At 36.8% G+C, this 57671-nt stretch carries 46 protein-coding genes, 1 tRNA gene and 2 rRNA genes (1 of these 49 running past the window's edge); 7 read left to right on the top strand and 42 right to left on the bottom strand.

From position 1 onward, the window contains the following. The 10 genes from GWI68_RS06700 to GWI68_RS06655 form a co-directional block, all read right to left on the bottom strand. Positions 1-264, bottom strand: partial view of a helix-turn-helix transcriptional regulator gene (locus GWI68_RS06700; RefSeq protein ID WP_109409774.1) — the 5' portion only. Its footprint begins 39 nt before the window's first position; 264 of the gene's 303 nt are visible here — the first part of the coding sequence; the start codon lies at positions 262-264; its stop codon lies beyond the left edge, outside the window. 48 nt (positions 265-312) lie between these two features. Beyond that, entirely contained in the window at positions 313-1296 is a 984-nt protein-coding gene (locus GWI68_RS06695) for a fimbrial protein (protein ID WP_166539769.1), read from the bottom strand. Further along, positions 1277-1570 (bottom strand): helix-turn-helix transcriptional regulator, encoded by a 294-nt coding sequence (locus GWI68_RS06690; RefSeq protein ID WP_109395422.1) that lies wholly within the window; start codon positions 1568-1570, stop codon positions 1277-1279. Before GWI68_RS06690 ends, GWI68_RS06695 begins: the two co-directional genes overlap by 20 nt. 21 nt (positions 1571-1591) lie before the next feature. Next, on the bottom strand, positions 1592-2089 hold the full coding sequence (locus tag GWI68_RS06685) for a fimbrial protein (RefSeq protein ID WP_166539768.1): 498 nt from the start codon (positions 2087-2089) through the stop codon (positions 1592-1594). Positions 2090-2101: 12 nt separating this feature from the next. Further along, positions 2102-2623 (bottom strand): fimbrial protein, encoded by a 522-nt coding sequence (locus tag GWI68_RS06680; protein WP_166539767.1) that lies wholly within the window; start codon positions 2621-2623, stop codon positions 2102-2104. An 86-nt stretch (positions 2624-2709) separates the two neighbouring features. After that, entirely contained in the window at positions 2710-5217 is a 2508-nt protein-coding gene (locus GWI68_RS06675; protein WP_166539766.1) for a fimbria/pilus outer membrane usher protein, read from the bottom strand. 24 nt (positions 5218-5241) lie between these two features. Next, a complete protein-coding gene (locus GWI68_RS06670; protein ID WP_166539765.1) occupies positions 5242-5910 on the bottom strand; it encodes a molecular chaperone in 669 nt (222 codons plus the stop codon). 68 nt (positions 5911-5978) lie between these two features. Beyond that, a complete protein-coding gene (locus GWI68_RS06665; RefSeq protein WP_166539764.1) occupies positions 5979-6503 on the bottom strand; it encodes a fimbrial protein in 525 nt (174 codons plus the stop codon). A gap of 601 nt (positions 6504-7104) precedes the next feature. Further along, entirely contained in the window at positions 7105-7710 is a 606-nt protein-coding gene (locus GWI68_RS06660) for a histidine phosphatase family protein (RefSeq protein ID WP_109409767.1), read from the bottom strand. 22 nt (positions 7711-7732) lie between these two features. After that, complete coding sequence (locus tag GWI68_RS06655; RefSeq protein ID WP_166539763.1) at positions 7733-9226, bottom strand: DASS family sodium-coupled anion symporter; 1494 nt, start codon at positions 9224-9226, stop codon at positions 7733-7735. Positions 9227-9336: 110 nt separating this feature from the next. Between GWI68_RS06655 and GWI68_RS06650 the strand changes: the two genes are divergently transcribed. The 4 genes from GWI68_RS06650 to GWI68_RS06635 all read left to right on the top strand — a co-directional run bounded on the left by GWI68_RS06650 (position 9337) and on the right by GWI68_RS06635 (position 13097). Next, positions 9337-10251 (top strand): LysR family transcriptional regulator, encoded by a 915-nt coding sequence (locus GWI68_RS06650; protein WP_166539762.1) that lies wholly within the window; start codon positions 9337-9339, stop codon positions 10249-10251. 123 nt (positions 10252-10374) lie between these two features. After that, positions 10375-11199, top strand: a complete 825-nt coding sequence (locus GWI68_RS06645) for a VanW family protein (protein ID WP_166539761.1) — start codon at positions 10375-10377, stop codon at positions 11197-11199. 197 nt (positions 11200-11396) lie between these two features. Further along, positions 11397-11978, top strand: coding sequence for a YebB family permuted papain-like enzyme (locus GWI68_RS06640; protein WP_109409803.1), 582 nt, complete (start codon positions 11397-11399; stop codon positions 11976-11978). Between the two features lie 189 nt (positions 11979-12167). Then, entirely contained in the window at positions 12168-13097 is a 930-nt protein-coding gene (locus GWI68_RS06635) for a Dyp-type peroxidase (RefSeq protein ID WP_166539760.1), read from the top strand. 40 nt (positions 13098-13137) lie between these two features. Here the strand turns inward: GWI68_RS06635 and GWI68_RS06630 are convergent, their stop codons facing one another. From GWI68_RS06630 to rlmF, 7 genes are all read right to left on the bottom strand, one after another. After that, a complete protein-coding gene (locus GWI68_RS06630) occupies positions 13138-14364 on the bottom strand; it encodes a PD-(D/E)XK nuclease family protein (RefSeq protein ID WP_166539759.1) in 1227 nt (408 codons plus the stop codon). A gap of 52 nt (positions 14365-14416) precedes the next feature. Then, positions 14417-14764: a hypothetical protein gene (locus GWI68_RS06625; protein ID WP_072070169.1), complete on the bottom strand. Its 348-nt coding sequence runs from the start codon at positions 14762-14764 to the stop codon at positions 14417-14419. A 169-nt stretch (positions 14765-14933) separates the two neighbouring features. Then, positions 14934-17312, bottom strand: a complete 2379-nt coding sequence (pbpC, locus tag GWI68_RS06620) for a penicillin-binding protein 1C (protein ID WP_166539758.1) — start codon at positions 17310-17312, stop codon at positions 14934-14936. A 42-nt stretch (positions 17313-17354) separates the two neighbouring features. Then, positions 17355-23306: an alpha-2-macroglobulin gene (locus tag GWI68_RS06615; RefSeq protein ID WP_166539757.1), complete on the bottom strand. Its 5952-nt coding sequence runs from the start codon at positions 23304-23306 to the stop codon at positions 17355-17357. A gap of 313 nt (positions 23307-23619) precedes the next feature. After that, positions 23620-24750, bottom strand: a complete 1131-nt coding sequence (locus GWI68_RS06610; protein ID WP_166539756.1) for a DUF3829 domain-containing protein — start codon at positions 24748-24750, stop codon at positions 23620-23622. Between the two features lie 205 nt (positions 24751-24955). Beyond that, a complete protein-coding gene (locus GWI68_RS06605; RefSeq protein ID WP_166539755.1) occupies positions 24956-25105 on the bottom strand; it encodes a hypothetical protein in 150 nt (49 codons plus the stop codon). A gap of 811 nt (positions 25106-25916) precedes the next feature. Continuing rightward, positions 25917-26882, bottom strand: a complete 966-nt coding sequence (rlmF, locus tag GWI68_RS06600) for a 23S rRNA (adenine(1618)-N(6))-methyltransferase RlmF (RefSeq protein WP_166539754.1) — start codon at positions 26880-26882, stop codon at positions 25917-25919. Positions 26883-27671: 789 nt separating this feature from the next. On the opposite strand from rlmF, the gene mutS reads away from it, so the two are divergent. After that, positions 27672-30236 (top strand): DNA mismatch repair protein MutS, encoded by a 2565-nt coding sequence (mutS, locus tag GWI68_RS06595; RefSeq protein ID WP_166539753.1) that lies wholly within the window; start codon positions 27672-27674, stop codon positions 30234-30236. A gap of 199 nt (positions 30237-30435) precedes the next feature. Here mutS and GWI68_RS06590 read toward each other — a convergent pair whose 3' ends face one another. The 17 genes from GWI68_RS06590 to cysJ all read right to left on the bottom strand — a co-directional run bounded on the left by GWI68_RS06590 (position 30436) and on the right by cysJ (position 49106). Next, positions 30436-31590: a hypothetical protein gene (locus GWI68_RS06590; protein WP_166539752.1), complete on the bottom strand. Its 1155-nt coding sequence runs from the start codon at positions 31588-31590 to the stop codon at positions 30436-30438. Continuing rightward, a complete protein-coding gene (locus GWI68_RS06585) occupies positions 31587-32846 on the bottom strand; it encodes a hypothetical protein (RefSeq protein WP_166539751.1) in 1260 nt (419 codons plus the stop codon). The genes GWI68_RS06590 and GWI68_RS06585 overlap by 4 nt, the downstream gene beginning before the upstream one ends. Positions 32847-32998: 152 nt before the next feature. Further along, positions 32999-33982, bottom strand: a complete 984-nt coding sequence (gene rpoS, locus GWI68_RS06580) for an RNA polymerase sigma factor RpoS (protein ID WP_023582671.1) — start codon at positions 33980-33982, stop codon at positions 32999-33001. 687 nt (positions 33983-34669) lie between these two features. Continuing rightward, the gene (gene nlpD, locus GWI68_RS06575; protein WP_109409754.1) at positions 34670-35788 is read right to left on the bottom strand and encodes a murein hydrolase activator NlpD; all 1119 of its coding nucleotides are present in this window, start codon (positions 35786-35788) and stop codon (positions 34670-34672) included. A gap of 153 nt (positions 35789-35941) precedes the next feature. Next, positions 35942-36568, bottom strand: a complete 627-nt coding sequence (locus tag GWI68_RS06570) for a protein-L-isoaspartate(D-aspartate) O-methyltransferase (protein WP_072070178.1) — start codon at positions 36566-36568, stop codon at positions 35942-35944. Then, a complete protein-coding gene (gene surE, locus GWI68_RS06565) occupies positions 36562-37326 on the bottom strand; it encodes a 5'/3'-nucleotidase SurE (RefSeq protein ID WP_109409753.1) in 765 nt (254 codons plus the stop codon). Before surE ends, GWI68_RS06570 begins: the two co-directional genes overlap by 7 nt. After that, the gene (truD, locus tag GWI68_RS06560; protein WP_109409752.1) at positions 37304-38356 is read right to left on the bottom strand and encodes a tRNA pseudouridine(13) synthase TruD; all 1053 of its coding nucleotides are present in this window, start codon (positions 38354-38356) and stop codon (positions 37304-37306) included. The genes surE and truD overlap by 23 nt, the downstream gene beginning before the upstream one ends. Further along, the gene (gene ispF / locus GWI68_RS06555; RefSeq protein WP_109409751.1) at positions 38353-38838 is read right to left on the bottom strand and encodes a 2-C-methyl-D-erythritol 2,4-cyclodiphosphate synthase; all 486 of its coding nucleotides are present in this window, start codon (positions 38836-38838) and stop codon (positions 38353-38355) included. Before ispF ends, truD begins: the two co-directional genes overlap by 4 nt. Before the next feature lies 1 nt (position 38839). Further along, complete coding sequence (gene ispD / locus GWI68_RS06550; protein ID WP_166539750.1) at positions 38840-39589, bottom strand: 2-C-methyl-D-erythritol 4-phosphate cytidylyltransferase; 750 nt, start codon at positions 39587-39589, stop codon at positions 38840-38842. Between the two features lie 39 nt (positions 39590-39628). Beyond that, positions 39629-39919 carry a cell division protein FtsB gene (gene ftsB, locus GWI68_RS06545; protein WP_072070183.1) on the bottom strand — a complete coding sequence of 97 codons (291 nt, stop codon included), beginning with the start codon at positions 39917-39919 and terminating at the stop codon, positions 39629-39631. Between the two features lie 289 nt (positions 39920-40208). Further along, positions 40209-40820 carry an adenylyl-sulfate kinase gene (gene cysC, locus GWI68_RS06540; protein ID WP_166539749.1) on the bottom strand — a complete coding sequence of 204 codons (612 nt, stop codon included), beginning with the start codon at positions 40818-40820 and terminating at the stop codon, positions 40209-40211. A 2-nt stretch (positions 40821-40822) separates the two neighbouring features. Continuing rightward, a complete protein-coding gene (gene cysN, locus GWI68_RS06535; protein ID WP_109409748.1) occupies positions 40823-42274 on the bottom strand; it encodes a sulfate adenylyltransferase subunit CysN in 1452 nt (483 codons plus the stop codon). Positions 42275-42285: 11 nt separating this feature from the next. Then, positions 42286-43194, bottom strand: a complete 909-nt coding sequence (cysD, locus tag GWI68_RS06530; protein ID WP_109409747.1) for a sulfate adenylyltransferase subunit CysD — start codon at positions 43192-43194, stop codon at positions 42286-42288. Between the two features lie 11 nt (positions 43195-43205). Further along, positions 43206-44630, bottom strand: coding sequence for a siroheme synthase CysG (cysG, locus tag GWI68_RS06525; protein ID WP_166539748.1), 1425 nt, complete (start codon positions 44628-44630; stop codon positions 43206-43208). A gap of 205 nt (positions 44631-44835) precedes the next feature. Next, positions 44836-45567 (bottom strand): phosphoadenylyl-sulfate reductase, encoded by a 732-nt coding sequence (locus tag GWI68_RS06520; protein WP_166539747.1) that lies wholly within the window; start codon positions 45565-45567, stop codon positions 44836-44838. Then, positions 45564-47294, bottom strand: coding sequence for an assimilatory sulfite reductase (NADPH) hemoprotein subunit (cysI, locus tag GWI68_RS06515; RefSeq protein ID WP_166539746.1), 1731 nt, complete (start codon positions 47292-47294; stop codon positions 45564-45566). The genes GWI68_RS06520 and cysI overlap by 4 nt, the downstream gene beginning before the upstream one ends. After that, positions 47295-49106 (bottom strand): NADPH-dependent assimilatory sulfite reductase flavoprotein subunit, encoded by a 1812-nt coding sequence (cysJ, locus tag GWI68_RS06510; RefSeq protein ID WP_166539745.1) that lies wholly within the window; start codon positions 49104-49106, stop codon positions 47295-47297. A gap of 301 nt (positions 49107-49407) precedes the next feature. Here cysJ and queD point away from each other — a divergent pair, with 301 nt between their 5' ends. Beyond that, positions 49408-49770: a 6-carboxytetrahydropterin synthase QueD gene (queD, locus tag GWI68_RS06505; protein ID WP_198622798.1), complete on the top strand. Its 363-nt coding sequence runs from the start codon at positions 49408-49410 to the stop codon at positions 49768-49770. 81 nt (positions 49771-49851) lie between these two features. On the opposite strand, the gene queE is transcribed toward queD, so the two are convergent. Beyond that, positions 49852-50523, bottom strand: coding sequence for a 7-carboxy-7-deazaguanine synthase QueE (gene queE / locus GWI68_RS06500; protein WP_166539743.1), 672 nt, complete (start codon positions 50521-50523; stop codon positions 49852-49854). A gap of 166 nt (positions 50524-50689) precedes the next feature. Here queE and GWI68_RS06495 point away from each other — a divergent pair, with 166 nt between their 5' ends. After that, on the top strand, positions 50690-52057 hold the full coding sequence (locus tag GWI68_RS06495; protein WP_109409740.1) for an amino acid permease: 1368 nt from the start codon (positions 50690-50692) through the stop codon (positions 52055-52057). Between the two features lie 94 nt (positions 52058-52151). Here GWI68_RS06495 and GWI68_RS06490 read toward each other — a convergent pair whose 3' ends face one another. The 7 genes from GWI68_RS06490 to GWI68_RS06460 form a co-directional block, all read right to left on the bottom strand. After that, positions 52152-53333 (bottom strand): methionine gamma-lyase, encoded by a 1182-nt coding sequence (locus GWI68_RS06490; protein WP_166539742.1) that lies wholly within the window; start codon positions 53331-53333, stop codon positions 52152-52154. 19 nt (positions 53334-53352) lie between these two features. After that, positions 53353-53751, bottom strand: a complete 399-nt coding sequence (locus tag GWI68_RS06485; protein WP_109409738.1) for a hypothetical protein — start codon at positions 53749-53751, stop codon at positions 53353-53355. Positions 53752-53762: 11 nt separating this feature from the next. Beyond that, entirely contained in the window at positions 53763-54956 is a 1194-nt protein-coding gene (locus GWI68_RS06480) for an FAD/NAD(P)-binding oxidoreductase (RefSeq protein ID WP_166539741.1), read from the bottom strand. Between the two features lie 183 nt (positions 54957-55139). Continuing rightward, positions 55140-55925, bottom strand: a complete 786-nt coding sequence (locus tag GWI68_RS06475; RefSeq protein ID WP_166539740.1) for an endonuclease/exonuclease/phosphatase family protein — start codon at positions 55923-55925, stop codon at positions 55140-55142. Between the two features lie 217 nt (positions 55926-56142). Continuing rightward, positions 56143-56219 (bottom strand) — tRNA-Asp (locus GWI68_RS06470). Positions 56220-56270: 51 nt separating this feature from the next. Continuing rightward, positions 56271-56386, bottom strand: a 5S ribosomal RNA gene (gene rrf, locus GWI68_RS06465). Positions 56387-56502: 116 nt separating this feature from the next. Then, a 23S ribosomal RNA gene (locus tag GWI68_RS06460) occupies positions 56503-57671 on the bottom strand; the annotation flags it as partial.

Raw genomic sequence — 57671 nt, 5'->3', positions numbered from 1 at the left:
TTGATAATGACTTTTTTTATTCTCTATTTTATCTTTCTCAACGGTATGTTGAACGCCATCAAAAAAATAATTTAAATCAACATCAAAAAGATAGGATAAAATATAAATACTTTCTGCATGGATGTTTGACTCACCATTTTCAAAACGAGATTGATGTTGCTGGCTTATTCCCAATAAAGCACCAAACTCACTGCCACTCATACTGTGTGTTATTCTTAATTCTCTAATTTTAGCGCCAACTAATCTTGATATTTCTTTATTCATAACATCTCCAAAAAATAAAATTGATAATATCAAAAATACACTCATTAATTATTCATACAAAATATTTACTGTAGCAATTGAGTTTGCACTTCCTGGTGTTATAGTGCTTCCTGTTTTTATATAGCGCGCTTTCCAACCAAAAATATAATCGCCAGATGCAACCTGATTTTGTAAACTATTTTTAGTATTTAATTTAATAGGATTATTATTTTTATCTAATAACTGAATTCCAATTCCTGTTGCTGGATTTGTACCCGATAACTTTAATTTACCTGTATTTACATCAATATATCCAGCACTACTCGTTACAGTAGCTTTAATATTGGTTCCGGCGGCACAACTTAATGTAATAGGAATACTTATCTCTTTACTTACATCACCAATATTTTTAAATTGCGTATCATACCAAATGCCCATATTAACATTATAACTTGATGATTTAGTTGTACACTTTAAAGAGTTTATTCTTATTGCATTTAACGGCAAATATAATGATGATATATTCCAAGTAGTATTTCTAGGTAATGTATTATTTTGTACAACTTTAGCAAGCATTCCCCAATTCACACTTCCTGATTCAGTAACTCTACCTGTTTTTAATATTTTAACAGTCCAGTATGGATTTATTATTGTATAATGATTTCCTGATGGATTTACTATATTACTATGAGTTAAATTTAACAGTCCTAACTCATGTAGTTTAACTTGTATACCAATACCAGGAATATTGGTCTGCACTATTTTATTAGCATTAGGCACCCAACCATTAATATAAGTACCTGAGACTGTTGCATTACCACATTGCCCATCGTTACCAGAAAATGTATTTATAGGTCCATTTTTATAATTTATACGAAATTCATCTAATACACGTGTTCCCATATCATCATATTGAATTGAATAAACTTTATTCGGTATATCCACTCTAATATTTCTTAGATTTGGATTTTGAATACAAGCGGAAAAAGTGTATGTTGAATAAAATAAGACTCCACTTAATAAAAGAATAGTTTTAGTGTTTACATGGCGCATTTTTATCTCCTAATTTATCTATTATTTTAGTTTTCATCTCTTTTTGTTCTTCTTCATCTAAAATAAAAAATTGACTTAAACAAATATCAAAAGCACGAGCATATTGATAAAGTCTATCCAAACTAACTCTATTAATACCTCGTTCATATCTTGATTGCTGTTGTTGACTGATACCAATTATTTCTGCCAGCTCACTTAAAGTGTACCCATTCATAACTCTATAATAAGCTATTTTTTTTCCAATCATTTTTGAGGCAGGATAAATATGACTCATTTTTATTTCCTTCATTATTCGTTAATTATAAAGAAGCGTAAATTCAAGATGACTTTTAAATGAACCCACAGTGATATTACTTCCATAACCTATAATTCTTGCCGATAAAGGAAATTCAGCATTGTGTGTCTGCTGATTAACGTTCACTATTAATTTTTCATTATTTTTTATAATACTTTTATTTAATTGTGTCGCGATATTTAATGCCGTACTTTTTGCTGTGCCACTATTAATAAAATATTCTGGATAATTAGGATCAACAATCCCTTTTAAGGTCATTGTGATTTTATTCGTTGTTATTGGGCAATTTTTAAACTTTATAGAGAAATTAACCCAATCTGATTTTTGATTGTTTTTAATATTTCTAATATTTATTTTGTTAAGATCAATCAAATAATTTTTTGTTTCTAATTCACAAGGTGATGCAATCACAGATCCATAAACATTAATATTAACAACACTTCCTACTGCAAAAGGAGAAAATAAAAACAATAAAGATAAGTGTATGATTTTATACATAATGTTCTGCCTCTACCTATAAACTATGGTTGCTGTAATCTTTGCAGATACCGTGCCTGGCGTGGCATTTCCAAGCTTACTAAATGCCCGTGTTCTTAAAGGAATATTCACTGATGACTGACCATTAACCGCGATATACAGTGATTTTTGATTGCCTAATGGTATTAATCCATTACTATTTTCATTCTGCAATTGCACAGCAATATTCTTTGCAGTTCCTTCATTTTTATATAAATTATCGACATCAGCATTATCTGGTGTACCGGTAAATGTTAGCTTTACTTGATTTATTGTAGGTGAACAATCAATTAATTTAATCGTGAAATTATTCCACACCGAACTCGAATTTGTTGTCTTAAATAAATTTGCAGGCATCTCTTTTAAATCAATATTAATATTACTTCCTCCAGAAATATTACAAGTTGCTGCTCTAATATTTCCAGAAAAATTAACAGTAACCGTATCCCCAGCGAGTAAAGGAAAACTTATTATTACACTGGTTATTAAAATAAAAAATCTTATTAATATAGTCATTTCACTTTCCTACGCGTAGCAAATATCGACAGCTATAAAAGAAATAACTGGGTTTAATATATTAACTTTAATGCTATTTAAATTTACTACTGACAAGTCACAGTGATTTTATAGAGTCCTAAATAATCAAGAACATCTGATAAATCATAATTTACATGACATGTTTCATTGTTGTATTTAATAGTTAAGTTTCCGCGTTGTTCTAACCCAGATAAATAAACCTCTCCATCATTACCAACAATACTATTCAATTGGCTGTTATCTTTAAAAATAACTTGAGCACCAAATGGAACTGGTTTTTTATTTGCAAGATTAACCGTCATCAATACGCGATAACCTACGTTAGCAGAAAAATCAGCTTTGACTAAAGCTCCTCGACTAGGTGAAATCGTTTGGCTAGTCAATTCCATTTCTGTATTTTCAGGCAACATTAATGTATCAATTTCTAAGGTATTCTTGCGATATGGTGTAACGTAAGGCACTAATGCATAACCCATGCTATTAGTTTTGACACCCGCTTGGTTTAGTATCGCAACATCACCTGCATTGGGAATATCAACAATTGCAGACGTTTCACCCAGTTGTTGTCCAAGGACTATTCCTCCAGAGTGAGCAACTACGCTACCATTGACCCCATAATAAAGATTATGGTTATCTTTGCTATAACTATACCCCCCCGTAATATCACCTAGTTGACCTTTATAGGATGCATTGATATTTCCAGAAGATCCTTGATCTTGGTTGGTAAATCCTTGCTGTGCGCTCCAATTTAATTGATTATTGAGCTGAGACGCAGAAATTCCGACACTTCCTGTACTTGCATTGTTACTACTACTATTTGTATTAAAGTTATAATAGAAAGTATCGTCAAATACACTAAAAGGTACACTTACTGAAAAGGCGAATTGATGTTCATCATCACTTTGTGTTTTGTCTCCCGTCACATAAGAGTAACGATTAGTATTTTTATTATAGGTATAGTTCATCCCATAACTGATACCTTGCCAGCTATTGTTATAGCCTAACGTTGCTGATTGCGTTTTTTTATCACTATTCCAGTAATCTTCTTTTATATAGCCTATGGCTAAAGAACCATTTCCTTCACCTAAATTTTGATTAATCGTAATTTCAGCACGATTACGGCGACGTTCAACTTCTGGACTATAATTTGTACGTCGAAAACTATCGAATACTTCAGATAAGCTATAAAAACCGTTTGTAGAATAACGATAACCCGCTAACGCTATATTTGTGCCCACATCGTTCAGATTTTTATTGTATCTAAAACGGTAAGATTGCCCTTGCTGCTTAATACCATTATCAAAAGCTGAACTTGCATGTGTAATATCGACAGATATTGCACCAAAAACACCTAAGTTTTTTCCTGCACCCAAAGAATAAGATTGATAGTCTTGGCTTAATTGACTACCACCATAAGTTGTCACTCCATAAGGTAGGCCATAAATTAATGTAAATTGCCCAAACTTAGTTTTATCCACATTCTTATCATAAGAGCGATATTCACCTCCCGTCACACTATAAGATAAATAGCCTTCACGTTGTAAAACAGGTAAAGAAGCAAATGGCACGATTTGATGCTGTTCACTCCCATTAGATTCTTTTATCGTGACGTATAAATCCCCACTACTCCCTGTGGGATATAAATCATTAATCTCAAAAGGCCCTGCGGCGACTTCTGTCTGATAAATAATATATCCATTTTGCTTAATAGTAATTTGGGCATTACTGCGCGCAATACCTCTAATAACGGGAGCATAACCTCTTAAACTTTCAGGATACATATCATCATCTGTTGATAATTGAACACCTCTAAATGGCACACTATCAAAAATAGCAGATGGAGAAACACCATCACCTAACATTAATTGGCTTTTTATCTTATTTATATTACGCGATAAATAAGTGTAAACAGTATTCCACTTTCCTGATTGATTATCTGAATTTGACCATGTGGTATAATTGCGCAATCGCCACGGTCCAAAGTTCAATCCAGGTCTTAAATTTATATAATGAGACGTTTCACTTGAATTATTATCTTTGCGATCGTAATTTCTCGACCCACTGTAGCTATAATTAAGCAAAAGTGCAGTGATACCATTATCTATCTTATTTAAATCTATATACCCTCGAGGATCCTTAGATAAAGCAATTTGAGGAATACTCAAATATAATCTTTGAGAATCAAATTCTAATTCACTTTTAGCATCAGGTATCGCAGATAAATTCACACAGCTATCAGTCATTGTATACAGTTTTGGATAATCCGTTGTTTTAACACCAAAATCATTAAGATCTTGCATTGATAAACAGGGAATAAGTTGGTTGTTTTTATTTTTTTCAAATCTAATATTTTTAGTTAAAATCAAGTTAGTATTTACATAAATATCAACGTAATAATTCCCCGCTAATTGTTGGTTATTTTCGAAAGGAGATAAATCGATACTTTCTTTATCCGACGATTCAAGGAAATCAGGATCAAAATAAATATTATCTGACTTGTCGTTTTCCGCATATGATAAAGCCGTATAGCCCAAATATAAAATTAGGCTAATACATATTTTGCTAATTTTCATATTAAAACCTAAATTTATAATTTATTATATTTTAACTTCTGATAAGTTAACGCTAGCACCATAATCATTAATAACTTCCCAGTTTATCGTGCCATGTTCATTACCATCATTTATATCAAATGATTTTGTTGAAAAAGGTTCAACATAAGAGACATCATTTACTGATTTCCCATTAAAATTAATCATCTGAAAATTAAAATAATAAGGTGTTGGATTATTCACACTGATTTTATTTCCAACTTTTGACCATATTAATTTTTTCTGCTCTTCCTCAAAATTCACCTTTTTTAAATTTTCAGGTCGGTAAATTAATTTCATTTGAGTCTTAAAAGCAATCTGCAATGAATTTTCTGTTTTTTCTGTAGCAGGTATTGTTTTTATATTTAGCCAAAATAGAGACTCTTTATCACTAGGCAAATTTCCTTCAGTTAAAAAAATCCTCAGCGTATTCGCCTTATCTGGATTTAATCTAAATAAAGGTGGAGTAATGGTAAATTTTGACTGTTTATTTTCATTAACATCATCTATCCAAGACTGGATTAAATAGGGAATTTTATCTGGATTTTCAACATTAATACTAACGTTTTTATTCCCTTCTGTATAAATAACTCTAGTTCCACCAATAATAACGCCAGCAGAAGATTGATTAATAAAAAAAAGAATAGAAATTAAAAAGACAATAATAGACTTCATATTATCACCACTGTATTTTTATAATAAGGTTCAAGTCCTTTTAAACCTTAATTTATATTTAATCTTATTTAGTTATAGTTAATAGTAAATGTTGCATTACCATTTGCTAAACCCGCAGTAACAGAATCTGTTTTAGCAATATAACGAGCTCTAAAATCTAAATTATTTTCAATATTTTCTTTTAATGGATAGGCTTTAGATGCTGTAAATAAAGGTACTACAACATTCGCATCATCCGTAATTTGAATACCCACTCCAGTTGCTACACCCGACTCTTTTTTCAGGGCAATAACACTGTCATCACCTACATATGAATCTGCGTCAAATTTAACAGATGCAGTGGTCACTGTTTTAGGGCAATTAATTAATTTAATTGTGAATTTTGTCGCTGCGGCAGTACTTCCGGTACTTGGTAATGCTTTTTTAGAGACGGTACCTAAATTAACTTTTAAAGCATCAGAACCCGCAGCTAATTCACATGCGTTATCTATAATTTCCCCTGTAAAATCAATAGTACCATCCGCTGCTAATGCATTATTAGTGACAAAGATAGTCGCTGCAGCAATTAATGTTGCAAGTAAGCTTTTTCTCATTTTTTTCTCCGATTAATTTTTATTAATAAAACCAAATTAATTAAAAAACACTTAATTAACTCAGTATGTGAGTATTATCTAATTGTTTTTTATAATAAACAAGTTTTGGTTATAGCGGTATAATATTCATTTTTTTGATTTAAATCAGGATTTAAAACCAAGCAAACCCTTTATTAGTTAATCAATGAAGTTTATTTTTGATTATTTTAAATTTTCATATATTGATACAACATTGTTAAATCAAAATAAAAGTTAAATACTATTTTTTATTAATAAACACATCTTTTATTTCATTTTATAACGCATATGGTGTGAATAAAAAAAAGTATTATTTCCTCTTAATAATAAAAGCTACTTTTTATTCTATTTGATTAAAATAACTCTTTAATGTGTTATTTTTGAACAAATTCCGACTTAACCTATCAGTTACAAATTGAATGAAAAAAGAATAAAAAATATTATTTATAAAATGTATGGCTTTATTGTCATAGACAAAAAAAGAGCAAGGTTTCCCTTGCTCTGATTTAATATCGGAGTGCTTTTTAGATAGTTACATAATCTCAATTACAACGATTAATTTGAAAACCACTTCTTATTAATCTTAATCAGCGACATTCTTATCTGGCATATAGGAACCAATATTATAAGCTTCTAATTTTGGTGCTTTATCAGAATTTAAGTCAAAATTTAATATTGTTATTGTTCCTGGTGTTGCAGGTAATAAAAACTCTGGAGATAGATTTAAAAAGACTTTGCAAGCTGCGCGGATCACACCACTATGCACAACAGCTAATAAATCACTATCTTCTTTACGTACCCATCCTTGTAATGCCGCACCAATACGATCGCAAAAATCAAACCAATTTTCGCCTTTAGGTGGCGTATATGTACCTGCTCGCCAATTTTTATATTTGTCTGCATGGTGTCTTATAAGTTCTGGTTTTCTTTGTCCTGTCCATTCCCCCATATTTAGCTCACGCAATAACGGTTCTTTAACTGCTTCTGGATGACCGACAATCTCTGCGGTTTGTACTGTTCTGCCTAAATCTGACGTAATAATCCGAGTTGGCGATAACAATTTAATGCTCTCTTTTATCGCCATTGCTTGATTAATACCTTTTGGTGATAAACATGAATTAGCATGTCCTTGTAAGCGCGATTCCATATTCCATAAGGTTTCACCGTGTCTTAATAAAATTAGTCTCATTATTATTCCTTAATTTAATGGTTTAAAGACCATATCCAAGAATTTGGAACCAAGTAAATATCGCAATAGAAATTACCGATGCCCCAACAAAACAAGTAATTAATCCATATTTCATTTGCTCTAACACACTAAAGTAGCCGCTTGAGAAATAGATAGTATTTACTTTCGAATGTGGTGGTAAGGTAATGGTATAAGTCAGTGTAAATGACGCAGCTAATGCCAATGTAACCGGATCCATGCCCAATGTTTTAGCAAGTGCAATAATGGCTGGAATTAAGATGGTTGTTTTTACTGTTTTACTGGTAAAAATTAAATGGCTATACATGCAGATAAAGACAACCACAATATAAACCATTGTAGTGCTCATATTTTCTAGCCCAAGCCCATAAACCATTTTACCAATTAGCCATTGTGCGCCTTCTGTAGATTCTAAGGTGTTACCAGCCGCATAAGCACCTGCTGCAAATATCATTAGATCCCATTTGATATTGGCTTCATTCCACGTTAATAAGCCAATACGAGGCATCAGGCAAAGAATGGCAGCAATAACAGCGGTCATATAAACGCTAATCTTGAAGCCAAACATATCTTGGTGATAGCTTTCGGTTGCCCATAAGAACACTGCCATTAAAAAGATATACATGGCTTTTTTCTCATTCTTAGTAAGCGCACCAAGCTGAGAGCGTTCTTGTTTTAATTTTCCCAGTGAACCTTCGAAATCCACCTCTCCTTTGAAGGAAAATAATTTTAATCCAATAAAAAAGGAGATAGTCATACCAACAATTGCCAATGGGAAAGAGGCAATTAGCCAATCCATATAACCAATAGAACCACCTGCTTGTGAATTAATAAATCCAACCGCAATAATATTGGCAGCAGTTCCTGTCATAACACCGGATGTTGCTAAAGCGTCAGCCTGTACCCCTTGCAACATCATTAATTTCCCGTAATTGCTTTTTCCAGGGATCGCCTTATGTATCTCTAATAAGATCATACAAATCGGCACCATTAATGTCGCACGTGCTGTTGTTGAAGGTACAAAGAAAACTAAACAGAAGTTAATTAATATCAGGACAAATAATGCTTTTTTGGGTGTCTGACCAAAGTTTGTGATCATCCATAAAGCAAAGCGTCTGGCGATATTCGATTTGATCATCGCTGAAGTTAAAACAAAAGCTGAAACCATCAACCATATAACGTCATAACCTAACGTCCCAAAAACAACTTTCTCTTTTGCTACAGTGCCTGTTATTGGTAATAACACAATGACTAGCATCGAGGTTAAATAAATAGGCAAAGAACCACAAACCCATAAAATTAACGCTGCGCAAAAAATAGCAATCGCTTTTTGCCCTTCAATACTTAATCCATCTGGCGTTGGCATAAAAAATAGAACTAGCAATACTAATAGAGCTAAAGGTATTCCTATTGTTTTTAACGTTATTTTATTACCGTTTTGTTTTGGTGATGATGGCGCTGGTTTAGCGATATCATCTCGCTTCGCAGTCTTTTCCATAACCGATTCCTCTTAATATGTAGGGTAGGAAAATTCAGTATAGAAATATTGAGGTATAAAGATAATTGTATTAATATATTATTACTATAAAAATAATTTATGGTTTTGATATGAATTTAAGCCAATTAGATGCCTTTCTATTACTTGCTAACGGTTTTAATGTGACAGAAACCGCAGAGCGCCTATTTTGCACTCAGCCTAGTGTCAGTATAAAAATTCGAAAATTGGAAGAGGAGTTACAAACAACATTGTTCGAAAGGATCAACAATCGGCTTTATTTAACGCCTCAAGGTAAGGTATATCAACAATACGCAACCCAGATTATTAATTTAGTAAAATCCTCTTCTGAGCATATGCGACAATTTGATGATCCCTCTAAAGGTGAAATTAAGTTTGGCGCTAGCCATTTTGTTGGTGTTTACCTATTACCACAAATTATGGCGCAATTTAGAGAACAGTATCCTGACGTAAAACTCAGCATGGATATTTCCAGTTCGACACAACTTATCCATAAACTTGATACCCAAGAATTAGAGTTTTTAATCATGTCAGATCATATCTATTTAGATCCGACTGAATATCATCTTGATACTTTCCTTATCGATCCCCTCGTGCTTATCTGTTCTCCAACACATTGGTTAGCCAAAAAGAAACGTTGCAGATTTTCTGATATTGAATCTGAAGTTTTTCTGATCAAGCCAGAGCACTCTGCCACTCGTGATTTTTTATTAGACAGGATCAAAGAAAATAATAAAGAGATCAAAAATATAATGGAAATAAATAGCTTAGAGGGGATCAAGCAAGGTGTTATTCATGGATTAGGAATTTCTGTTTTATCTCGCTTATCTATTTTACAAGAGTTAAAATCAGGCCTTTTATGTGAGATTTCTTTTGATGATATTCAATTTAGCCGAGGCATTCGTTACTTTCATCATAAAGAAAAGTATATCTCTCCTGCTACTAAGAATTTTTTATCCGTTTTACAATCTCAAGCTCAGATTTTAACTAAAGATATCAATAAGTAAATTGATTATCCAATCTCTTATTTACCTTTTTTTAGGGATATTCGCGTATCAATATCTCTGTTAAATCGTTATGATACATCCTCAATTTTCTACCTTTTCTCTAATACCGTTTAAAAGGATTTTATGCGTAAAACACTCTCATCCTATCACCCTATTCTTTATACTTTGAGAGTGGCGCAACGTCGTTTATTTCGTTCGCTAAGCTGGCGATTTTCAGGCCGGAAATACAGTAGAGACATTCAACCAAAACAACGACTTTTATACCGTTATCTGAAACATACATCTAAATTAATTAGTCGCCGTGGCGAAAGTGATATTCAATTACAATACAATAAAATAACAAATCTTAAATTAGTTGAAACAGCACTTGATGGCGTTATTATCCATCCTGGTGAGTATTTCTCTTTTTGCTATCTAGTTGGAAAACCTAGTTATAAACGAGGTTTTATTGACGGCATGCAACTTTCTTACGGTGAGGCTAGAAAAGGTGTCGGCGGTGGAATTTGTCAGGCAAGTAATTTAATTCATTGGCTAGCACTACATTCTGAATTAAAAGTGATTGAAAAAGCTAATCATAGTTTTGATCCTTTTCCTGATGAGGGAAGAGTTCTTCCTTTTGGATCTGGTGCTGCTATTTTCTATAATTATGTGGATTTAGTTTTATATAATCCAACACCTTATGATTATCAAATTAAATTACATGTAGCAGAGCATCAATTAGAAGGAGAATTGCTCTGTAGCGAAGCGAGGGAGTATCGCTATCATATCTACGAAAAATCCTCTGCGTTTATCAAAAAAGGAGAGCATGTGTATCGCTGCAATGAAATTTGGCGAGATATTTATACTAAAAATAATGTAGGTGCTTTCCCTAAATTACTGAAATCTGAATTACTTTATAAAAATAGTGTTGTCGTAAAATATGATATTTCAGATGAACAATTGGATTAATCACAGTAATTATTTTTAATATTCTAAATTAAACTTCCTATTATCAATAAAAGATTACATTATTCTTAAAATTAAGACTTTATTAAAATATAGCCTACTTTTTATTTGGAAGTCATTGAATTATCAAATAGAAACTATATCTATTTATTAGAGTCAAAGAATGGTAATTATGCTTCTATTTAATAGGTAATATAATGATGATAAAACTTGATTATCCACAAGAATTAGAAGTTGGTGATATTGTATTTACATGTATTGGTACCTCTTTATTTCGTCAAATTTCCTCCGCTTCTTTATGCTGGAGTAATCATGTTGGCATTATTGTTGGCCATAATGGTGAAGATTATTTAGTGGCAGAAAGCCGTGTTCCACTATCAACAACAACGACATTAACTCGCTTTATTAATCGTTCATCAGGTAAACGCTATGCAATACGCCGTTTATCAACACAATTATCAGATGAACAAAAAAACGCACTTATCGCACAAGTCCCTGAAAGATTAAATAAGCTTTATCACACAGGATTTAAATACGATTCTTCCCGGCAATTTTGCTCTAAATTTGTTTTCGATATTTATAAATCAGCACTTTCTATTCGTGTAGGTGAAATCGAAACCTTCCAAGAGTTATTAAGTAAAAATCCCAATGCTAAATTACAATTCTGGAAATTATGGTTTATTGGGCAAATTCCTTGGGAAAGAACGACCGTCACTCCAGCGAGTTTATGGCAACATCCTCATTTATCTTTAATTTATCGTAGCCATGAAAGTATTAATTAACACATCACATTAATATGCTACGAAATAAAAAGAATAACATAGCCTTCCATTCTTTTTTTATAAAAATCAGGACAAAAAAACTCTCCCTTTCTTTGTAATAGGGAGAGTTTTGGTGTAAAACTAAAAAACAATATTTTGTAAATATGACTTAATTATTATTCATCTATTATTCGTCATTTAGGGATCACCATGAAATACCAAGATGTTACGAAATCACCCTGTGAGAATGCTTATTTTTTAGTTTTTAACCTCACCCACTCACCTGAAAATCGCGAAATTCTGATCGATTTTTGTAATAATTTTTCTGGCCTAATACGTAGTATGAGGACACGTTTTCCTGAATTGGAAACAAGCTGTGTAATGGGATTCGGTGCAAATGCATGGACAACATTATTCCCCAATCAAGCAAAACCCAAAGAACTAAATACCTTTAAAGAAATCAAAGGTGATACTTATACTGCGGTTTCTACTTCTGGCGATCTCTTTTTCCATATTCGTGCTCTCAAAGTTTCAGCTTGTTACGAATTAGCTTCTATCATCAGCCAAAAGCTAAAGAATATTGTTACACCTGTCGATGAAGTACATGGATTTAGATATTTTGATGGGCGCTCTATTATTGGTTTTGTTGATGGAACTGAAAATCCTGAATATGAAGATGAGCGTGTTTCTTATGCCGTTATTGGTGATGAAGATCCTGAATTTACAGGAGGTAGTTACGCCTTTGTACAAAAATATATTCATGATATGGAAGCATGGGAAAAACAGCCTCTTATCGAACAAGAAAAAGTCATTGGTAGACATAAGTTCAACGATGTTGAATTAACCGATGAAGAGAAAGAGCCCGGTTCTCATAATGTTGTCACTAATATTCAAGATGAAAACGGTGATGATTTGAAAATTGTCAGAGCCAATATGCCTTTTTCCAATCCATCAAAGAATGAATATGGTACTTATTTTATTGGTTATGCACGTTATTTTTCAACAACCCATCGTATGTTAGAAAATATGTTTGCAGGCACACCTGAAGGTCATACTGATAAATTACTTAAATTCAGTACCCCTGTAACAGGCACATTATTCTTTGTTCCATCACCCGAGTTTATGGATGATCTAGCGTAATTTTCATTGTAAGTAGATATATAGGGCGGTATTTATATATCTACTTTTTATTCTCAGATAGCAGTTCTATTTCTTGGTTTATCTTGTTCAATAACAATTCAAAATTAGAGTAAATCTGCCCATAATCATCGATATATTTCCATCCATACCAATAATTTACTCCTATTTTATAAGAGGTATCAAATACGTTATTTAATAGTTTAGCAATTTCTTCATTAAGTCCTGGTTCTTTATAAGAATGAACTTTCACACCAATATAAATATTCGAACTATCTTTTTCGATAGCAACAGAAAATTTATTTTTATTATAATCGATTAAAACACCAACATACTTTTCATTTATCTCACAGTTGTCATCTGAAAATTCTAACTGAGGATAATCATTTTTTATTTTATTTCCCCATAAAGTAAAAACTCTTTCTATTTCTCTAATTAAGAGAGTATTTAAGTTTTTTCTTAATGATTCTGTATCATTAATGATCTTTTTTATCTCATCAATTCCGTCATCAATGTAATTCTCAGATACATTTATTGCATTAAGAATATAGTCATTTATTTCATCATTCATTTTGTTTTTTTCTTTTTCATATTTATTTAGAAATTTAATTTCTAAGCTATCTTTATATTGATACACAAAAGAATCAAAAACTTTATTATTTTTATCAGTTTTATTTATCTGAGGGTAAACATCTTTTTCTAACCACATTAATATTTCACATTCAAATGAAGAAAGTTTAAAATAAACCTTATTACTCTCTTTATACTTACCAAGACTCTCAGGCAGGTAATCTTCTTTCTTATATCCCGTTAAATACAAAACAAAAATATTCTCTTCTTGATACCCATCAGAGATAAATTTTTCAATATATCTTTCTAATTGTCGTTCTTGATCTGGCGCATTACAAACTTTACTTTCTATTATGATTGCATAAAATCCATCTTCAATACTAATATCAACTCGATTCTTTTCTGTTTTGATTTTTAGTTCTTTATAATTAAAGATAATTTCTTTCTTTAAAACCCGTTTTAAAAAAGAAGGGATAAATTTATACTCATTACCTTTTTTATTATTTAATATTTTCTTTAAAATAATACTATGCTTATTTTCATTAATATTAAGAACATCGACTAAATTAGTAGAGCATAAAAGATTATCTTCTAATTCATCATGTTTTAAAACCGTATTTCTTGCTAAATTTATGATGGTTAAGTATTTGTTTTTTACTGATCCATCACAAAAATCTCCCTGTTTATCAAAAACAGTCATATACCCTCTTAAGAAAAAAACCATCATAACGATGGTTTTTTATCTGAATCAATTATAAACCAAATACATTGACATAAAATTCTTTGCCATCATCCGTGCTTTCGATGGTATAAGTAATTGGAATAGAGTTCTTACCGCCTTTACCTTCAAAAGAAAGTTCAGCAGCACACGAATAAGTATCTCTTTTTTCGTCATGTTCACGTGTACGTACACTTTCCACTTTGATCTTAATTTGATCGATCACGGCTGCCATTTTTTGGTCACGTAATTCGTCTTTTGTAATATCAACCACTAAGTTCTTTGCTTCAGTACTATCACAATTAGGTGTTCCATCACCACATCCAACCAAAGGTAATGTTAATGCGCCTAATAATGCTAATTTTAGAATTCGAGTTTTCATGCTGATTATTTCTTCCTTGCTGACAAGATAAAATATTTTTCAATATTTTACCTAATAATTATCTTGCAACAATATCGAGTTATAATAGTTAGAATAAGATCACGATAGAAATTAATATTAAAATTTTAAGACAATCATTAAGTAAAACCGGTGGTTTTTAACACTAATATTAATCTACTTCTGCCACTTGTGTTTTCATTACACCAATAATATCAACTCGAATATTACGAGTGTCTGCCCGTCCTTTATCATCCACAGCACGAATGCGGTAACGGCCACTTTCTTTTGGCTGCCACTCTATTGAACGCTGATTGGTACTGTTTCCCAAATAAGCATCGTCAACAAACCAGTAAATTATATTACTGTCATTATCTGCTGTTGCATTAAATACAATGGATGTATTCGGCGTTGATGTTCGTTTAAAGGTGTACGTTGTATTTCGTAATGGCGATAATATACGAGGAGGTGCTCCTGTCACTGCCATATCCCCATTTTTACAATGAGCAGTAGAAGGAGGGGTTCGCTTCGGTAGCCCTGCTTGAGCAAATACTTTAGCTAAATCAGAAGGCCAATATTCAAAAATTTCGATATTTACCTGATCTTCATTATACGGGGGACAGACAACCTCTCCCGTCGTTTTATCAATTGCTAGAGGCCGATAAATAGCATCCACTTTAATCGGTGATTTTCCTGGAATAAACCATGTTTTACCCTTACGTTGACACCATGGTGTAGGTAAATTACCACTCGCCAGACAAATATCGACTTGTTTAATATTTTCAGGCAGTTTAAATCGAGGCTCTTTTAACTTCGGATAGTCTGCAACTATATTATCTATAATATTAAAAAATAGAGGTGCAGCAGCTTCGGCACCAATTAATGCACTGTTTCCTTTACCATCAAAGTTACCTATCCAAACCACTAAAACATAGGGGCCAAAGATCCCACTACTCCATGCATCACGAAATCCCCAAGAGGTGCCTGTTTTCCAATAAATGGGTAAAGCCATAGATTTTTGCGCCAAAGTATCATCAGGTCTTCGATGTTGCCCTAACATATCTAGCGTGATAAAACTTGCTTCTTCACTTAGCAATCGAATAGGTTTGGCAATAGTATCCGTACTTTGCATTCTTAATGGTTTAAGCTCTCCTTGATTAGCTAATATTCCATAAAGCTTTGCTAACTCTTGTACCGTAATTTCACCGCCTCCAAGCACCAGCGATAAACCATAATGTTTTTCACTGGCCATATTACTAACACCTGACATTTGTAAAAACTGATAGAGCGTAGGCTGTTTCAATTGCGAAGCTATGGCTACTGCTGGGATATTTCGGCTGTAATTGAGAGCTTGAGTAGCAGAAATAGGCCCTAAAAAGCGTAAGTCAAAGTTCTCTGGCGCATAACTGCCAAAGGTTGAAGGCACATCTTTTAAAATTGTTCGAGGATGTAAAATGCCTTGCTCTAATCCTAATGCATAGATAAAAGGCTTTAATGTTGAACCCGGTGAACGCTTTGCATTGGTGCCATTAACTTGCCCATGAATATCAACATTATAATAATCAGCCGAACCAACTAGCGCTTTAACGCCCATATCTCGTGTATCAACAAGGATCACTGAGGCATTTTTAACACCAAGGTGTTTATTTCGTTCAATAAATGCATCAACTTGTTTCTCAACTAATTTTTGTAATGGGAGATCAATTGTTGTCACTATGGTTGTAGGCTTTCTTGGATTAAACCTTTCCTGCTTTTCAATTTGTTCAACTAAATGAGGCGCTATATAAGGCATCTTCTCAGGCTGGCGTAGCCGAAGCGGTAATTGAAAGAGTGCTGATAAATTGGCATCTTTAGGATGCTCTTTTAACCAATAATCATAAAGCTGGTTTCGCGTTTTCATTAAAGAAAGGCTAATGCCATCACTATTTGGCTCGATTCGGTAACTCGGTGATTGAGGTAATACGGCAAGTGTTAACGCCTCAGGTAACGTTAATTCTTTAGGATTTTTATTAAAGTAAATCAGGCTTGCTGCCCCAACACTCTCTATATTTCGCCCATAAGGTGCATAGTTAAAATACGCTTCTAAAATATCATGTTTTGAATAACTAAGTTCTAATTGAATAGCGCGTAATACTTGAACAAGTTTTCCCCCTACATTTCGCGTATTTAATTGCCAATGCATACGCGCTAATTGCATTGTAATTGTAGAGCCACCTTGTAATCGTTCACCATAAATATAACTGACGAAAAAACCACGAATTAAACTGTAAGGGTTAAAACCTATATGATAATAAAACCAGCGATCTTCATATCGCATGGCGCTCTCAACCATTAAAGGCGAAATGTCGTCTAAATCTGTCCATAATCGATAACGCTCATCATTAGCAAGTGTTAAGCGAAGTAGGTTGCCATTGCTATCATAATAAGCTGTTGAAGATAAGAAACCCTCTGAAAGTGCTGGATGAGGAAATAATCGAAATCCTACACAAAAAAGGGCAACTAAAAAGCCACCCATCAAAATATTTTGTAAAACACGCTGACTTCTGACCATCTTAGAATAACCACAAATCAGCGTTAGAAACCCAACTTAATTTCATTTTACACTGCCATTATTTAACGTCGGTTTATTAACAGTCATAACTCCTTTACCAACAGCTAATGCTTGTATTTCTCTATCATACATCGCTTCTGCAAATGCTGGCGGTATTGTAAATACCCCAGAATTAGTCGCTTTAATTTGATAAACAAATTCTTGTACCTGTTGGTTAGCCCTACCATAAATAATGACTCTGTCTTCTCGAATATCACTGTATTCTGGTGACCAGCGTGTTCCTTTTGATCCCGTTGGTGACAACCATTCCACTTCAGGGTTATCAACATCATCCATTGATTGCTGTACAACCTCAAATCCTCCCGGAAGTAAGTCCACCAGCACAACATTATCAACACCCTGCTTTGCATTGGCTCTGACTTTTATATGTACATAAAGCTTTTCACCTAACGTTGCACTATTTACAGACTCACCTTTTTCATTCACGTAATCACGAGAAATTTCTAATCCTCGTGAAAGCGCTTCTTTAGGTTGCTCACTATCAAAACCAGACTGTGTAACAACATACCAAGCAGGATTATTTGTTGAGTTATTAAATAAAACTTCGTTAATACCTGCACCAAACTGGCCAATCGCAGTTGCATTTGTCATTGATGAGATCACTATTGGCGGATTTTCACCTTTTTTAACGCTCACTGTTAATGGTTGTGCTGACGCTGTGGTGCTTTGGATCTGTTTAGTGTAATGCTCTAATGCCAAAATACTCATCGCTGATGATTGTGTGGTATAGCGCTCCTCTTTAAAGCGCAATACCATATTCTCTAAGAGCTGCGGTGGAATATCAGCCGCTTTTTCAGGAAAATGTTTCACAATCAAATACAATCTTGTACTGTCTAGAACCAGCGGATCTAAATAGTTTTGCGACCACCATGCTTTACTATAAGCCTTGCTTAGCTCTTGCCATGTGGGCTTTAACAACTCGTCAGCTTGCTTATCCATTTTCAGCATTTTGTAAGAAGCAGCTAAATATAAAGCACCTAAATCACTCTGCCATGTTTTTGGATAGTTCTTTTGCATACGCGTTTGAATAGCAGCTATTTCACTGGTAGTAACTTTGCCTTGACGCGTTAGCAAATAGACTGCAAAAGCACGCATTCTAAGTTCATCTTGATTATTTAACCCTACATTGACGGCAAGCTTAGTTAAATATTCATTAGATGATCGTAATAATGTATCAGATACAGGGTAATTTGCTTCTTGTGCCTCTAGTAAAAATTGAACCACATATAAGGTGACAAAAGGGTCTGTCGATGGTGTAGAGCGCCATGTTCCTATCGCCCCTTGCCCATTTTGACGAGTGAGTAATGTCGCCATTGTTTGTTCAAGCTGAGAACGAATTTTATCTTGTGAATAGATCGCCTTCATTTCAGGGTTACGTTGATGGAATAACAACGGTATTGCCTGACTGGTTATTTGCTCTGAACAATTATAAGGATAATTAGCTAGATATTGAGCTAATGCACTACTGAGCACCAAAGGAGAGTAAGATACACGCGCATCTCTTTGCGCATACTCATCATACATTTGACGAATATACGTGACACTCTGCTCTTTTCCATCCATACGACCTAAGCTTGATTGAGTTCGATAAGCTGAAGCAGGGCGAATAGAAAGATTCATCGTTCTTTGAGTCACTTTGCCTTCATTATTCACTGAGAACGTGATAGCGCCATTACCCAATTGCGATTTCGCTTTTACTCTAAAGGAAACTACCGTTTCTTTTTTCTCACCTAATTCTAGTTGATAACTCTTTTGTCCTATTACCTCTAATTGAGCTTCTGGTGTTATCGTGACATCCAGTTTTGTTTTAACACCATTAAGATCAGTGAGATTATTTGCAATACCTAAAGTCACATCAAATTCATCATTTGGTGCGACAGTCGTCGGTATATGTGGGCTTAATACAAAATCATCACGCACTGTAGTATAACGTTGTGCATTCCCTATACGATTTTGGGTAACAGATATCGCCATTATGCGGATCTTGCCATTAAAATATTCAGGCACTTTATAATTAAAGACAGATCCACCCTCTACTTCCGTAATACCAGACCAATAGGCCACCGGTTCTTCTTTTTTACGTTTGAATGGGTTTAAATAGAGATCAACACCTTCTCCCGCATCTCCACCCGGTGCCGATGTCAGTGACATCATTTTGCTAAACTCAGGCAAGATAAGATCGAGTATTTGTGTGCTTTCAACTTCTAATGATCGTTTACGGAAGAAGTAATCCAACGGATCTTTTAATTTATATCGTGCAACTTGTAAAATGCCTTCATCAACAGCAAATACAACAACTTGTTGTGGAGTCTCTGTTTTTACGGTGATCGGCAAGGTCTCACCAGGCTTAATAACCTCTGGTGATTGCAATTCAATATTAGCTTGGAAATTTTCACGACTCACTTTAAACGGTATAACACCATAGCTAAGTGGACTCATAAATATTTCATCAGAGTTAATATCTCGAACAAATTGGACATTGATATAACCATTACCTTGTAACTCATCAGGAACACGGATCTTTTGTACTGAACTTGTTGTTGATGATGTAAACCACTGCCAATGATAAACCTTATCTTTTTCTATAGTGATAATGCCACTGCCGATATAAGGCGCATTAATGGCAATTTCTATCTCTTCACCAGCTTTGTATGTGTCTTTGTTTAAAGTGAGTTGTAGCTCTGCTTCCCGATCAAGAGATCGCGTAACATTCGCGTTTCCTGCGACTGTATAATTGATACGGTTGAGCACATTACCTGCTTTATTTTTGACTAATAATACAAAATTACCCGGTGTTTGCGTCTCTAATAAAAAGTGGCTACCATTTTCATCAATAGAAAATGGTACTTCATTAATAAAAACTTCTTTTAATTTAGATTGATATTTATAAACACCCGAATTTTGGCGAGTTAAAACAGAAAGGTATTTTTGCTCATAACGTTCTAGTGTGAGCGCCTCTTGGGTGACTTGTTTTAATGTTGGATCAATGGCGATGAAATTGAGATTACGTTGTGCATTTTGATTGATATAGTCAAGTGTTCCGTCTGCTTTTACACCAACGAGATAATCATGAGGAGATACCATTACACGGGCCGCTGCAGTGACTGAGCGACCACTTCCTGCATCAAAAGCTTCAGAGATAAGTTGTAATTGATAAGTTGCATCATCATAGGACTCTAGCCCTAAATCAATATCAGCTATCCCTTCATCATTTGTTATCGTCTCTTCTAACTCTGTTTCAAAGCTATCATGATTACGGCGGTTTTCATAAAAACGATAATCAGAATAACGTGAGAAATTAGGATAAATTGGTCGTAACGTTAATTTAGATACAACACGTCTATCTTGTGCTGGTGTACCAAATAAATTTTGTACGTCAATTGATGCTTTTAATTCAGAAGGTTTAACCCACCCTTGTTGCCTATTAGGTTTCAGATTAAGTGCAACTTTAAGTAAATCAGGTTCAAATTCTTTAACGACAATGCTCGTACTGCCTAATAAACTGGCATCTTCATTATTCTTACCCACCAAGTAAAGATAAATATTCCAATCTCCAGTAGGCGAATTTTCTGAAGTAGTATAATTCAATTCATTAAAACCAAACTCGTTTAATGTCATGGAATTATTTAACATTAATGTATTACGAGGATCACGAATTTCAACACGTAGAGGTACACCTTCAATAGCCGTTTTCCAGTCAAATGTCCGTGTAATTAGCCCAATATTGAAAGTTTCACCAGGTCTATAAACACCTCTATCAGAAAAGAGAAAACTATCAAGAGTCCGAGGATCATTGGGCGTTTCATCACCATAAACATCAAAGCGAGAAAGATTTAGTTGTCTATCGTAATAAGCATTTGTCGGTAAAAATGAAATATCCCCTTCTTTTTCCACTAAAAAAAGAACCGCAGTTTGTTCATTTCTAAAGTCTTTAAGCGTTGGAAAAGCAACATGCCCATCAGCATTAGTTATTTTGCTAAGTAACGTTGTTCCATTTTTAGCAATGACAGAGACTTTCGCGTTACTAACCGGTTCACCACTATAAATAGATTGTACAAAAACATCTCTTGAACCATTAATCGAGGATTTCGCGATAATGCCTAAATCAGTGACAACAACAAAGCGAGCATCAGAAACCTCTTCATCATCGTCATCATCATCTTCATAATATTCTTCGTCTTCATCATCTGTTCTTGATGCTTTGTTCGGATCCCAAGAAGTCAGTTTTAATAAAAATATGCCACGTTTAGCATTAGGATCAGCAGATAAATAGCGACTTAAATCGATACCCTTATATTGGGTTTCACCTTTATTTTCATTGTTAAGCGCTGTTTGATAAGTAAAATGCTCTGTAAAATATTCATCATTCAGACGGTTAAAATTTGTTGAAGTAAAATATTTATCTTTAAAAGAAACGATATGTTGTAACTGATTTGGAATAACTCGCTTAATATCTAATTGTAACCCCGGAAGATTACGAGCAGAAACGGTGATCCGTTTATCTCCTGTCATAGAAAGTAAAGCGCCTTCAGATACAAAACTCAGCATTTGTGGGTAATCAGGGACACGGACGATTTGATAACGATCTTCTTTTAATTGGTATCCTCCAACAGATGTTATTCCACTTGAAATTTTAACCAATAAGGAGCGATAAGCAGGTGCATTATATTTAAAAGCAAAGGTAGCCTGATTTTCTTGCTCATTATCACTTATCTCAAGTGTTAATTTTTCTGACTGTTCAAGAATAGTGTTACTAACATCATTCAAATTCCAATCGTAATAATCATCTTCACCTTGGTTAAGGTCAGCATTTTGTATTTCTAAATTATGTTGAGGTAGTAGCCATGCACTAACTTCATTTTTTATCTCTTTCTCATTCAACGCATCATTTAAAGAAACAATAAGCACACGCGCATCTTTACCATTTTCAGACTCAACAAGCTCACTTTCTATATTGGAAACACTAAGGCTATATAAGCTTGGAACATCCACGCTATAGGTTTTTTCTTTTGATGTTGAATTTGCTGTCACTGCACTCACAACACCAGGTGCAATTTTAAGGAATACTTTGCTACTAATATCTTTTAGTGCTAACTGTTCAGAATGAACCCATGCCGTTAATTTCTTATTATCATAATTAATAACGTATTTTAGTTTCTCATTATCGCCATATTTCATTGAAAGCCGTTTTTCAAAGCTCTGAATATCGACAGGGGCATTAAATGCAATTTTAATAATGGCGTGCTTTTGAGCAGGATTCTGAGGATCTTGATAAAACTCACCATTCCCTAAGCGATAATCAAAAATGGACGTTTTAAATTCATATTTTTTTAATTTAAGTGAAAACTGAGGCGCTAACAACAGAGATTCATCGAGTTCTATTTGATATTCGCTTCCCATTGCAAATGGTTTTTTCGCTGTAAAAACAAGGGTTGAACCATTTTGCCAATGCCAATTACCCTCAATCGCAGGTGTTAATGTCACACCTTCAGTGACTTCTTTATCAATAAGTGTAATCGGTGCGGCAGAACGTGAAAAAGATAACGTTATTTTCTGTGATTGAGGATTGTCACTGGCATAATTGATTGGCGTAGGGGCAGTCAGTTTTATATCAACTTTTTGCACAACAATGGGAGCAACATCAATAGGAACAGGGCGATTAAGATAACTGTGATAACCGTAGTAACTACCGAATGATGCGACTAGAAGAAAAATAATAGAACCTAATACCGTTTTCGGGTGGTCCACTATACCCTTTTCAATATTTCTCAAATGCCGAGCAACAAAACTAATCCATATAGGTGTACTCCATTGTATTTGTCCTATAAACGGGCTAAGTATTTTTTCAAGAAGACGAATACAAAAAACAATAGCCCAACCCAATAAACGGATCAGTTTAAACGGAAGGCTAAGTAAAAAGCGCAATACATCCATATAGATAGTCCTAGATTGCTCTGATAAAAATACATTTTTTTATCAGTAAAATTAAGTCAAAAATTGAAATAATTAGGGTTTCTGTAAGTAAATAAGCATTAGTACTTATTAATAAATAAGTATATAAAGACAGATTACATTCTTAATATTTTTTTCCTAGCATTCAACTCTATTTCAAGACTCTTCTGAACTTTAGTTTGAATCATCTTTTTCTAATAATCATTTTATGTTTAATAAAATACAGAATAAAAGGCAATTTTTGCGAGAAGAATCGCACTATTAAAGTGCGATTTACATTTTCTCGGCGCAAATATTACTTCGCTATTAAAGAGTTATAATTCTCTATCAAATATTTATATTCATTTGAAATCGTATTTATGCTACTCGATATATCTTTATTCTCATTGAGTTTTTTCTCTAACACTTTTAACTCAATAACAAGTTGTTGGTATAATTCTAAATATTTTTTAACTGAATAATCAGAGCCTTTCATATTTTCTTTATTCAGCAATGTTTCGTCACCAAATATTTTTTCTAATTCAATTGATTGAGCTTCAATTTTGGTAATTGCAGCAGAGAGTATAGCCACATCTATTTTATCTGGGTTCATTGAATCAAGTGTGTTGGTTACTGTATCCAGTGATTGCATAATTTGATAGCGAACAACCAGACCTTCTTTTTTCACTAATTCAAGCTCTTCAATATGCATTGCTTGATAATAGTTTTCATATGCATCAGCAGCTTTTTCTTTCTCATCGATTAGTTTGGCATAAGCATTTTTCACTTCTTCATACAAATTACTGGCTTGAGCGAAATCATCTAAACGATAAGTCTCTTTTACAACCAGATAATCACCCAGCTTTAGCAGTTTTTCATATAAATCAACATAACTTTCACCATAAGTATTACCTACAGCATCTAATTCTGGAAGTGTGGGAGGAAGAGTTTTCATAAATTCAAAAGATTCTTTAGCACGCTCTGCTCCTGAAGCACTCAAATGCATAGAGAAAGCGCTTCTAACAGGCATTATCGCACTGCTCGCTTTCATTTTTTTTATTTGGTCTGTTTCAGTTTCGAATATTTTGAAAGGTGTTAAATCAATGCTTTCACCATTATCAGAACTTAAACTTGTTAAAACTGTTTTCGTATTATCTAAAAGATTAACGTTAATTGTGCCTGAAATTCTGCCCGTTTTTTTCTGTATAATGGTGCCAAAATCTTCGTTAAACGTTGCTAACCACAAATTACCTTTTTCAATTTTTTGACTAAACTGAACTTCATCTGATTGGATATTTTTTGAATCAGGTTGAGATTGTGTTGTTTGCTCTGTTTTATTTTTATCTTGCGAGGGTGTTCCTGTATTCGAATTTTCATTTGAATTATCACAACCTACTACTGATATTAATAAAAGACTTATTATCGATGCTAATATGCTCTTTCTCATAATCCCTCATTATATTATTAAGTAATTAACTCGCTATAGACTATAATGAGTTTAATAATTAATGACTATTATTTATTAAATTAATTTTAAGAAACATAATAACACTCTTAATAAGAGTATTAACATTTGATTAACGACGTACATTTACTTAAACATAATATTATATATTTATAAGTATTTTTTAAAGATTTTATAGATATCTATATTAACTATTTTCAATTCCTTCTTTTAACGCCTGAGCAATAAGCTTTAATATAAAATCCATAAAGCAGGTACTATCACTCTGTTTATCAACCCCACCTAATACTCGATAATAATCATCTTGATGTTGCTGGATAAGTGTTTCAACTGGCAACCAAACTAACCCTGTACGTCATTTACTTAAAATAACAGATTGCCATAATCGCCCCATTCGGCCAATTCAAAGTGTAGCTAGGCGACCAGTAAATGAGTCGCTAGGTGTGAGTTCGGTCGGTGAATGAGGACCTTGTTTATCGGGAAGGTTAATCTGATTAACCCAACATAGGCATAAATGATGAAGTTGACCAAAAAAACAAGTTATCAATACACTGTCGCTGCCACTTGTATTGCCCAGCCCCTACCTGATGTTCTCGCTGCTGATAAAGGATTACGAACAATTCTAAGCACTAATAAATGGGGGCTGGCTAAGCTGCTTGACCGTGAATTACTTCCGATCCTCTTCAAGTACAATAGATTTTATTAGCAGAAACGGATTCGATGAATAATGCCGCTGTGAGTACTGCGACATTATGAGGCTGCTAGTTCTGCCAGTCATTTAAAACAGGAGGGAGGAAAGGAGACTCATGGGATGTATACTCAAACAAGCTGCTCCTTGCGTCATTTCAAGCCTGAATGATTTCCTCCGAACCATGCATCTTCCTTAATGTGTTTATGATGTGATCATATACCCTTATTCATTCAAACCGCAGGTTCGTTGGCTGCGCTCAGCCTGCAGCTTGAATTACATTGGGTATATATACCGGATTAAAATATCAATTAAGTAAGGTAAGTATTGTATTTTGAATAAATAACTTTTTTAATATTTTTAGTATTGGAAGACATATTGAGAATAACGCAACGTGTAGAAATTTAAAGGGAAATGCGAAGGTTTATCGGTGCCGGTTAAATAACCGGCACCAGGGAAATTAACGCCAGCGTTCTGTCGCCCAAGCGACCTGCTGTTGTGCGTCGTGGAAAGTCCAGGCCACGAAGCGACTGATTTTTTGCCCCTGCGCCATTTCAATGGTACGGACTTCGGCCGCACCCACCAGCTTCAACGCGTGATAAATCGAAGGCAAGGTAGTGTTTTTAGAAATCAACGAGGTGAACCACAGGCAGTTTTGCGCCAAGCTAACGCTCTCCTCTACCATTTTACGCACAAAGGCTTCTTCACCGCCTTCACACCATAGCTCTTTATTTTTACCGCCAAAGTTCTGTACCGGCTTGTCGGCTACCTCGCCTTTACCCAGCTTGTGCAGTTTGCGGCGGGTGCTGGCTTGCGCTTCCTGTTCAGAGCTGTGAAACGGTGGATTACACAGTGTGGCATCAAATTTCTCCGCCACGCCGATGATGCCGTTCAAAATAAATTCGGGTTGTTTTTGTAAACGTAGACGCACGCCGTTTCTCAGTGTCGGATTCATCTCCACGATCATTTTGGCCGTATTGAGCGATACCGGATCAATCTCCGAACCGGTAAAACGCCAGCCGTATTCACACAGGCCAATAATCGGATAAATACAGTTGGCGCCAACACCCACATCAAGGATCGCCACGCCTTTACCGCGAGGGAACTCACCGCCGTTGCTGGTCGCCAGCAGGTCGGCCAGATGGTGTAAATAGTCGGCACGCCCGGGGATCGGCGGGCACAGATAATTGGCGGGAATGTCCCAGTGTTCAATGCCATAAAAATGTTGCAGCAACGCACGGTTGAGCATTTTAACCGCCGCTGGATCGGCAAAATCTACCGAGATGTCGCCCCAGGCATTCGGCTTGACGAACGGCTCCAGTGCAGGACAACTGGCGATCAGCGCCGGAAAATCATAGCGTGAACGATGACGGTTACGCGGGTGCAAGCCGCTTTTCTGCTGTAGGAAGGTTTTCTTTTTTTCCACCGTGAAGGGCTCTCTTAAAGGTATTTCTGACGCGTACGATACCATATACCCTATAGCTTTCAAATTGCAGCTAACAGCTCAGGATGAATCCGTATTAAGCCTGCATTCAGAGTTTATGCCGGAATGCCCTGCTCTTTATACCCAACGTCATTCAAGATGCAGGAAGGCGGCAAGGGAAGATAGACAGAGAACGACCCGGCTGGCTAGGTACGGCCAACGAACCTGCAGTTTGAATGAATAAGGATATATACCATCCGTTTTAAGCAATAAACTGCCTAGATGTAAGATTCAATAAGCTGATTTGACCAAATTGAATACATTAACGCCAAACATGGAACAACTAACACAAAATGTAAATCGTCCAACTAATAATATCTGCACATAATTGGATTATATTCCATTATTAAAGTGTCCTGTTTGATTAAAGCAGATCATTGTTCCTGTTTTTTATATTGCTTTTCTTCTTTTATCTCAGTGACAGGGCATCAGCCAAATTGGGCGTAACTGGGCTACTATAGTTTTAATGCCTGTTGCACCATAAAATACACGTAACCTGTATTCTCACTCGTATCAGCCCTAACTTTACTATTCGGTTTCATGGCCTCATTTTGCTGGCTACTTTTGGCTCATAAGTGCTACCTTGTTTAGTGCTGACTATAAGATAATTAAAACAACAGACTGAAACCTTGTGATATGATCACACAATGCTTGTGAAATAAAACGACATTCAGTGTAACAATTGATTTTCACAAATAAACCAAAATTCAATACGTTAAGACAGACAACAACATGACTGACATTCAACATTTAGACTCCCACACACCGATGATGCAGCAGTATCTGAAAATTAAAGCAGAGCATCCTGAAATCTTACTGTTCTATCGTATGGGTGACTTTTATGAACTGTTTTTTGACGATGCTAAAAAAGCCTCTCGCTTATTAGATATTTCATTAACAAAACGAGGTCAGTCTGCGGGACAACCTATTCCTATGGCAGGAGTTCCCCATCATGCCGTTGAAAATTATCTCGCTAAATTAGTGCAATTAGGTGAGTCTGTCGCTATTTGTGAGCAAATTGGTGATCCTGCAACAAGCAAAGGTCCCGTTGAACGCAAAGTTATTCGTATTGTGACACCAGGTACTGTCACTGATGAAGCCTTACTTGAAGAACGCCAAGACAACCTTTTAGCCGCTATTTGGCAAGATAAAAATGGCGCATTTGGTTATGCTACATTAGATATCACATCAGGACGTTTTCGAGTTACTGAAATGCCTGATAGTGAAAGCATGATAGCTGAATTACAACGTACCCATCCAGCTGAATTACTTTATCCAGAAACCTTTGAATCAATGGCATTGATTGAGCGCCAGCAAGGCTTGCGTCGTCGCCCTATTTGGGAATTTGAACCTGAAACAGCAAAACAACAGCTCAATCTACAATTTGGTACTCGCGATTTAACAGGTTTTGGTGTTGAGAATGCACATCTCGCGCTCTGCGCTGCTGGGTGTTTATTGCAATATGTGAAAGATACACAACGTACCTCTCTACCTCATATCCGTAGCATTACCATGGAACGTCCTCAAGATTCGATTATTTTAGATGCGGCAACTCGTCGCAACCTTGAATTAACACAAAATCTTGCAGGTGGTACTGATAACACACTGGCATCTGTACTTGACCTTTGTGTTACCCCTATGGGAAGCCGTATGCTAAAACGTTGGATACACACACCATTACGCCAACGTGAACAACTTATTAAACGTCAAGACGCAATTAGCGCATTGCAGCCTCTCTATTTTGAGTTACAACCTTTTTTACGTCAAATCGGCGATTTAGAACGTGTATTAGCACGTTTAGCGCTACGTTCAGCACGCCCTCGTGATCTATCTCGTATGCGTCATGCTTTTCAGCAATATCATGATATTCATCAAGTGCTTGAACAAGCTGATATGCCTTACATTAAAGAATTACAAAAGCGTATTAGCCAGTTCGATGAATTATGTGAACTACTTGAACAAGCCATTGTTGAAACACCGCCAGTATTAGTACGTGACGGTGGTGTTATTGCCTCTGGTTATAATACTGAATTAGATGAATGGCGAGCATTAGCCGATGGCGCAAGTGATTACCTTGATAAACTTGAAATTCGTGAACGTGAAAAGTGGGGTATTGATACACTTAAAGTTGGCTTTAATGGTGTACATGGTTATTACATTCAAGTCAGTCGCGGACAAAGCAATTTAGTGCCTATGCATTATGTTCGCCGTCAAACATTGAAAAATGCAGAACGTTATATCATTCCTGAGCTAAAAGAGTATGAAGATAAAGTCCTGACTTCGAAAGGTAAGGCGCTGGCAATTGAAAAAATGCTCTATGAAGAAATTTTTGAAAAATTATTGCCACACCTTACTGCATTACAAATCAGTGCAGAAGCTTTAGCTGAAACAGACGTTCTCTCTAACCTTGCAGAGCGCGCTGAATCATTAAATTATACTCGCCCAGAATTAAGTGAGAAAACAGGTATTCAAATCTCAGGGGGACGTCACCCTGTTGTTGAACAAGTTCTTAGTGAACCTTTTATTTCTAACCCATTACAATTGGCACCTCAACGTCGCTTATTAATTATTACTGGCCCGAATATGGGTGGTAAAAGCACTTACATGCGACAAGCTGCATTAATTACTTTACTTGCCTATATAGGTAGCTTTGTTCCCGCAGAAAAGGCATTAATTGGCCCTGTTGACCGTATCTTTACCCGCGTGGGGGCTTCTGATGATCTTGCTTCTGGTCGCTCTACCTTTATGGTGGAAATGACCGAAACAGCCAATATTTTGCACAATGCGACTGAAAACAGCTTGGTTCTAATGGATGAAATTGGTCGAGGTACATCAACTTATGACGGGTTATCTTTAGCTTGGGCTTGTGCTGAAAACTTAGCTAATCGCATTAAAGCAATGACACTCTTTGCGACCCACTATTTTGAATTAACCACATTACCTGAAAAACTTGAGGGTACTGCAAACATTCACTTAGATGCTGTCGAACATGGTGACACCATTGCCTTTATGCATAGCGTTCAAGAAGGTGCCGCAAGTAAAAGTTATGGTTTGGCTGTAGCCGCACTAGCGGGTGTTCCTAAAGAGGTTATTCGTCGAGCCAAACAGAAGTTAAAAGAGCTCGAAATGTTATCTGGTCACTCTGGCTCTGGTCATGTTGAAACGTCACAATTGATGTTATTAACAGAGGCTGAACCTTCTGCGATTGAATTAGCTTTAGATAAAATCGATCCGGATGCTCTAACGCCACGACAAGCTTTAGAACAACTTTATCGATTAAAAGAGATGTCCAAATAGGACATAAAAATCAAATGAATGATCAAAAATGGCGTGGTGTTTATCTTCACTGCGCCATTTTTATAACAGTTTTTCTATTTCTATCACAGTTAATTACACTATTTCACTTATGTGATTCGCTGTTATATCGTTTTTTATTTGTGTCATTGTCTTTTGAGACTGCATTTTTAAGCTAGAATAATCAGAGATAAAGACCACTTCAATTGATTGAAGCATGACTATATTTCAGTCGCTCACCCAATAACAATAAAGTGTCATCATCACTATAGTTGTCAAATAAACGAATAAATGAAGATAACGCAGGATTAAACATCATATCGTCAGTAATTTTATCATAAGAAGTATAATTTTTTGTTTTTAATGAAAAAACTAATGTAACTCTATCATCATTACGACCTTTAGTTAAAATCAAGTCATTATTACTTATCATCAAATCATTTAGATATTTATAACCACTTTCATAGAAAGTTTCTATATTTCCATCAACTTGGCGCTGAACAACAGAATAGAGATCACGAGAAGCATGTTGAGCAATAAAATAGATATCACCTTTGTCATTTTGAGCAACTTCTTTTACGCGCACAGGAAGCCAACGTGTTTTTGTCACTTCTTTATTAACTAAATTTAATGTAATTTCTAATGTATTTGTTGTGTAATGATGATTATAAAAAATAACGAGAGAATCACCCGATAAAGCATAATGGAATTGTGTAAACTCACCAAAATCCTCTGCATAATACTGCTTAACGAATTCTTCTGTATTAATGGAATATTCCCAACTCTCTCCCTCATCTAAACTTGTCATTATCGTTTTATTGTCAACTAATACTAATTGCGATGTCGCCTCTGAATATAATAATTTGCCTCCAATAAGTGCTAAAGGAAAACGGTAATAGCCATTATTACTCTCTTGCCAAGGAATTAAATCATCAAGCATAAACTTAGCTAAGTTCACCACTTGCCGTCCTTGCTCTGTAAATAAAACACACTTTTCAGAAATACAATAGGCGTTATAAAAACTCCCTTGCCCCTGAGACATAAAACGAGTGCCTTCTTTGTCAGAAAAATAGAGTGTATATTTTCTCTGGTTATCTTGCCTATAGAGTCGGCCATAAAGATCAACATCATATCGCCCTTGATCCGATTCTGTTTTAATTAAGATACCACTTGGCGCATTAAACGTATTACGCCAATCATAACGAGAATAAGGATAGGAAGATAAATCCGCGTCTTTTTCATTTTTCCATTGCCACTTAGAAGCAAAACCGTGAAAAAGTACGCCATAAAAAAGGAATAGGCTTAAAATAAATAAACCAGTGATGATAATGAAGGGTTTACGGAAAAAAGGATTCATTGGCTTAACTCCGTAACATAAAGCGGCTTTTTATTTTCAACACATTGCTGTTGAAGCAAAAAATAGGTTTGAAAGCTACAATTTCCCTTTTGTGATAGTAAAATATAAAGATTCGAAAATAAGGCAATTAAAAAAGCAAATCCTGTCATTATTGAACCGTAGATGATCCCCAGACCTAAAAAAGTATCACCAACAAAAAACCAGTCCCATTTATCCCAATAATTGCCATTATCGTAAACATCTGAAATAGAAAAAATGGCGAACAACGAGAAAATAAAGGTGCTGATTAGTCCTGTAATTAACAACGATAATCGTTTAGTTCGCTGGTGTCCAAGGTACAGCTGTCCTGAAATTGAATAAGCACCATTATCAGTATGATTATAAACACCTAAGACAACAGGCCCAGAGTTGTTATCTTCTGCTTGCCAAAAGAACAATTCAACATCATCACCATCAGTCAAAAATAAATTATGATCAGAATAAAATAAACGTTCTTTATAACTAAATATAAAAGGATGTTTATCAATCTGACAAGATATTTGCATCACCACATTCTCTGCATTGCGGGAGTGTATTTTAATTTTATCAACATGATAGAGTTTTATTTTCCCTCGTACTCGTTGCACTTTACTTTGTTTGATATGAAAGGTTGGGTTTTTACGTGTTATATGCTTTAACAGTGGTATTGTTTTTATTTCGGGAATAATCAGTTGTTCACCATCTGGAGCAATAATATCTTGTTTAGCCATTACTTTATCCAGCGCTTTGATTCTTTTTTTATGCTTAGGTCTAATACGCTGAAAAAAACGATAGGCTTTTTCTCCTAGATAACTCACTCCAGCCATTACAGCACCAAATGAAATAACCATGGAAATGATGATAAAGAAATTAGCCTCTAGATAAAGCAGAGAATAATAGTTCCACCCACTCCCAATTACAGTAAGAACAAAAGCAAGCAATAACCATTTTTTTTGTTTAGTGGTAAGTGTAAAGGTTCTTTCTGGCTCAAGCCTTCCTTTGTAATCATGATAAATCCATTGTACCCATAAACTGCCGTCATTAAGCAATTCAGCACAAATTTTAAGTTCATCACCTTGTTTTAAACGTTTCAGAAAATCTTGAGAGTGAGTGAAATCATCTTCATTAAGATAAAACACTTTGCCTGAAGCTATTAATCTCACCATTCCTTTCGGTGAGGTTTTATTTTGGTCAAAATGGCAACTCTCTAATTTGACGTTTAAAAAATAATCTTTCATATCTTCCTTTATCTCTTTTACCCGATTAACGAGATGCAACATCACACGCTTGTTTTATCTTGTTAAATCACATAATACAAGATAAAGAAAAGCCGACTAGCAATTCACTAATCGGCTTTGGTAATAACGCGGTAGACAGAAATAAAGGCTAGTTATGCTTTGAAAAGAGCTTCAATACATAATCCCTGACTTTGCAGAATGTCTTTTAGTCGGCGTAATCCTTCAACTTGGATTTGACGAACTCTTTCTCTTGTCAGACCAATTTCTCTACCAACATCTTCTAAAGTTTCAGCCTCGTAGCCTAATAATCCAAAACGGCGTGCTAGTACTTCACGTTGCTTAGGATTTAATTCAAATAACCACTTTATGATATTTTCCTTGAGGTTATTATTTTGAATTGTCGCCTCAGGCCCTTCTTCATTTTCGTCAGAGATAATATCGAGTAAGGCTTTATCTGAATCGCCCCCAATTGGGGTATCAACAGAAGTAATACGTTCATTTAAACGCAACATCTTACTCACATCTTCAACTGGTTTATCAAGTGTTTGCGCAATTTCTTCAACACTAGGCTCATGATCAAGCTTGTGTGCTAGTTCTCTCGCAGTTCTTAAATAAACATTCAGCTCTTTAACGATATGAATGGGCAGACGAATGGTACGAGTTTGATTCATAATGGCACGTTCTATGGTTTGACGTATCCACCATGTCGCATAAGTTGAAAAACGAAAACCTTTTTCAGGATCGAATTTTTCAACTGCACGGATCAGTCCCAAATTCCCTTCTTCAATCAAATCAAGCAGGGCAAGACCTCGGTTTGTATAACGACGAGATATCTTAACAACTAAACGAAGATTACTTTCTATCATTCGTTGTCTTGAAGGAATGTCGCCACGTAACGCTCTACGGGCAAAAAAAACTTCTTCCTCAGCGGTCAGCAACGGAGAATAACCAATTTCTCCTAAATAAAGCTGAGTTGCATCGAGCGCACGCTGATTGACTCCTTCAATAAGTTCAATTTCGTCTTGAGCATCAGACTCATTTTCTGCTTCTTTTGCAGCAACTTCATCGAACTCTTCCATGTTCTCTTCAATTTCATCTGTATATAACTCGTCTACTCTTAGCGTACTTTGGCTCATCAGCTGCTCCTACCCTTGATAATTTAGGTAAACGACGTTTGATATTAAAGTCTATTTACCAGTTTATCGCTGTGTCACGACACAACGGGTTTACTGATTTTCCCTTGTAACGAATTACAAAATAAAAGATAACATAATCTATTTTACTGTTAATTTTATCTTTCTTTATTCAATATATAACTTAGCTATTGAGTGCAGGTTATTAACAGTTTTTTTATTATATTTACGTATATTTATCTATACGTAAAATTACTTCATTTAATGCGCTAGCTGTAACTATTTGTATCTAAAAAAATAAATAAAAATCCAGAATAATAAAGTAATACCAAATAATTTTTATTATTTACTATTATTAAAAAGATAATCTAATAAAGAAAACACCCTTTCAAACAAGGGGTTATTTTATAGTTCATCCTTTAGCAATGACGAATCTTTATTCATTTTTTATATAACATTTTTTAGCATACGCATTCATTGGTTGAGAATCAACCGTCTAATTTAACGTTATCTATAATTTTATATCGACCTCTCATTTTTACTTATCTTTAATTAAGCAGTTTTACTTAGTTAAAATGTATTTTTTTTCAATATTTTAATTAATTACAGATAACAAAAAGCCCTCTCTTTGTTATAAAAGAGAGGGCTTAACTTTAGGATTATTCACAATACGAGTTAAAAATCACTTATTTATTTTTTAGGTAAATAGCTCATTGGGTTAAGTGATTTTTCTTTATAACGGATCTCAAAGTGAAGTCGGACAGAGCTTGTTCCTGAGCTACCCATCGTCGCAATTTGCTGACCTGCATTTACATTTTGTTGCTCACGCACCAAAATGGTATCGTTATGCGCATATGCACTGAGATATTCATCATTATGCTTAATGATAACAAGGTTACCATAACCACGTAATGCGCTACCGGCATAAACTACTTTACCAGCCGCCGTTGCAACTATTGGAGAGCCTTTAGTACCACCAATATCGATACCTTTATTGCCTCCTGGTGCACTTGAATAACTTTCGATTATCTTACCTTGTGCTGGCCAAATCCATTTACCAGAAACCGCTGTTGGTGCCGGTGTTGCTGCCGTTGTGGTATTCGTGTTGGTAGTTGGTGGCGGAGTCGTTGTTTTCGGTGTTGTTGTTGCCGGTTTAGTGATCAATGGCCCCATTGACGTGTTATTTGTCGGTTTCGTTTGAGCTGTTTGAACACCAGCACTACTTGGTTGATTGATAACGGATGTGTTCACATTTGTATTGGTTCCCGTATTGACTTGACGGTTACCAATATTCAGCACCTGCCCCACATTTAAACTGTAAGGCTCTGGAATATTATTCATTGATGCCAGCTCTTTTACATCGCTATCTGTTATCCACGCGATATAGAACATGGTATCTCCACGTTTTACTGTATAGGTATTACCGCTGTAATTCCCTTTAGGAATACTGTCATAATTACGGTTATACACAATGCGACCAGTACCATCTGTACTCACATTTTGAGTCGCTACTGATGTTTGTGGACGAGGCTGATTTTGGGGCTGATGTGTGCCTCCATTAGATGAAGCACTATTCACCTTAATTGAAGGAGGAGGTGACGATTGTAAAGGGGTCGTTCTTTCAACCGGTGTCGCATTACTGTTAGTCATCACAGGCGCAGTTGAAACCGTGTTATTTGAAGAGCTATCATTTACAGAGGTAATGGGTGCAGGACGATAAGGTGTGTCTGCACAGCCTGTTAATGCAAATCCAATTACCGAACACATGATTGCCCAGCGGACATGCTTAATTGGGCTTTCTGAATTCATACTTCCTTCTCCCTTTAAAAAGGCATTAGCGTCTAGCAATTTGTCGAGTTAAACAAAAAGACTGCAATTTTTTGAAAATGTTTCATTTATTAGTGCAGATTACGACAAGCTATTAAAAAGCAGTAATAAAAAGCGGTCAGATTTATCTGGAAGTTATGCTAACTCACCTGAAATTAAAGGAACAAACCTAACTGCTTCTATAGATTGATAGTGAAAATCATTACCTAAACGTCGGATAAACTTCAGTATTTGTTGCTGTTCGCCTACAGGTATTATCATCCTGCCACCATCAGCTAATTGCATCAATAACTGTTGTGGTACTTCTGTTGCACATGCTGTCACTATTATGGCATTAAAAGGCGCTTTTGATGACCACCCTTCCCATCCATCACCATGACGTGTAGAAATATTATGTAAATCAAGATGCTTAAAACGTCGTTTAGCTTGCCATTGCAATATCTTTATACGCTCAACAGAGCTGACATGATGGACTAAATTTGCTAAAACGGCCGTTTGATACCCTGATCCTGTTCCAATTTCTAAAACAGAATCTGTACTTTGTAATTCTAGTAGCGTTGTCATTTTAGCAACAATATAAGGTTGTGAAATAGTTTGGCCATTACCAATAGGTAAAGCCGTATTTTCATAAGCCTTATGAGAGAGCGCTTCGTCAATAAAGAGCTCTCTGGGTACTTTACTCATTGCTTCCAGCAGGCTTTCATCCTTGATACCATGCTGCTTTAACATTGTCAGTAAGTCTTTCATTGACCGACTTAACATGTTTTTTTGACCTCTGCTTTATTTAACCAATTTTGTAGTAAATCTAGTGCCTTGTATGCTGTTAAATCGACATGTAAAGGTGTAATCGACACATAACCTTCGTCAACAGCAGCAAAATCTGTATCAGGGCCTACATCGTTTTTTTCGCCTGGAGGCCCAATCCAATAAAGGCTATTCCCTCTAGGATCAGTGTGAGTATAAACGTGCTGTGAAGCATGACGACTCCCACAACGTGTGATACGAAACCCTTTTACTTCATTTAGTGGAATATCTGGCACATTAATATTGAGAATATTCCCGGCTCTTAAAGGTACTTGTTGTAACATTGCCAGCACGTCACAAGTTACTTGAGCCGCTGTCTCAAAGTGCGTTTCACCGTCTAATGAGACAGCAATCGCAGGTAAACCTAAAAAACGCCCTTCCGTTGCTGCAGCCACAGTACCTGAATAAATAACATCATCACCTAAATTAGGGCCATGATTAATACCAGAAACCACAATATCAGGACGAGGACGCACTAAATGATTTACACCAAGATAAACACAATCTGTTGGTGTTCCTTCAACAATAGCGATATCGCCATTTTCCAGCTCTTGCTTGCGTAATGGCCGATCAATAGTTAAAGAGTTAGAGGCAGCACTACGATTACGATCAGGTGCAACAATTTGTACATCATAGCGCTGGCGTAATGCTTTAGCGAGGGTCTGTATCCCTTTCGCCATCACACCATCGTCATTACTCACCAATATTTTCAGCATCATCATTCCCTAATAAAATTAATTCGCGTACAACGCTAGTTGCAAAGCTTCCTGCGGGTAAAAAGAATGACAGAGAAACAGTGGTGTCGTCTACCCAATTCCATGACATATTTTCTGGTAACACATTGATAGCACGCCTTGTATTATCAACACGCTCTTGTCGGGCCAATGACCATAATGTTTCATATTCTGCCAGATTTTCAGTTTCAAAATCCAATGCTTGTGCTTGTGTACCTAAGTCACCCTTGCCCGGTAAAGGTGCGGTAATATGAACATCATGTTCTTCATAGCGAGTTTGTGTTGAAGTGAGTTCAGCTTCATCGACAACAAACCAACTGCCTCGTCCATGAAGTTGCATTGCATCACCGAGTATTACTTTTGAATATAAATCACACTCTAATCTTTTACTGACAAGATGATTGAACATGGCACTGCGTGCTGCTGAAAGATAAAAACTGCGTTTACCACGCTCTTTAACTCGAATTTCATCGGTTGCCCAACGCATCGCTTGGCGTAAGTTTTCACCATTACGCCCAAATCGTTGAATACCAAAATAGTTGGGAATACCTTTAGCTTTAATTTGAGCTAATCGTGCATCAACAAAGGTACGGTCTGAAATTTCTCTCAACACCAATGTAAAGTGATTACCTTTTAGTGTTCCTATACGTAATTTACGTTGTTGGCGAGTTGTTTCTAAAATTTCACAACCTTCTAAAATAAACTGGCTGAAGTCGGGCATCTCTTTACCCGGCATGCGCAGACAAAACCATTGTTCAGTGACAGCATTTCTGTCTTTTAGTCCAGCATAGCTTGCATCTTTAGGGTGAATCCCCACAAATTTTGCCAGTTTTTCAGCAACAAAAGCGGTGTTACATCCTGTTTTCCTGACTTTCACCATGACATGCTCACCTTCACCATCGAGGGTGAAACCAAGATCTTCACAGACAATAAAATCTTCAGGAATTGACTTCAATAAACCTGTTGCTTGTGGTTTTCCATGTAACCAATGGAGTTCTGGTAATTCACTCATTCAGGTAATGACTCTTTTATTAATAAAACAACCGCTTCACAGGCAATACCTTCTTTTCTACCCACAAATCCAAGTTTTTCAGTTGTTGTTGCTTTCACATTAATATCATCAATATGACAATGAAGATCTTCTGCAATATTGACACGCATTTGTGGTGTATGAGGTAACATTTTAGGAGCTTGAGCAATAATAGTGACATCCAAGTTACCAATTCGGTAACCTTTGGCTCTTACGCGTGAAAATGCTTCACGAAGTAATACTCGACTATCAGCACCTTTATATGCCGGATCAGTATCAGGGAACAATGTACCAATATCCCCCATTGCCACTGCGCCTAAAATAGCGTCAGTTACCGCATGTAATACAACATCACCATCAGAGTGAGCTAATAAGCCTTGTTCATAAGGAACTCTGACGCCGCCAATAATAATAGGACCTTCACCACCAAATTTATGTACGTCGTAACCGTGTCCAATTCTCATTTTATTGTGTGTTCCTTATATTGGTGATTTGGCGTGAAAGAAAAAACTCTGCAAGCGCCAAATCTTCTGGCTGAGTTACTTTGATATTGTCTGCACGCCCTTTCACTAATAGAGGTTCATATCCAGCATATTCCATTGCTGATGCTTCATCAGTAATAGTTGCTTTTTCTGAGAGTGCATTTTCTATATTTTGTTTTAATAACAAGGCTGGAAAGAACTGTGGCGTTAAAGCATGCCATAGTGTTGTTCTCTCTACTGTTTGTTCAATATGATTATCTTGTTGATGGCTACGTTTCATCGTATCACGTACAGGAGTTGCAAGAATACCACCGCAAAACTGTGGATCTGAAAAGTTTTCATCAATTAATTTAATAAGATGATCAAGGTCGCCAAAATGCAAGCAAGGCCTCGCTGCATCGTGGACAAGAGCCCAAGTCTTATCAGAAAAATGCTGAGTGACGTACTCTAAACCCGATAATACGGAGTCCGCACGCTCCCCTCCGCCATTAACTGTAATGATCCTTTCATCTTGAGCTAAAGGCAAAGCTTGAAAATAATGATCATCCGGGCTAATTGCCACAATAATTTTCATTATGCGTGGGTGTTTTAATAAAGCATTAATGGTATGTTCAAGAATAGTCAATCCACCAATCTTCAAATATTGTTTTGGGCAGATTGATTGCATTCGACTTCCGATACCAGCAGCCGGAATAACGGCAACAATAGGAAGAGTAGAGTTTGTTATATTCATTATGGTATTTGTATCAGGACACACTATTAATTCAATAAATTAACGACGTGGTTGAGACTTATCATTCACAATACGGAAGAAGGTCTCATTAGGCTTAATCATCCCTAATTCACTACGAGCGCGCTCTTCTAACGCTTCTTGCCCGCCATTGAGGTCATCGATCTCTGCAAATAGACGATCATTACGCTCTTTTAACTGCGTATTTTGCGCCAATGCAGATTCAACTTCTTGACTTACTTTGTTGTAATCATGGATACCATTTTTACCTAACCACAATGAATATTGTAGCCAACCAAGTAAAATCAGAAGTAAGACTGTTAATTTCCCCATTACCACCCCCAAGATTAATGGGCTAATCATCCCACAACTCAACCACAGACGCCACAAAAGCGCTGGAATATATTACATTATTATTTGTATTCAGCTCACTATAAACGTGGGGCACTTTTATAATATTCAGATTAGGGCTTAATTGATAAATAAATCCATTTCAGATGAAAAGACTTAATGATATTTAAGCAGATGAGATGATAAATGTGTTTTATACATATAACACATTGATAACTCTACACATCCCTACTTTCATAGGGTATTTGTGTAGAGATAATTGAATTTTACTTCAAAACTCACGGTAGATTTGATGTTGCTGTAGGTAAGTGAGAATTTGCTGAGTAAGTTTATTAATAGAGAGTGTACCATCTAAATGTAATTCAGGATCAACAGGGCGTTCATAAGGTGAATCAATACCTGAAAATTGTTTTATTTCACCGCGTCTTGCCTTTTGATAAAGCCCTTTCGGATCACGATCCTCACAAATATGAAGGGGAGTATCGACAAAGATCTCAATAAATCGACCTTGCTCAAAATGACGTCTAACCTGTTGCCTATCTTCTCGATAAGGTGAAATAAAAGCAGTTAAGACAATAAGCCCCGCATCTACCATCAATTTAGCGACTTCACCCACACGGCGGATGTTTTCATGTCGATCTTCTTCGCTAAACCCAAGATCACGGCATAATCCATGGCGTAAATTATCGCCATCTAATAAATAGGTGTGAATTGGCGAATCGGAGTGTTGATAAAGTGCTTGCTCTAATGCATCAGCAAGCGTGGATTTACCCGATCCGGATAATCCAGTAAACCAAAGCACACATCCTTTGTGTGCTTGCTGTGATTCACGATCGTTTAATCCAATTTTATGCGAATGCCAGACAATATCTTCACTTATCATCTTTATTTTCCTCCAAGAAGATCTCTTGCTCCCCAATGCGGAAAATGACGACGGATAAGCTGATTAAGCTCAACTTCAAAAGCATCGTATTGTGTCGTAGTTTGTATAGGCGTATTGCGAGTTTCTCGAATAAGCCCCGCCCCTACCGTGACATTGCTTAACCTATCAATAAAAATAAGCCCTCCCATATCGGCATTGGCTTGATAGTTATCAAGCACCAAAGGCTCTTCGAATGAGACTTCAACACTACCTATTGCATTTAAACTTAAATTATCTGTAACTTGTTGAGTAAGCTTATTCACATCTACTTGATAATGAATATTCTCTATTTTTGCTCGACTCTTTTTGCCTGCAATCTTGATATCAAGTATATGCCCTTGAACTAAGGGTTGCTCTGACATCCATACCACATCTATCAATGCATGAGTGCTAATATTGGCAGTTGTATCACTACTATCAACAATAATATCTCCACGACTAATATCAATTTCATCAGTTAAAACAAGTGTAATAGCTTGTCCCGCACTCGCTTGGGTTAAATCACCATCAAAAGTAACAATACGTTTGATAGTAGAACGTTGCCCCGAAGGTAATACTTTGATTTGTTGTCCTTGGTAAATAACACCAGAAGAAATCGTGCCACTGTATCCTCTAAAATCTAGATCAGGGCGATTTACATATTGCACTGGGAAACGTAGCGATTGTGTAGATGATCCCAATTTAACTGGTGCGTCTTCTAATAGTGAAATCAAAGTTTTCCCTTGATACCAAGGCATATTCAAGGAAGGTAAAACGACATTATCACCATCAAGCGCAGAGATAGGTACAAATTCAATGGTTAGATCTGTAGGAAGTTGATCGGCAAATTTAAGATAATCTTGTTTGATCGAGTCAAAAATAGCTTGTTGGTGATCCACTAGATCCATTTTGTTAATCGCCACAATCAGATGGCGTATCCCCAAAAGTGTGCTGATAAAACTGTGACGTCGCGTTTGCTCTTGTACGCCTTTACGAGAGTCGATCAGCAGAATAGAAAGTGTACTGGTTGATGCACCTGTCGCCATATTACGGGTATATTGCGCATGTCCAGGTGTATCAGCAATAATAAATTTGCGTTTTGCCGTTGAAAAATAACGATAAGCAACATCAATCGTGATCCCTTGCTCCCTTTCCGCTGCTAATCCATCCACCAGCAAAGCCAGATCGAGCTTTTCACCTTGAGTACCTATTTTTTTACTTTCCGTTTGTAATGTAGAAAGCTGATCTTCGTAGATCTGCCTTGTATCATGAAGCAAACGCCCTATTAATGTGCTTTTACCATCATCAACATCACCACAGGTTAAAAATCGTAATAACCCTTTGTTTTGTTGCATTTTAAGATAGCTTTCCACGCCACCAAAATGTGCAATCTCACCAGCAATAAGTTGATTTGTTTTCACGACTGCAAGTCCCATATATCCTCCAATTAAAAGTAACCTTGACGTTTTTTCAGCTCCATTGAAGCGGACTGATCACTATCAATTAAACGCCCTTGTCGTTCACTGCTGGTGGAAATCAGCATTTCCTCAATAATGGCAGGTAGCGTTTCGGCTTGTGAAGGAATGGCTCCTGTTAATGGCCAGCATCCTAAAGTTCTAAATCTCACTTGTTGCTGAGTGATAACTTCACCCGGCTTAAGATCAATTCTGTCGTCATCAACCATAATTAATGTGCCATCACGCTCAATAACAGGTCTATTTTTTGCAAAATAAAGAGGAACAATATCGATATTTTCTAAATAGATATATTGCCAAATATCGAGTTCAGTCCAGTTAGATAATGGAAATACTCGAATACTTTCACCTTTATTAATTTGGCCGTTATAGTTTTTCCATAATTCAGGTCGTTGATTTTTTGGATCCCAACGATGAGATCTATCTCTAAATGAATAAATACGTTCTTTGGCTCGTGATTTTTCTTCATCACGACGAGCGCCACCAAATGCCGCATCAAAACCATATTTGTCTAAAGCTTGTTTTAACCCTTCTGTTTTCATGATATCCGTATGTTTTGCACTACCATGAATAAACGGATTAATTCCAAGCTCTTCACCTTGTGGATTGCGATAAACCTTAAGATCAAAACCATACTCTTTAGCTGTTTTATCTCGAAAATCATACATTTCTCGAAATTTCCAGCCAGTATCAACATGTAGCAAAGGAAAAGGTAATTTAGCGGGATAAAATGCCTTGCGTGCTAAATGCAACATCACCGAGGAATCTTTGCCTATTGAATAAAGCATGACGGGATTTGCAAATTCAGCGACTACTTCACGCAGAATATAAATACTTTCTGCTTCTAATTGCTGGAGATGCGTTAACTGTGTTTCATTCATAACAACCTCGTTTAGGCAAAATGAACCAAAGATGAATGGTGCGAAGGTAAAGACGGATAAGCGTGTCTATCGCCAAACCACGCAAGTTGATGGTGCAATGCAGCCACCTCTCCTACAATTAATAGAGCCGGAGTGGGCGCTTTTTCTGCCAATTGCGCTAATTGCGTTAAATCACCCGTGAAAACTTGCTGATCACGGCGTGTGCCACAACTAATAACAGCGATAGGTGTTAATGGAGAACGTCCGAGTTTGATTAAACGCTGACTAATCAGTTCTGCTTTTGTCGTTCCCATATAAATAGCGAGTGTGTGATTAGCTTGCGCTAACGATGCCCAATCTGGTTCTATTCCATCAGCTTTACAATGTCCTGTCATAAAAGTGACACTTTGAGCATATTGTCGGTGAGTTAACGGTATCCCAGCATAAGCACTTGCTCCGCTGGCAGCGGTGACTCCTGGTACAACCTGAAACGCAATACCATGCGCGATAGCAATTTCGATTTCTTCGCCACCACGTCCAAAAATAAAGGGATCTCCCCCTTTTAACCGAACAACTCGTTTACCTAATTGCGCATATTTCACAATCAGTGCATTTGTTTCCTCTTGAGAAACACTGTGATGTCCAGCTCTTTTGCCCACACAAATAGTGTCAGCATCGCGTCGTACCAGTTCTAAAACTTCTGGGCTTACTAAACTGTCATAAAGGACGACTTCAGCTTGTTGAATAACCTGTAAACCACGCAATGTTAATAAACCTGCATCACCAGGGCCTGCCCCAACTAATGCGAGTTCACCTTGTTGGCTTTCTTTTTGTTTTAATTGTTGTTCAAGTTGGGACTCGGCTTGAACCAATTGATCACTCGCCACTAAAGTGGCAAATTTACCACCAAAGGCTTGTTCCCAAAAACGACAACGCGCTTGAAAAGTATCTAAGTGTTGTTTCACTTTATGGCGCCATTTTCCTGCAATTGTCGCCATTGTGCCTAATGAACTTGGCAATAAAGCTTCTAACTTCTCACGTATCATACGAACTAAAACAGGCGCTTTTCCCGCCGAGGAAATCGCAATCAAAATAGGGTTTCTGTCAATAATGGCAGGAAAGATAAATGAGCATTGAGGCTGTGAATCCACAACATTGACAAAAATATGTCGTGCTTGTGCATCAAGATAAACTTGTTGATTAAGTATACTGTCATCTGTAGCTACAATAACCAGCATCATTCCTAATAGATGTTCAGGTTGATATTTTGCTGACACCCATTCAATTTTATCTTGCTGATAAGCAAGATGTAATTCGTCACATAATTGAGGAGCTATCACTTTTAATTGAGCACCTGCTCTTAATAACAGCAAAGCTTTACGCGCGGCAACATGACCACCACCCACCAATAACACCGGGCGTTCTTTTAATTCCACAAATAAGGGTAGGTAATCCATACGCGTATCTCACCTTCATTGTTCACTTTATGAGTAACGACTATAAAAGGTGCTTTAGGGCTTATGAAATGACAAAAAGCTATGTGATGGAACAGAAAGGAATAAGGAAAAATAAAATAATTTCAATGAGTTATTTTTTTCAAAACGACAAATAGGGCAATAGATTGAACTATTACCCTAATTATTTTATTGATAAATAATGGCGTTATTCGTGTAACCCACACTCACGTTTTAAGCCAAAAAAACGAGTTTCTTCTTCACTCATACCTTCTTCCCATTTTCGGGTTGTATGAGTATCACCCACAGAGAGATAACCTTGCTCCCATAAGGGGTGATAAGGTAAATCATTTTCTTTAAGATACTGATGAATTTGCTTATTATCCCAATCTACTATCGGTAAAAACTTAAAGATCCCTTTTGAGATTGAAAGCACTGGTAAATGCTCACGGCTTTTAGATTGTTGTCGGCGAAGACCTGCAAACCATGTTTGAGCCTGTAACGTTTTTAATGCTCTCTCCATCGGCTCAACTTTGTTTATTTGGTTATAACGTTCAATCCCCTCAATGCCTTCTAACCAAAGTTTGCCGTAACGGGCTTCTTGCCAAGATGAAGATATTTCAGCTCGATACACCTTTAAATTAAGTTGTAACTGTTGAGTCAATGTATCAATAAACTGATAAGTATCAGGAAACAAATAACCCGTATCTGTCAAAATCACAGGAATATCAGGATATTGCCTTGTAATTAAATGCAAACAGACTGCAGACTGAATACCAAAACTAGAGCTTAATACATAAGCTTTAGGCAAATGTGTTAAAGCCCAAGTAATACGTTCAATAGCGGTAAGTTGCTCAAGTTTTTGATTAATTTCAGCTAACGTTTTTTGTTGTTCTTCTATCGATAATAACCTTAGTTGTTCAAGCTGAAATATATTCATACCGCCTCCTGCACTTCATAAAAATCCACGGCAGAATTGAGTACAGGTTTAACAACATCGGTACGAATAAGGAAATCACCAAACCCTTCATTGTTATGGCGAGAAATGGCCCAATCACCAATCAATGAATCAAGTATTGCTATAATTTCTTGCGAGGTAATATTTTCACGATACATTCTAGGTATGCGTGTACCAATACGATTACCGCCTAAATGTAGGTTATAACGATCGGGGGCTTTCCCCACCAGTCCCACTTCTGCCAACATAGCGCGACCACAACCGTTCGGGCATCCAGTTACGCGCACAACAATGTGCTCATCACTGACGCCATGTTTTGTCATTAAGCTATCAAGTGTGTCGGTGAATGAGGGTAAAAAACGCTCTGCTTCAGCCATTGCCAATGGGCAAGTTGGAAAAGAGACACAGGCCATTGCATGTTCACGCAGTGGGGTCACCTTGTCATCAATTAATCCATATCGACGAGCAATAGCTTCAACATTTGCTTTTTCATTTTCAGGTACACCCGCCACAATCAAATTTTGATTGGCAGTAAGACGAAAATCACCTTGATGAATTTTAGCAATTTCAGCCACACCCGTTTTCAATGGAGCATCAGGCTTATCAATCAATCGACCACTTTCAATAAATAAAGTAAGATGCCATTTATCATCAACACCTTTTAACCAACCAATTTGATCGCCTCTATGTGTAAATTCATAAGGTCGAATAGCATCAAAAATAACACCTGAGCGACGTTCAACTTCCTGCTTAAATGTTTCTATTCCAACACGTTCTAATGTGTATTTTGTTTTTGCATTTTTACGTTCAGTACGATTTCCCCAATCACGCTGGGTCGTCACAATCGCCTCAGCAATTGCTAAGGTTTTTTCAATAGGGATATAGCCAAATTCACTGGCTAAGCGAGGAAAGGTATTCTTATCACCATGAGTCATCGCAAGACCGCCCCCCACCAGTACATTAAACCCGACAAGACGCCCATTTTCAGCAATTGCAATAAAATTCATATCATTAGCATGAAGATCGACATCATTATGAGGCGGGATCACCACCGAGGTTTTAAATTTCCGCGGTAAATAGGTTTCTCCTAAAATAGGCTCTTCATCTGTTGTTGCAACTTTTTCTTTGTCTAACCAAATTTCAGCATATGCATGAGTGCGTGGTAATAAATGCTCTGATATTTTTTTTGCCCACTCATACGCTTCTTGATGTAATGAAGATTGCACTGGATTTGAAGTACATAAGACATTACGGTTAACATCATTCGCTGTTGCTAGAGAATCAAGTCCTGTGGCGGCTAACATTTGATGGGCAGGTTTTACATTACCCTTTAAAATGCCATGAAATTGAAAAGTTTGGCGGTTAGTAATTCGAATACTGCCGTAAAGTGTATTTTCTGTCGCAAACTGATCAATGCTAAGCCACTGTTTAGGTGAGATAATACCACCAGGTAAACGACAACGTAACATCATCGCATGGCGAGGCTCTAACATTTGCTCCGCACGTTCTGCACGAATATCTCTGTCATCTTGTTGATACATGCCATGAAAGCGGATCAATAGAAAGTTATCGCCTTCAAACCCACCCGTTAAACCATTTTGTAAGTCTTCTGTAATAGTACCGCGTAAAAAATGACTCTCTTTTTTCATGCGTTCACTATCAGCCAGTTTCCCTTCAACCACTAAGGGCGCTTGAGTATGTGATTTCATTTAATAGACATCCCTCTGATAACGCCGTTCTAGACGTAGCTCACTTAAATATTCATCTGCTGCTTCACTATTTTTATTGCCATACTCCATCACAATATCTAACAACGCTTGTTCAACATCTTTTGCCATATGTGATGCATCACCACAGACATAAAGATAAGCGCCTTGTTGTAACCATTGCCAAATATCACTACCACGTTCACGTAATTTATCTTGTACATAAATTTTATGTGCTTGATCTCGTGACCATGCTAAATCAATATGGGTTAACAGGCCGCTTTTGACATAACGTTGCCATTCCACTTGATAGAGAAAATCTTCAACAAAATGAGGGTTACCGAAAAATAACCAGTTTTTACCTGTTGCACCGTCATTTTCACGCTGTTGCATAAAGGCTCTAAAAGGTGCAATACCTGTACCTGGCCCAATCATAATCACGGGTGCATCGTTATTGTTTGGTAAGCGAAAATGTTCATTCTTTTCAATAAAAACATTGACGGTATCGCCTTCTTTCAAGTTATCCGCTAAAAAGCCAGAAGCTCCACCAGTATACGCACGCGAGTTTACGTCATAACGCACAACGCCTAATGTAAGGTGTACTTCGTCTTCCACTTCTTGTTGTGATGATGCAATAGAGTAAAGGCGAGGAGTAAGAGGACGTAAAATATCCACAAAACCTTGTGCCGTTGGCTGAGCACAATATTGGCGCACCATCTCATTAATAGGGTGTTTTTGTGCATATTGCTGAAGCTTTGTTTTATCAGCAATAAGTGACAATAAATCTTCATGGCGTGTAAGTTGCGCATAGGCCTTGACGATAGGCGCGCTATTTTGAGTCAATTCACAATGATGTAATAAGGCTTCTTTTAAGGTGAATGTTTGAGATTTTAACGTGACAGGTTCATCACCTTTTAGCCACAATAACGTGATAAGTTCATCGACTTTTTCAGGCGAGTTATTAAACCAAACACCCAGTGCATCACCGGGTTGATATTGCAAATCAGAACCTTCAAGACTGATTTCAATATGGCGAATATCTCTATCTGAATTTCGACCTGTGATTTTTTGATTAGTCAGTAATGTGGCAGTAAAAGGCGCATCACGATGATAAATAGAAGTTTCTATCGTATCTGTCGTACCTGACTGCGTTTGCTGTAATACTTGCGTACTCTGTGCAGGTACTTTTACTTTTAAGATTTCTGTAAGCTGTTTTATCCATTCATCCGCAATGGCCTGATATTCAACATCAGCATCAACTCTAGGTAATAAGCGCATTGCACCAAGTTGGGCAATTCTTTCATCAAAGTCTTTGCCTGCCTTGCAGAAATGTTCGTAAGAAGTATCGCCTAAACTGAATACCGCATAAGACGTTTCCTTCATTTCAGCTGCTTTTTTAGAGTGCAGATATTTATAGAAAGCAATCGCTTCTTCTGGAGGCTCACCCTCTCCTTGTGTAGATGCAATAATAATTAAAGTTGTCGCTTTATGGATCTGCTTAAATTTATATTCACTGGCAGAGTACAACTCAACATTCAATTTATGAGCAACTAGATTATCTCGTAATTGTTCTGTCAGATGGCGGGCATTACCAGTCTGAGAAGCAGAGATTAATGTAATAGTCTCTTGTTCAGGAACTTGTGGTGAAACAACCGCTGTTGGCACGGGTACGCCAGCATGATCCAATTGCCCCCATAAATACCCAGATAACCACGCAATTTGCGCTGTTGAGAGATCTTTTGTTGCATCCTGTAATTTATTCAATTGCTCTGGTGTTAATGGAAGCATTGATAATAATGGGGGTTGATTGCTCATTTATCCTGCCTTAAAAAAGCGATGCACTTATCTGTGCTTTATTGTTCTTTGATAATATTTCTAATATTGAGAGGGTATCTCACGACTAGAAGGTGAATTAAAGACCTGTTGGCTCTATCTAATAACCTTAAATGCTAAATTTATTTATCGGTTTCCTTTACCAATAAAATTAATAAGCAAAAAGGAACATAACAAGTCATTAAGATTAAGGGAGATTAGGCGTGATACGCTAAATCGGCTACACTGGTAGACTTCGTTCTATTTGTGTCTTTTTTTTACTAATTAAGTCAAGAGAGTTTTGATGACAACCACCATCTTTAAAGATTTTCAGTTTGAAGCCGCCCACCATTTACCGCATGTTCCTGAAGGCCACAAATGCGGGCGCCTGCACGGACACTCCTTTTTGGTTCGATTAGAGCTAACAGGTGAAGTTGATACACAGTCAGGTTGGCTTATTGATTTTGCTGATGTTAAAGCCGCATTTAAACCCACTCTTGAGCGTCTTGATCACTACTATCTTAACGAAATTGAAGGCCTTGAAAATCCGACCAGCGAAGTGCTCGCAAAATGGATTTGGCAGCAAGTAAAACCAGTATTACCATTATTATCTGCGGTAATGGTGAAAGAGACGTGTACAGCAGGATGTATTTATCGCGGTGAATAGCTCTGTATTAAGATTAAACCGTTATCACCTAAAAGAAAATCAGCCTTTTATTGGCTGATTTTTTTCATATTAAAAATCTGATCACGCAATATTTAAATACTTATGCGTTTGCATTGAGAAACGCCAATTACGTTCAATACAAGTTTTAATACATAATGCAGTTGCACTCTCTTTACAACTAATGGGCTGTAAAGCAACAACAGGTGCAGGTTGTTCTGTGCGTAATGCCAATAATGTATCCAACGCTTCAATATCTTTTTCACGTCCAACAGGATGTTTTATTTCATTAGCACGATTGATAGCGTTTGATAAAACACTAAAACCGCCTCGCATTCCCACTTTAGGTGAGAGTGTGACCCATGTTTTTTCACTACATAGAATGTCATGAGTACCGCTGGTTTCTATCTGGCAGGCAAAACCCGCTTGCTCTAACCCTTGCGTTAAAGGACGCAAATCATATAAACAAGGTTCCCCTCCCGTGATAACAACGTGTTTTGCACTATAACCTTGTTGCTGAAAAAGTGATAAAATTTCAGCAACACTGGCTTCGCCCCAAGTATCGCTTTCTTGCGTTTTAATCGGGATATCACCAAGAGGAACTTTTTTTTCGCCCTCTTTTTCCCAAGTATGCTTCGTATCACACCAACTACAGCCGACTGGGCAACCTTGTAATCGAACGAAAAGCGCAGGAACGCCAGTAAAAACACCTTCACCCTGTAAGGTTTGAAACACTTCATTAATGGGGTATTGCATAAGAAACTCTGATATCCAATGAATGCTGATGATTATTACAGATAACTATCTCACCGTAAGAGGCTTTATGATAAGGTACATGGTTTGTTTTGAATAGCTAACGTGCGAGAAGACACTGAAAAAGAGGATAGAGTTCCTCCGTTGGACAGAGATGGGAATACTTTAGATGCAAAAAGAGAATCAACTTTCACGAGGATTATCAGGGCGGCACATTCGTTTCATGGCGCTAGGCTCTGCGATCGGGACAGGTCTATTTTATGGCTCAGCTGCAGCCATTGAAAAAGCAGGTCCCGCAGTATTATTGGCTTACCTTATCGGTGGTGCTGCGGTATTTATGGTTATGCGTGCATTAGGGGAAATGGCCGTTCATCATCCTGTTGCGGGCTCTTTCTCACAATATGCTAGCCATTATATGGGACCTTTAGCAGGCTTCTTAACCGGTTGGAACTACGTTTTTGAAATGCTGATTGTTTGTCTAGCTGACGTCACAGCATTCGGTTTTTATATGAAACTTTGGTTCCCTGATGTCGATCAATGGATATGGGTATTAGGCATAGTTTGCTTTATTGGTGCCTTAAACCTTTGCCATGTGAAGATATTTGGGGAAATGGAGTTTTGGCTTTCTATTGTTAAAGTCACTGCTATTATCGCAATGATCATTGGTGGTGTTGTTATTATGATGTATGGCTTTGGCCAACAAACTGAGCATCCTATTGGTATCTCTAACTTATGGGAGTTTGGTGGTTTTATGCCAAATGGTATTGAAGGGGTTATCGCCTCGCTTGCCATTGTGATGTTTGCATTTGGTGGGATTGAAGTCATTGGTATTACTGCCAGTGAAGCTAAAGATCCTGAGAAAACCATTCCTAAAGCTATCAATGCTGTACCGTTTCGTATCTTATTATTCTATGTTCTAACAATATTTATTCTAATGTGTATTTTCCCTTGGCAACAAATCGGCCATAACGGTAGCCCATTTGTACAGATTTTCTCAAATCTAGGGATCAATTCAGCTGCAAATATCTTAAACCTTGTGGTTATTACAGCCGCAATTTCTGCAATTAATAGTGATATCTTTGGGGCAGGTCGTATGATGTACGGTATGGCTCAAGAAGGGCAAGCACCTAAATCCTTTATGAAGCTTACCCGTAATGGCGTGCCTTGGATGACAGTACTAGTAATGTCAGTGGTACTGTTACTTGGCGTAGTGCTTAATTATCTTATTCCAGAGCAAATCTTTGTTTTAATTGCCTCTATTGCGACATTTGCAACAGTTTGGGTTTGGTTAATGATTTTACTTTCACAAGTCGCTATGCGTCGTAAGATGAGCGCTGAAGAAGTAAAAACACTTAAATTCCCAGTACCACTATGGCCTGTTGCACCAGCACTAACTATCGTCTTTATGGCGTTTGTTATCGCAATCTTAGGGTATTTTGAATCAACTAGAATGGCATTGATTGTGGGTATGGTATGGGTAGCGATTTTAACTATCGGCTACTATGTGGGTATCAAACCAAGAATGAACCAGAAATAAATCATATTTCTGAGTTAACCAATATTTAAGTTGGGCAATAAAGGCTGTGGATAATTTCACAGCCTTTTTCTTTATTACATAATAGCGATTGTTACTAAGCCAGTGCTTGTTCTAGATCTGCAATTAAATCATCCACATCTTCTAGGCCAATTGATAAACGAACCAAACCGTCACTAATGCCATGTCTTTGCCGTTCTTCTACACTATAAGTAGCATGAGTCATTGTCGCTGGATGTTGAGCTAAAGATTCGCAGTCTCCTAAGCTCACAGCTCGACTAAAAAGATTTAAGCGATTGAGAAACTCTCTACCTGCTTTAATGCCTCCTTTTAACTCAATAGCTATCATACCTCCAGCTAACCGCATTTGACGTTTGGCTAGTTCATATTGAGGAAAAGAAGTCAGCCCAGGATAATAAATAGTTTCGACTTTAGGATTATCTTCAAGGTATTGTGCTATACGTTGTGCATTTTCGCAGATCTGCTCCATTCTTATGCCTAACGTTTTTATACCTCGTAATATTAACGAGGCATCGTGAGGAGACAAACAAGCCCCTGTCATATCCTTTAAACCCTCAACACGTATTTTATTGGTTAATTCATGTGTAGTAATAATTGCACCCGCAGTCACATCGCCATGGCCTGATAAGTATTTGGTCATAGAATGCACAACAATATCTGCACCAAGTTTTAAGGGTTGTTGTAAATAAGGTGAACAGTAAGTGCTATCCACTATCACTAAAATATTATGCTGATGAGCTATTTCTGATATGTTTGCTATATCACTGACACGCATATTAGGATTAGCAGGAGTTTCAAAAAAAATTATTTTTGTTTTCTCAGTAATCGCTTCTTTCAGTTTTTTTAGATTAGTTAAATCAACGTGTTTTATTTTAATGCCAAACTTGGCAAGCCCATGATTAAAAAAAGTAAAAGTACATCCATAAAGTGTCATATCTGCAATCAATTCATCACCAGGCTGAAGTAACGACCAACAGGTTGATGTAATCGCGCCCATTCCTGAAGAAAAAACAACTGCACCTTCACCATCTTCTAATTGTGCTAAACGTTTTTCTAATAAATCTAATGTAGGATTAGAAATCCGTGAATAAAAATGTCCTTTTTGCCGCCCTGCAAAACAATCAGCTCCATATTGAGCCGTCGGAAAAACAAAAGTAGACGTTTGAAAAACAGGAGGCACTAACGCCCCCTGAGAGTCTAACGGAGAATAACCATAATGTATTGCTTGAGTATTAAAATGTTTATTACCTTGCGTCATTACATCTCCTAATTATTAATTAGTTTTCTATTCGTTGGTTATTTTCCCCGATAATTTGAACTGTTCTTAGAATAATAGAAATTCCTTTAAGCGTATCAGGATTTCTTAATAATGCAAAAGTTGATCCTAAAGTATATTTTTTATCTTGATAAATAGATTCTTTCTTTGCCATATTATAAGCGGCACTTAACTCCCATACTGGAATTAATGTTTCTTCAAATGCGACAGACAGTTTTTCAACCGTTGCGTTATCCATAATATCTATTGAATCTGATATTAAAGATAATAAATCGACGATATTATCAAACCGCTTTAATGCTAATAATGGTCTTGCTTTTTCTAATAAATGTTGAAGATGTAATTTATCTTCATCCGTTAACAGTTGAATATCTGCTGGGCTTAAATTATTTTCACTCATTATTGTATCCCCTATAATAATCCTCTAACTGTTGCCCAATATAAACCTCTGTTATAACTATTACGTAATAGTCCCCCTAACTTTGTTGGTGGTGTAGGTATTACGTCGTGCTTATAGTCATATTGTAATGGCATTCCTGCTGATAGCCCCATTTGTGCAACGGCTTGTACTCGACCATCATAAATAGTGGCAGGATAACCATAGCGCAGTTCACCACAGATATTATTAGCAATTACACCGGCTTGGTTATGACAGCTACCACCGGCTTTACTGATCGGTAAATCAACGGTATCACCAATAACATAAACTTGGTTTAATCCATAAACTTGTAATGTTTCAGGATCTGTAGGTAACCACCCCTCACCGTTATTATGTTCACTTAAACCCGTGTTACGAATAGCTTCAACCGCAGTAATTGGCGGAGTACTCATCAGAATATCAAACGGCTCTGCTTCACCCTCTTTTGAGTAAGCTATCTTTTTATCTGGATCAACATGGCTTAATGTAAATCCACGTTTAGCTTTAATATCGCGCTCTGAAAATACCGCAGGAAGGACTTCGCAAACCTCTTGTTGCATAAACAAACAGTTTCTTAAAAGTTGAGCAACTGTAGGATAGGTATAAACAATTTCAATATTGCTTCTTACTCGACGTTGACGTAATAGTTCATCAAGCATCAAGGTTGTTTCCATTGGAGCAATACCACATTGATGAGGCACATTCGGCGTTTCAGGAAAACTCACTGTAATAAATACACGCCCTTTTTCAATTGTCGCAAGTTTATCAGCGAGCGCTCTTGCTGCTTCATATTGATAAAAATGACTACCTGCTTCTTTTAAACCTTCAATTCTATGAGGGCTAGGAACACAGCCAGTTGCCAAAACTAAGAAATCATAATTATATTTTTTCTTGGACTCGCAATAGATAACTTTATTGTTAAAGTCAAAACGCTCAGCTTTATCTATAACAAATTCAATTTCAGGTCTTAATAAACTTCTTTCTGATCGCATTAACTCTTCTTTTAAAAAAAGATTAAATGCAATATACATAAATGCAGGCTTGTAATAATGATGAGGGTTATCTGAAATAAGTGTTATTTTAATTTTATTTGAAAATATTTCTTCATTTAATTTTTTAGCCAGGATATTAGCAAGAATAGTTCCGCCGGTACCACCGCCAATAATAACTATATTTTTTGTTGGCATTTTATTTCCTATATCTAGTGATATTAGATAGACAAAAAAAGTATAGTAAAAGGCATTAATATAACAAATAGATTAAATAGATAAATAAACTATCTTTAAAATAATTATTCTAATTGATAATCGTTATAATCATATCGAATTTAAATATTTAAATTTAATATTAACTATCGTTATCATCACTCACTAATAAAATGTTGCAATTAAAGGATGATGATCTGAAGCATCAGTGATCAGCACTTCTGCATTATTTAGCGATAATCCGCGATAGAAAATATAATCTAACGGTTTACCAAATGCTTTAGTACGACAATCATTATCAAAAATAACCTCTTTAAGTCTTAACCTTCTCGCAAAACGCTTTAATACATTCACTCTAGGACGACTCCATGCATTAAAATCACCTGCAAGAATAATAGGGCCTTTATGATGCATGATATGAACAGATAAATTACTTAATTGACGCTGATACACATCAACACCAAAACTAAAATTAATCGCATGCACATTAATCACCATTAGATGATCACCCGTGATCAGCGGATATACCGTAATTAATGCTGATTTTGATAAACGTAGAAAAGGTTCTTTTTCTCTTAAAGGACAACAATAGATAGGATGAGAACTTGATAAAGTCATTACCCCCGCTGGATGTTGCTGAAAAGCTAAGGCAGGTACTTGATCTGCGATTAAATGATGGGTTCCTGCAAAACGAACAAGTTCAGGCGTAGTTTGAGCCTCTTGCAATAAAAGTAAATGCGTATCGGTTGATAAGATCTCTAACATATTGCGCCAATTGGGTCGTTGCTGTTTATAGATATTCCAAACTGCAATTTTTAGCGTGCCTTCTGTATAAAGAGGCATTCCAATAGGTAACGTATCCTTTCTTTCACTTAAAGGCGGGCTTGGTTCAATCCTTTCTACAGGTTGACCTGCCACAAAACGTACTGAATAAGTCGGTTTCTTCGCCATTAACAACCTCAGATAAGCAGCAAGATTTCTTGCTATAACTTAAGTATACCAAAGCCTAGCACTACCCTCATCTTTTAAAAGGACACCATAATCAACAAAAGTAATTATTTTTATATAAATTAGTTATTTTTACTTAATTTTAGAGATTTAATGTCTGTTTATTCTTAAATTTTAAGCAAAAAAAAACCTAAGTCATTAGACTTAGGTTTCTTAATGTTGGCGGAACGGACGGGACTCGAACCCGCGACCCCCTGCGTGACAGGCAGGTATTCTAACCAACTGAACTACCGCTCCGCGTATTCTTTTCGCGATTAATGTTTTCCAACACTAATGCTTTAATTTAATGCCTGGCAGTTCCCTACTCTCACATGGGGAGACCCCACACTACCATCGGCGCTACAACGTTTCACTTCTGAGTTCGGCATGGGATCAGGTGGGACCGTTGCGCTATGGCCGCCAAGCAAATTCTGTTTAATCACCCGTTACTCCGATTTCTCGTCATAACCAGCAATTTCAATCTTAAACAAGCTTACTTCATCTACTTTTTGTCTCTCAGACAAAACACCTTCGGTGTTGTCAGGTTAAGCCTCACGGTTCATTAGTACTGGTTAGCTCAACGTATCGCTACGCTTACACACCCAGCCTATCAACGTCTTAGTCTTAAACGTTCCTTTAGGTCACTCAAGGTGACAGGGAAGACTCATCTCGAGGCAAGTTTCCCGCTTAGATGCTTTCAGCGGTTATCTCTTCCGCACTTAGCTACCGGGCAATGCCATTGGCATGACAACCCGAACACCAGTGGTGCGTTCACTCCGGTCCTCTCGTACTAGGAGCAACCCCTCTCAATCTTCCAACGCCCACGGCAGATAGGGACCGAACTGTCTCACGACGTTCTAAACCCAGCTCGCGTACCACTTTAAATGGCGAACAGCCATACCCTTGGGACCTACTTCAGCCCCAGGATGTGATGAGCCGACATCGAGGTGCCAAACACCGCCGTCGATATGAACTCTTGGGCGGTATCAGCCTGTTATCCCCGGAGTACCTTTTATCCGTTGAGCGATGGCCCTTCCATTCAGAACCACCGGATCACTAAGACCTACTTTCGTACCTGCTCGAGCCGTCACTCTCACAGTCAAGCTGGCTTATGCCTTTGCACTAACCGCATGATGTCCGACCATGCTTAGCCAACCTTCGTGCTCCTCCGTTACTCTTTAGGAGGAGACCGCCCCAGTCAAACTACCCACCAGACACGGTCCCCGATCCAGATTATGGACCTAGGTTAGAACATCAAACGTTAAAGGGTGGTATTTCAAGGTTGACTCCATGCAGACTGGCGTCCACATTTCATAGTCTCCCACCTATCCTACACATCAAGGCTCAATGTTCAGTGTCAAGCTATAGTAAAGGTTCACGGGGTCTTTCCGTCTTGCCGCGGGTACACTGCATCTTCACAGCGAGTTCAATTTCACTGAGTCTCGGGTGGAGACAGCCTGGCCATCATTACGCCATTCGTGCAGGTCGGAACTTACCCGACAAGGAATTTCGCTACCTTAGGACCGTTATAGTTACGGCCGCCGTTTACTGGGGCTTCGATCAAGAGCTTCTCCCTAAGGATAACCCCATCAATTAACCTTCCAGCACCGGGCAGGCGTCACACCGTATACGTCCACTTTCGTGTTTGCACAGTGCTGTGTTTTTAATAAACAGTTGCAGCCAGCTGGTATCTTCGACTGGCTTCGGCTC

Source organism: Proteus sp. G2669, assembly GCF_009915245.1.
In the GTDB taxonomy this organism is placed as follows: Bacteria; Pseudomonadota; Gammaproteobacteria; order Enterobacterales; family Enterobacteriaceae; genus Proteus.
Note: the sequence above shows the minus strand (reverse complement) of the source record. Positions and strands in the feature narration are given on the sequence as shown.

Excerpts from the sequence above, each read along its gene's own strand:
- GWI68_RS06695 (WP_166539769.1), bottom strand. The coding sequence starts at position 1,296 with ATGCGCCATGTAAACACTAAAACTATTCTTTTATTAAGTGGAGTCTTA.
- GWI68_RS06690 (WP_109395422.1), bottom strand. The coding sequence starts at position 1,570 with ATGAGTCATATTTATCCTGCCTCAAAAATGATTGGAAAAAAAATAGCT.
- GWI68_RS06685 (WP_166539768.1), bottom strand. The coding sequence starts at position 2,089 with ATGTATAAAATCATACACTTATCTTTATTGTTTTTATTTTCTCCTTTT.
- GWI68_RS06680 (WP_166539767.1), bottom strand. The coding sequence starts at position 2,623 with ATGACTATATTAATAAGATTTTTTATTTTAATAACCAGTGTAATAATA.
- GWI68_RS06675 (WP_166539766.1), bottom strand. The coding sequence starts at position 5,217 with ATGAAAATTAGCAAAATATGTATTAGCCTAATTTTATATTTGGGCTAT.
- GWI68_RS06670 (WP_166539765.1), bottom strand. The coding sequence starts at position 5,910 with ATGAAGTCTATTATTGTCTTTTTAATTTCTATTCTTTTTTTTATTAAT.
- GWI68_RS06665 (WP_166539764.1), bottom strand. The coding sequence starts at position 6,503 with ATGAGAAAAAGCTTACTTGCAACATTAATTGCTGCAGCGACTATCTTT.
- GWI68_RS06660 (WP_109409767.1), bottom strand. The coding sequence starts at position 7,710 with ATGAGACTAATTTTATTAAGACACGGTGAAACCTTATGGAATATGGAA.
- GWI68_RS06655 (WP_166539763.1), bottom strand. The coding sequence starts at position 9,226 with ATGGAAAAGACTGCGAAGCGAGATGATATCGCTAAACCAGCGCCATCA.
- GWI68_RS06650 (WP_166539762.1), top strand. The coding sequence starts at position 9,337 with ATGAATTTAAGCCAATTAGATGCCTTTCTATTACTTGCTAACGGTTTT.
- GWI68_RS06645 (WP_166539761.1), top strand. The coding sequence starts at position 10,375 with ATGCGTAAAACACTCTCATCCTATCACCCTATTCTTTATACTTTGAGA.
- GWI68_RS06640 (WP_109409803.1), top strand. The coding sequence starts at position 11,397 with ATGATAAAACTTGATTATCCACAAGAATTAGAAGTTGGTGATATTGTA.
- GWI68_RS06635 (WP_166539760.1), top strand. The coding sequence starts at position 12,168 with ATGAAATACCAAGATGTTACGAAATCACCCTGTGAGAATGCTTATTTT.
- GWI68_RS06630 (WP_166539759.1), bottom strand. The coding sequence starts at position 14,364 with ATGACTGTTTTTGATAAACAGGGAGATTTTTGTGATGGATCAGTAAAA.
- GWI68_RS06625 (WP_072070169.1), bottom strand. The coding sequence starts at position 14,764 with ATGAAAACTCGAATTCTAAAATTAGCATTATTAGGCGCATTAACATTA.
- pbpC (WP_166539758.1), bottom strand. The coding sequence starts at position 17,312 with ATGGTCAGAAGTCAGCGTGTTTTACAAAATATTTTGATGGGTGGCTTT.
- GWI68_RS06615 (WP_166539757.1), bottom strand. The coding sequence starts at position 23,306 with ATGGATGTATTGCGCTTTTTACTTAGCCTTCCGTTTAAACTGATCCGT.
- GWI68_RS06610 (WP_166539756.1), bottom strand. The coding sequence starts at position 24,750 with ATGAGAAAGAGCATATTAGCATCGATAATAAGTCTTTTATTAATATCA.
- mutS (WP_166539753.1), top strand. The coding sequence starts at position 27,672 with ATGACTGACATTCAACATTTAGACTCCCACACACCGATGATGCAGCAG.
- GWI68_RS06590 (WP_166539752.1), bottom strand. The coding sequence starts at position 31,590 with ATGAATCCTTTTTTCCGTAAACCCTTCATTATCATCACTGGTTTATTT.
- GWI68_RS06585 (WP_166539751.1), bottom strand. The coding sequence starts at position 32,846 with ATGAAAGATTATTTTTTAAACGTCAAATTAGAGAGTTGCCATTTTGAC.
- rpoS (WP_023582671.1), bottom strand. The coding sequence starts at position 33,982 with ATGAGCCAAAGTACGCTAAGAGTAGACGAGTTATATACAGATGAAATT.
- nlpD (WP_109409754.1), bottom strand. The coding sequence starts at position 35,788 with ATGAATTCAGAAAGCCCAATTAAGCATGTCCGCTGGGCAATCATGTGT.
- GWI68_RS06570 (WP_072070178.1), bottom strand. The coding sequence starts at position 36,568 with ATGTTAAGTCGGTCAATGAAAGACTTACTGACAATGTTAAAGCAGCAT.
- surE (WP_109409753.1), bottom strand. The coding sequence starts at position 37,326 with ATGCTGAAAATATTGGTGAGTAATGACGATGGTGTGATGGCGAAAGGG.
- truD (WP_109409752.1), bottom strand. The coding sequence starts at position 38,356 with ATGAGTGAATTACCAGAACTCCATTGGTTACATGGAAAACCACAAGCA.
- ispF (WP_109409751.1), bottom strand. The coding sequence starts at position 38,838 with ATGAGAATTGGACACGGTTACGACGTACATAAATTTGGTGGTGAAGGT.
- ispD (WP_166539750.1), bottom strand. The coding sequence starts at position 39,589 with ATGAATATAACAAACTCTACTCTTCCTATTGTTGCCGTTATTCCGGCT.
- ftsB (WP_072070183.1), bottom strand. The coding sequence starts at position 39,919 with ATGGGGAAATTAACAGTCTTACTTCTGATTTTACTTGGTTGGCTACAA.
- cysC (WP_166539749.1), bottom strand. The coding sequence starts at position 40,820 with ATGATAAGTGAAGATATTGTCTGGCATTCGCATAAAATTGGATTAAAC.
- cysN (WP_109409748.1), bottom strand. The coding sequence starts at position 42,274 with ATGGGACTTGCAGTCGTGAAAACAAATCAACTTATTGCTGGTGAGATT.
- cysD (WP_109409747.1), bottom strand. The coding sequence starts at position 43,194 with ATGAATGAAACACAGTTAACGCATCTCCAGCAATTAGAAGCAGAAAGT.
- cysG (WP_166539748.1), bottom strand. The coding sequence starts at position 44,630 with ATGGATTACCTACCCTTATTTGTGGAATTAAAAGAACGCCCGGTGTTA.
- GWI68_RS06520 (WP_166539747.1), bottom strand. The coding sequence starts at position 45,567 with ATGAATATATTTCAGCTTGAACAACTAAGGTTATTATCGATAGAAGAA.
- cysI (WP_166539746.1), bottom strand. The coding sequence starts at position 47,294 with ATGAAATCACATACTCAAGCGCCCTTAGTGGTTGAAGGGAAACTGGCT.
- cysJ (WP_166539745.1), bottom strand. The coding sequence starts at position 49,106 with ATGAGCAATCAACCCCCATTATTATCAATGCTTCCATTAACACCAGAG.
- queD (WP_198622798.1), top strand. The coding sequence starts at position 49,408 with ATGACAACCACCATCTTTAAAGATTTTCAGTTTGAAGCCGCCCACCAT.
- queE (WP_166539743.1), bottom strand. The coding sequence starts at position 50,523 with ATGCAATACCCCATTAATGAAGTGTTTCAAACCTTACAGGGTGAAGGT.
- GWI68_RS06495 (WP_109409740.1), top strand. The coding sequence starts at position 50,690 with ATGCAAAAAGAGAATCAACTTTCACGAGGATTATCAGGGCGGCACATT.
- GWI68_RS06490 (WP_166539742.1), bottom strand. The coding sequence starts at position 53,333 with ATGACGCAAGGTAATAAACATTTTAATACTCAAGCAATACATTATGGT.
- GWI68_RS06485 (WP_109409738.1), bottom strand. The coding sequence starts at position 53,751 with ATGAGTGAAAATAATTTAAGCCCAGCAGATATTCAACTGTTAACGGAT.
- GWI68_RS06480 (WP_166539741.1), bottom strand. The coding sequence starts at position 54,956 with ATGCCAACAAAAAATATAGTTATTATTGGCGGTGGTACCGGCGGAACT.
- GWI68_RS06475 (WP_166539740.1), bottom strand. The coding sequence starts at position 55,925 with ATGGCGAAGAAACCGACTTATTCAGTACGTTTTGTGGCAGGTCAACCT.